The following is a 57,671-nucleotide window of genomic DNA, read 5'->3' on the forward strand; positions in this document are numbered from 1 at the left end:
GGTTGCCGCTGCCCGTGGCGGGAAGGATCGTGAAGTTGGCTATACCGCCGATGTTGAGCAGCACGCGCGTTTCATGGCGGTCGGTAAACAAGAGATAGTCGCCATAGGCAGCCAGCGGTGCCCCCTCACCGCCCGCGGCGATATGCTTCTGCCTGAAGTCGGAGATGGTTATGATGCCAGTGCCAACGGCCAAGTGGTCGCCATCGCCCAACTGCAGCGTACTGTTCGGATAGTCGGCCGTGCCGGTAAGCGACCGCGGTGCATGGAATACGGTTTGGCCATGGCTCGCCAAAAGGTCGACATCGCCAGCAGGCATCCCCCAGTCGCGCAATGCCGCGTTTACGAGTGTGGCATGGGTTTGCCCGATGAGCGCATGGAGGCCGCTGAGCACTTGCTGGTCAATGGTACGTTTGGCAAAAATCTGCCGTACCCGTTCGCGGAAATCATCGGTATACGCTTTCGTGTCAAACCGGAGAAGCTCAAGTGCGGTATCGGTGCCGCTCCCCGCTATTCGGCACAGCGCAATATCAAGACCATCCAAGGAGGTGCCCGACATTAGGCCGATGACCAATCGCTGGGGCTGCCTGGCTATTGCATATAGTTTATCGACATGTACATTCATAATGCCCTAAAGATAGGTGTTTTTGTGATTGCATGCCGTCATCTCATTCCGCCACGGCTTGGCGTTCCCGGTTGAATCTGACCCTTTCCAAAGCGCTCTGAGCAACAAGTAATAATCGAACTCAGGTTTTTATATTGCTTATAATAGCAATTTTATCTAAGTTTGGAGGGTGTTTTAACCGGCACTGGTGCCGTTTCGGTAAACTTCGGCGCTGATGCATGCATGAATTTAGTTAACAAATCGTATTCAAATGACTTTTCCTAAAGATTTAAAGTACACGAAAGATCACGAATGGATCCGCGTATCGGGTGAAGAAGCCGTTATCGGGATTACCGATTTTGCGCAGCGCGAGCTTGGCGATATCGTATTCATCGATGTCAATACGGTGGGCGATGACGTGGCACAAGACGAGGTGTTTGGCACGGTGGAAGCCGTAAAGACGGTGTCGGATCTATTTATGCCCGTTGCAGCTACCGTATTGGAGGTCAATGATAAGATTGACAGCTCACCGGAGCTGGTCAACCAAGATCCCTATGGAGAAGGTTGGCTCGTGCGCGTAAAGCTGAACAACGCTGCCGAGGTGGAAGGGCTGCTTTCGGCTGCCGATTACGAGGCACAGGTAGCGGTGTAATCCATCACTTGATACCAAGACGACATCCGCCCGCGGGGCGGATGTCGTTTCTTTTTGGCATTATAATGGCTCGATGGCTGGCAAAGGGAAAAACATGAAGCATTACATATGGGCGATATTGTGGGCAGGGGTGGTATTGGTGCTGTGTGGCCTGCCATCGGCAGCCACAGATGAAGTGCCGAAGTTCCCCGGCATAGACAAACTGGTGCACACGGGCTTTTTCTTTGTTTTCACGGTGTTGCTTTATTATGGGGCAATAAGACGGGCAGCGACCTTCAGGCCCTCATGGCACATCTCCATCAAGGTAATTATTTTCTCCAGCTTATTCGCCTTGTTTACGGAACTTTTGCAATGGAAGGTATTCACATACCGCTCGGCAGAGGTATGGGATCTTTTTGCGGACGCCGTGGGAACGGGGATGGGTGTATTTGCCTATCTGTTGTTACACAACGTTTACCGACCCGAAGCGGCTTTGGGTGGCGTAACCGAAACCAAGAAAGAAAGTTATGAAATATGACACAACTGTGCGATTCGCACTTGCGGTGATCGTGCTGGTCTCCGTTTCGTCATGTGGCATTTTCCGCAAGGGGTGCAAGTGCCCGCCGGTACATCGCCATACAGTTGCGCCCATTGCCGGGTCGGCATCGCCTTTACAGGGCCTTGGCGATGGTAACCGCACTTACCTTGGCCGCCCCGTTTTCCAACAGGGTACCGGCACAAGCTTCGAGGGTGGCACCCGTCGTCAATACATCGTCAACCAATAGCACATGCTGGGCGGCAATCCCGCCGATATCGTTTGCTTCAAACGTTTCCAACATATTTTCATATCGTTCGTAGCGGTTCTTGCGGGTTTGGCTTTGTGTAGCGCGGCGCCTTATGATGCCGTGCTCAACCACCGGTAGCCGCATGGAATGGGCGAGTCCCTTGGCGAAGAACATACTTTGGTTATACCCCCTTTTGCGGAGCTTTTTCGGATGCAGGGGTACCGGAACGATGACATCGGCCTGGTTGAAGGGTGCGGCATCCGCAAGTATGGCGCCATACCGCTGGCCGATAACCGTGCCGATTTCAGGACGGTTGCGGTACTTGAGGTGGTGGATGATCCGTTTTACCCGCGAGGCTTCGCGGAAGTACCAATAAGAAGCAACGGCTTCGATACGCACCCTGCCCCAAAGCTGTCGGGCACTGCTGTTATGCTGGTCTTCGTGGGCATGGGTTTCGGGTAGATGATACCAGCAGGAAGTACAAATATGCTTTTCGCCATCTACCAAAGGCGCGTCACACCCTGCGCAGGCCTGCGCGAAGAAGAGCGCGGTGAAATCGTTGAAGTATCGTTTGATGCCCATGAACAATCAGGTTGTCGTCACGGCATTTTCCTTAATGGCCAATTGGCCACAAGCGGCATCGATGTCTTTGCCCCGGCTGCGGCGTACGTTGGTGATGATGCCCCGTTGCCGGAGGTAATCCGCGAATCGGTCGATCTTGTCAACGGCCGCATTCTCGAAATCGGCAAAGGCAATGGGGTTGTATTCGATGATGTTTACCTTGCATGGCAGGTGTTTGCAAAATGCCACCAGCTCCGCCGCATCGCTAAGGCCGTCATTTACATCATTGAAAACAATGTATTCATACGTAACCGGATTCTTGGTTTTGGCATAGTAATATTTTAGTGCCTCGGCGAGGGCGTGCAGCGAATTTTGCTCGTTGATGGGCATGATTTCATTTCGCTTGGCATCGTTGGCTGCATGCAAAGACAGGGCTAAATTAAAGCGCACCTGGTCGTCGCCCAGTTTCTTAATCATTTTGGCGATGCCGGCAGTCGACACGGTAATACGTTTCGCGGCCATGTTCAGCCCATCAGGGGCGGTGATGCGTTCGATGGACTTTAGCACATTGCTGTAGTTGAGCAGCGGTTCGCCCATGCCCATGTATACGATGTTGGTAAGGGGCTGTCCATAATAATCCTGCGCTTGCCTGCCGATCAGCACCACCTGGTCATATATCTCGTCGGCATTGAGGTTACGCTTACGGTCCATGTAGCCTGTGGCGCAAAACTTGCAGGTGAGGCTACAGCCCACTTGGGAGCTTACGCAGGCTGTCATGCGGTCAGGCGCGGGGATGAGCACTCCTTCGATGATGTTAGCGTCGTATAGCACGAAGCTGCTTTTGACGGTGCGGTCGCTGCTACGTTGTTCGTTCCGGACGGCTACGGCATGAATGGCGAAAGTCTCGTGCAGCTTGTCGCGCAGCGACTTGCTCAGGTTGCTCATCCCTTCGAAATCGACACATGATCGCTGCCAAAGCCATGCGTAAATCTGCTTGGCACGAAACGCTTTTTCACCCATCGACACCAGGTGGTGTTGTAGCTGCTCCAGCGTTAGGCTACGTATATCGATTTTCGATTTGAGGATGCTCACGCCGCAAAGGTACGGCTTTTTTTGCGGGTATTTTTTCCAGTTGTTTGGTTAAACACGAAAAAAAACACATATTTGCATAAGTGTATTCGTCAATTAAGCCTAGCCTGAATGACACGAGAGATTCCAACGATTAAACCCATGAAACTATGAGCACCTTTCTCTCGGCCACGTATGTGCTGCCGGTAATCGGAAAAGCCATCAAGGATGGCGTTGTCGAAGTCACAGACGACGGGATCATCCAAGGGGTTTACCCACCAAATAGCCAAGCGGTATCTGGAAAGCCCATCCGTAATTACGCGGGTATCATCACGCCGGGCTTCGTAAACGCACATTGCCATCTGGAACTCTCCCATATGAAAGGTATCATACCGAAGCATACGGGGCTGGTACCCTTCTTACAGCAGGTGATGGCCCAGCGATCGACAGACGAGGCCGAGATGGTACGTGCCATGGAGGCTGCTGACAAGCAGCTGTATGACAAGGGTGTCGTTGCCGTGGGCGACCATGCGAATACAGCGGTTTCTGCGAAAGTTAAAAAAAACAGCAAGCTGTATTACCATACTTTCGTGGAAGTGATTGGTTTTGAGCCGGAGCTAGCCGGCAGTAAACTGGCCGGAGCCTTCGCCGTCGCTAACCAATTCGATAGGTCTACCACTTCCCTTACAGCGCATGCCCCGTACTCGGTATCCAAAGAACTGTTTAGGCTAATAGACGAAGAAGCCCGTAAAGGGGGAATGCCATTGAGCATACATAACCAGGAAAGTGAAGCCGAAAATAAGTTGTTCCGATATAAAGAGGGGCCGTTTTTGGATTTTTACAATGAATTGGGCAAGGATATCACCGATTTCAAAGCGCAGGCACGGAATTCACTGCATACGGTCATGCCCTACCTGTCGGTGAGCACACCGGTATTGCTGGTCCACAACACCTTTACAGTGGCAAAAGACATCTTTTTCATTGAACGGCAAGGAAGAAATGTCACTTGGTGTTTCTGTCCCAATGCAAACCTATATATCGAAGGGGTGCTACCGAAGGTCCAGCATTTTGTTCAATACGGGCAAAACATCACCGTGGGTACGGACAGTCTCGCGTCCAACGACCGTCTATGTGTCTTAACGGAATTGAAGACCATCCACCAGCATTTTCCAGAATTCCCCCTTACCGAAACCATCGAATGGGCCACCATCAATGGTGCACGTTTTCTCGGCATTGCCGATACATTCGGGTCGTTGGAAAGGGGCAAGGCCCCTGGTATTAACTTGCTGACCCATACCCGCGGGCTTGCCCTTACGCCCGACACCGAAGTGGTGCGCTTGGTTTAATTCAATGCAATACCCAAAAGGCCACGCCCAATAGCGAGCCTAATGCCGTTCCGACGATGACCTCCTTCCATATGTGGCGGCCCAGGTGTATGCGCGACCAGGCTAGCGGTAGCGCAAACAATAAAAAACAGACCCCTGCCACCCCGTTTAATGAGAGGATGAGAAAGCCTAGAAATGCATGGAAAGCCAAATGCATGGATGCCTTTATCCGCCTATTTACCAGCTGGGCGATGACCAGCAGCACCAACGCGCAAGCTAGCGCGAGCCGTAGTGTCCATCCTTGGTTGGTAGCCCATACGATGATGGTAACGAGCAACAGGAGAAACGTTGTGGCAACGAACCACTTTTGCCGTTGCCCCTGGTCGGAGACATCCAAGTTGGTATAGGTCCCTTTCCGTACACCCCAGAGGGTCTTCAGGCCAACGGGCAAAAAAATACCACCGACAATCAACAACGACAGATAGATGGCGCGTTGCGTAGATTCAATACTGAAAAGTAGGAACACAGCAAATAGCGGAACGGTCAAAAAAGGGTGACCTACGATGGATATGACTTTAGCTATTGTTGTCTTCAAATGCGTATATCCTTGAGTGGCGGATACCGGGATCGCACTGGGATACCAGGCCACAGTGAAACGCCAGCATGATGGTGCGAAGGTAGCCAAACTTTCGGAGGTAGGCAACGGTAGTGCGGCGGAATTACTTTTCCCTAAATAGCAGGTAACCGGTTACATATAGCCCACGGCTCGACGTCTCGTGGGGTGCGAGGAAGTCGCCATTTACTTGGTCCAACAGCAAGGTAATGACAAAATGGGCATTTTCACCTTGCATTTCCATCTTTTCAGCAGGATATAGAAAACCGGCTTCCCCATCGGGGGGCAATATGAGCGTACCCGCTTTATTAGCTAGGTAGATTTCATCAACCAAAGATACCAGGTCGAAGAAGACAGCGTCATCGTTTTCCATTTCAACCCTCACGGCCAGCGAGCTATCGCGTTCCAATGAAATGCGGACGTCGTTTTTTCCCAGGGTTAGGGTAGCGGAGTCGGTTTGGTAGGGTTCGATGCGGTAGCCGTAATCATATCCCTGCATCGGTATGATATTCCGGCCCTCCCGGCTGATCGTGAGGTATCGCCCCTTGGCCATACCACTTGGCGGCACATCCAATAAGGCAAAGATGGTATCGCGTTTCAAACCGGCAATGCGGTATGGCGGTAGGTCAGCGTTCGAAGCGGCGATTTCCCGGTCGAGGCTGTCCAGATCCGTCGAAGTAAATGCCTGCATCGATGGCAAGCCGTGTGCTTCCAACAGGTACGTAACGATGCTAGACCGCTCATCCGTGCCCTTGGCCGCTGTATCGAGTGCCCTGGCCAGCCGTCGCTGCTGTGAGTGGCGTGAAACGTCCGTGGCACTTTGTGGGCCGAAGGTACTCAATAAGGCCAGTACCGCCAAGCTAACCGGAATCAACTGGATATCTCCTTTCCGGAAAAAAAGAAAATAGGCAGCAATGGCCACCAGCCATATGGCCAGCACCATGAGGATGTGGCGCTCTTCCGTAAATCCGTAATGGGATACGCGCTGGTATACAGCTAGTACCAACAAGATAATGAGCGGAATCAAGGTGAGGTAAAACGATTTTGAAAACCACCTTACCCAACGGTTGTCTTCGTCGTTCCGTATGGGCCATATGAGCAGTAGCGAGAGCATGCCAAATACGGCATAACCCAATATGAGGGTAGCCACTATTCCCTTCGGCATCTCCCATTCGACCCATATCTTGGTTTCGTATACCAACAAAATGGCTAGATAGATGGTCATCAGGGGGATGAGCACATATTGCGTGAATATTTTGAGTCCTTTCGGGTAATGTGCAGCGGTTGGCGTGATGTCAAAAATGGTGGGTACGCCAGCCAGGAAAAACAGCGTGTTGAAACCGACCGCTACGAGGGCGAAAAGCTGTCCGTAAATTTTTGAGGCCAGGTCCAGATTAAAAAGCTCTTCAATGCCGAATATAGCCACCGCCAGCCCAGCATATAGGGAAACGGAGTAGAGCACGGCCGTGAGGAAACGGAGGAATAGCGCCTTATTGAAATGCCAGAAGTCGCTATTGTTGCCACGCCCGATGAAAGGGGCGATGGCAACACAATGATGGAAGGCAAAGACAAATAAGCCGAACCGTACCACATCCGTTCGGTATGCGGCGGGGTGGAGCACGGCATACAACAAACCGCATAAAGCGATAGCGGAAACCCGGAGAATCCACCTGCGCGCGCTGGTGTAACTCCTTGACGCTGCGAAAAGTTCAGCGGCAAGGCCTAATGTCAGCAACAGGTCGCAAGTGGCCAGTAATTGCCAGAGGTTTTGTTCCACCCTTGCCTCTAACGAAGGCTCGCCCACCAGATAGCAAGCCAATGCCGTAGCACACACAACGACAACGAACAACGTAGGGAAGCGCTTGAAAACAGCGGCGGCGTCTCTCGATAGGTTGGCAAGGGAGGGAAATCTCATGGTGTGCGGATTTACTAACCGATTACGGAGATAAAAATAAGCATTAACCAGCAAATATTTTTACCTTAATGGGAGTTTGCCATGCAACATTTGTGGGCAACCCGCGACTTAACAATGAATCACGAAAGGAAAGTCACTTGCAACCTGCGGATAAAAAGGATGAAATCGAATTAGTTGCCTTGTGCCATCAGGGGCACGATACGGGCTTTACGGCGCTATACAATAAGTATGCTCGGCCCGTTTACAACTCCATATGCCGTATTGTGTCGCATACTGCCGAGGCCGAAGATATCTTGCAAGAGTCGTTCTATCATGCATTTTCCGATATCCACAGGTTGCAGAACGCCACGAGCTTCGGTTCTTGGATCCATCGGATTGCGTTGAACCGCTCGATTACCCATTTGCGAAAAAGGAAAATCGTTTTTACAGATAACGGTGAGCCCGACGTCGCCGCCGAAGCCGGCTATGACCTGGAGGCGGACCAATTGTTCGATGGCAGGGTGGAAGATGTGAAGCGGGCTATCGAGCAACTTCCGCAAGGGTATAAGACCATATTGAGCCTATATCTCTTCGAAGATATCCCCCAGGACGAAATCGCCGAGATGCTGGGCATCTCGCACAGCACGGTGCGCACACAATATCACCGCGCCAAGAAAAAAATAATCCAATCACTGAAAGATAGGACATTATCATGAACGACCCATTAAAGAAATTTGTAAAACAGCACCGCGAGGCTTTCGATCAGCTGGAGCCGCCCACAGATGTGCTGCGGCGCTTGCAGATGCAGCTTAAGCCAGCACTCATATCGGCATCTACCGAAAAACGATCAGTTTTAGGGCGGTATCGGCGTACCGCTTGGCTGGTTGCGGCGTCGCTATTGATTGGGTTGGTGTGTGCATACCTGCTTTTTGATGGCAGTTTGGCGCAGCGGCATAACGAACCGCAAATCGTGCGCCAGCCGGTTGAGCGGGTGCCGCTAACGGTTTCACCCCCCGTTACCCAGCAAGAAGAGTTACCGGTCGCGTCGCCCGTTGAGGAACCAGCGCGGCAAGAAATACATAAAGCCGAGGTGCCCCGCAAGCCAACGCCGGCCCCGCTTGCCGTTCGGCTGGCGGACAGCACCTCGGCAAGTACGCGGCTAGCCGCCATCCTGGAAATCGAGCAATCGGAACGCATGGATGGTCAGCTTCTGGCCATGCTGTCGGAAACCATGAATCGCGATGGGAACACGAACGTGCGTCTGGCCGCCCTCGATGTGTTAAGCCACCACGTTGATGACCCGCAGGTGGCAGACCTGCTGGCTTCGGCCCTTACCAGCCAGGACGACCCACTCGTGCAACTGGGTGTCGTGCGCATTGCCGCGCAGATTGATCACGTAGGGATTGAAGAGGCGTTGTTTGCCGTAGCGCGCAACCCCTATACCTTCGAGGCGGTGAAAGACGAAGCATACGCTGTGCTGTTATATCAGGAGAAACTTTAAGCATACATAAAACATAAAAACGAATACAATGAAGAAGCAGACAATCACCCTGGCACTCCTTTTGGCCCTTTGCCTTCCGGCATGGGCGCAAAAGCAATACAAGGTCGCCGAACCTTCCGGCAAACTTTACCTTAACCTCAACGGGGCCCGTATAGAAGGCTATGCGGGCAATGAGATCGTTTTCAGCAACCAAGGCGTTCCTGAAGAGGAGGACGAACGGGCCAAAGGGTTGCAAGCCCTGAGCAGCTCGGGCTTCACTGATAACACGGGCCTGGGCATCAGCGTGACCAAAAAAGGGAACGATATCGAAGTAAACCCGGTAGGGAACAGCAGTCGTAGCGATGTCTTGTACATCCGGGTACCTCAAACGGTCGATATCGTTTTCAATAACAATAAATCCGTCTTTGCCGATACCTTGCTGATCAAGGACATGAAAGGAGAAATCGAGGTTTCCACGTCCTACAATGCTATCGTTTTGGAAAACAACAGCGGCCCCATGAACATCAAGAATGTTTATAAAAATATTGAGGCTACTTTTGCCGATGACGTCAAAGGCCCGATATCCATTATCTCGGTGTACGGACATGTGGATGTCGCCATGCCGGCATCGACCAAGGCCAACCTGATTATGGGCACCAGCTATGGCAAACTTTACGCTGCCGGCGATTTCAACGTTGCCGTTAAGCCCAAATCAGCTGATGATGAACGGACCGAGGTTAAGGTGAGTGGGGAAGGAGTCACGGTCAATGTGAAAGGTGGAGACACGGTCGATGTGGATGAAGAGCTGGCCGCTACGCTGGATTCCATGCCCGATATCATGATTGCTTCGCCGCCATCATCGGGAACGGGTGTTTCTATTGCCACGATGTTCCGCGGTGGCATGCAAGAGAACATCGAAGGAACCATCAATGGTGGAGGGATCGACCTCATCCTCAAATCCACCTATAAGAATGTATACCTGCGTACCAACTAGTTGGTTTCACCATATTCATGCGCAACGCCCCGTATACCGAATGTAGGGGCGTTGTCATATTTGCATGGATATCTGTTTACCTTACAGAAAAAAACCGGAGATTAGCGAAAAATTTTCTGTGAATCCGGTATATCAAAAATGGGTGTTATTGGGTGTCCTCACCCTCACCTGGGGGAGTTCTTTCATCCTTATCAAACAGGGGCTATTGGTGTACACACCCATGGAAGTGGGCGCATTGCGCTTGTGCGTGGCCGGCTTGGCTTTGGTCTTTTTCGGCGTACGGAGCTTTAAGCACATACCCAAAAAGCTGATACCATGGGTTATTGCCGGCGGGGGGATGGGCAACTTCATTCCCATGTTCCTGTTTCCGTTGGCCCAGCAGCACGTAAGCAGCTCCATGGCGGCCATCCTCGACTCCCTCGTCCCTATGTTTGTCCTTTTATTCGGGTTCCTGTTTTTCGGGGCTAGAGGCCGATTATGGCAGGTCGTCGGCGTAATTATCGGCTTTTCAGGCGCAGCCTTATTGGTCGGTGTCGACACCGGTGGCGGTCAGGGCGATGTCTTCCATTCCCTACTCATCATCCTGGCCACTGCTTTTTATGGCATGAATGGCCTGATCATCAACCGGTACCTCTCGGGCATTCCGTCGTTCAAGCTGTCTGCCGCCGTATTCACGATCTGGTTCGGCCCATCGTTGATTATCCTCGGGCTTACCGGTTTTTTCTCCACATTTACCGGTACGCCTGCCCAATGGGAGGGCTTGGGCTATGTAGCTATCCTCGGGCTGGTAGGCACAGCACTGGCCATGATCCTGTTTTACAAGCTGCTTCAACTTACCTCGGCACTGTTTGCCTCCATGGTTACCTATCTCATTCCCATCGTTGCCGTGATGTGGGGCGTGCTCGACGGTGAGCGGCTGGAATGGTCGCATGCCTTTGGGGGCACACTGATTTTACTTGGCGTATATTTGATCCAGCGGAAACCAAGCCGGATGCCGGAGACAGACATAGCTCCCTTACCCAAAGACATAACCCAACAGATAGTAAAGGATAATAAAAACGATGATAGTACCGAAACAGCCAAAACCCAATTTTTTAGCACCCCATCCAGCAATCAGTGCCCTGAATAATTTGTTCATAGTCGTTACTTAATTAGGCTTATAACAACAGGATGCCGATAAGGTTTTCGGGGTAATGGTGGTCCAATACCTAGATGGCCTTGTATCGATGCTTCACATGCCTAATGGTATGGCAAGCTTTATCCAAGGTAAATCGGGTATATACCTATTTGCTTATACTGGAGATATACTGGGAATACCCTGCATATCTACTGGGGAATGACTGGATACAGATCGCATGGGAGGGGTATTAACAGGCTACGTAATACAAGGGCTTCAATAACCTGGGTTAATCCTATATTAGCAGCACATAAACGAGAAACCATGGATAATCATTTTGACGAATATATAGACCGAAAAGGGACCGATAGCATCAAGTGGGACGCAGCAGCATCCAACGTGCTGCCCATGTGGATTGCCGATATGGATTTCAAAACCGCTCCTGCTATCCAAGCGGCTTTGGAAAAACGGGTGGCCCATGGGGTATTTGGGTATACGCTCACCCCCGATCGTTTTTTTGAGGCCATCATCGGTTGGTGGCAAAAACGGCATGGCTATACGCTGCAGAAAGACTGGATCCGGTCCGTGACGGGTGTCATACCGGCCTTGTCGGCAATCATTAGGGCGCTGACGGCAGTGGGTGATAAGGTGCTGGTACAGCCGCCGGTTTATAACCATTTTTATATCGCCATTGCTCATTGTGATCGACAGGTAATTGAAAACAACCTGCGTTTTACCGATGGTCATTACCGCATTGACTTCGAAGATTTGGAGGCGAAGGCGGCCGATCCCGCCGTAAAGCTCATGTTGCTATGTAGTCCCCACAACCCCGTGGGCCGCGTGTGGGCGATCAGCGAGCTCCAGCGGATTGGCGAAATTTGTGGCAAGCACAGCGTAGTGGTGCTGTCCGATGAAATCCACTCCGATTTGGTTTACCCCGGACGCAAACATACCCCATTCGCTTCATTGAATGGCATAGACGGACTCCGGTCGGTAACAGTCAGCTCGCCGAGCAAAACGTTCAACCTGGCCGGATTGCAGGTAGGGTACCTGTTTTCCGAACACAATGATCTCATGACGCAGATTCAACAGGTATTGGCAGCGCAGGAAATGGAACTGTTGAGCCCTTTTGCCATTGAGGCACTCATCGCTGCATATGAAGAAGGTGAAGAATGGCTTGAATCGCTGTTAACGTATCTGAAGGGTAATTTTACCTACTTAACCGACTTTTGTGCGAAGCACCTGCCGCAAATCGAAGTTATGCAATTACAGGCCACTTACCTGGCGTGGCTGGATTGCCAGGCGATCTTCTCCTCGTCGGCCGATTTTTCCAATAAACTGGTGCAGCAAGAAAAAGTATGGCTCAATCCGGGCACGTTGTACGGCGATGCGGGCGAAGGTTTCCTGCGCATGAATATCGCCTGTCCCCGGCCGTTGCTCGAAGAAGCGCTAGCACGCTTGGCCAAGGGGGTCGCAACCGGCTGATGCCTGCTGGTTACAGCAGGTCAAACCCGATATCCCGGCGGAAATTCTTACCCTCGAAATAAATACGCCCCGCGTCGGCGGTGGCCTGTTGCAACGCGTCGAACAATGTGTCCTCCAGTGCGGTAACAGCTATTACACGTCCACCGGCCGTTTTAACCACGCCGTTTTCCGTGGCAGTTCCCGCGTGGAAAACAATAGATTCTTTTACACTGTCGATATTGCTAATAGGACTGCCCGACTCGTATGGGCCCGGATATCCACCCGACACCAATACCACGGTGGCGGCGGTTTTAGGCGAAAGGGTAAAGGAGCGGTCTGCCAGATTCCCTTCGGCCACCCCTTGTAGGAGGTCTACCAGATCACTTTCTAGGCGCGGCAATACGCTTTCCGTTTCGGGATCGCCCATGCGCACATTGTATTCAATCACATAAGGGTCGCCGTCCACATTCATCAAGCCGATGAAAATAAACCCCTTGTACGGGATACCGTCTTTCTTCAACCCTTCGATGGTAGGGGCGATGATGCGCTCCTCCACCTTGTCCAGGAATTCGTTGTCGGCAAAAGGTACGGGCGATACGGAGCCCATTCCACCGGTATTGAGGCCGGTGTCGCCTTCGCCGATGCGTTTGTAGTCTTTGGCCGGGGGCAACACCTTGTACGTGTCGCCATCGGTGAGTACAAATACGGAAAGCTCGATGCCCGAAAGGTATTCTTCGATAACCACCGTGCTGCTCGCTGCGCCGAATTTGGCGTCGGCAAGCATGGCCGTCAGCTCCGTCCGGGCCTCTTCCAGCGTGGTGCAAATGAGGACACCCTTTCCTGCCGCCAGCCCGTCGGCCTTCAGTACGATGGGTAGCTTTTGGGTTTCGAGGTAGGCCAGGCCTTCCGTGAGCGTACCGCGGGTGAATGAACGCGATGCCGCGGTGGGGATGCTGTGCCGGACCATGAACCGTTTGGAAAAATCCTTGCTTCCCTCCAACTGTGCCCCCTGCTGTTGCGGGCCAATCACCGGAATATGGCGGAGGTCAGCCCGATCGAGGAAATAGTCGTGGATACCCTTTACCAAGGGTTCCTCAGGGCCTACAACCACCATGTCGACGGCGTGTTGGAGCACGAAATCCGCAATTCCGTCGAAATCGGTCACCTTAAGCGGGATGTTCTGGCCGTAACGACTCGTACCGGCATTGCCCGGGGCGATATACAATTGGGTGATTTTGGGGCTTTGGGCTATCTTCCAAGCGAATGCACTTTCACGGCCGCCTGCGCCAACGATAAGGATGTTCATCTTGCAAAGATATTTTTTTTACCTATATTTACCATATGGCGGCCACGCCAAAATAAACGATTGAATATTTCAAATTATGGAATGATGAGTCTATCCCGTTTTGTTTCCCTATGGATGGCATGTTGCCTGGTGGCACCGATGGCTCTTGCACAAGACTCCCGGGTAGTCGAAGAGGTACTGGGCAAGCTGGAAAATCATGCGAACCAATATCCGCAGGAGAAGGTGTACCTGCACCTGGATAAGCCTTATTATACCGTGGGTGACGATATTTGGTTTAAAGGGTATGTCACCATCGGTGCCTATAATCAACTTTCCGGTCTGAGCAAAATCCTATATGTAGACCTTATCGGCCCCGAAGACCGCCCCGTGCAATCCATCAGGCTGCCGCTCATTGCGGGGGTAACCATGGGTGATTTCCAACTGGCGGATTCCCTTGATGAAGGCAACTATCGGATTCGTGCGTATACAAACTGGATGCGCAATTTTGACCCGAACGTTTTCTACGATCGTACGTTGCCCATCGGCAACGCCCGCACGGATAATATCGTTGCCCATAGCGCTTTTTCCTACGAAAATTCCCCGGTGCACCGGGTCCATACGGAAATCGCATTTACCGATTTGGACGGCAAGCCATTTGCAGACATGGATGCCAACTACCAAGTGGTCATGGAAGGGCGGAATATTGCCCGCGGGCGGGAGACGAGCGACGACGAAGGACGTATCGCATTCGACTTCGTCAACAAGCAGCCTTTCAATCTCCAGTCGGGCGAAATATTACTCGCCCTGTCCACGGCCGATAAACGCACCGTTAATAAGCGGATACCCCTGAAAACCACGTCCAACACCAATAGCGTTCAATTTTTCCCCGAAAGCGGTCACTTGCTGGCTGGTAATCTAACCAAGGTCGCGTTCAAGGCAATGGCACCCGAAGGGATAGGCGTGGCAGTGTCGGGTTACGTTCAGGATGGGGCAGGTACCCGGGTAGCCGAATTTGAATCGGCCCATGCCGGGATGGGGAGTTTCAGCTTCATACCCCAAGCGGGGGCCACCTATACGGCAAGGGTAACCTATGGCGATGGTAGTGAGGCCGAAGTGGATTTCCCGGTGGTGGAGGCCTCCGGCTATGCCTTGGCCGTGAATAGCCAAATGGATAAGCAGCTCTTTGTTCAGGCATTCGCCTCGGATGACCTGGTGAAGGGGCAGGCAATCTCACTGCTGCTCCAGCGGAATGGCACCGTTTTCTATGCATCGAAGAGTAAACAGACAAAGAACGAAGCTGTTTTTTCCATCCCACGGGAGCACGTGCCAGTCGGGGTGGTTCAAGTGACCTTGTTCGCGGCCAACCAGATACCGGTGGCCGAACGGACCATCTTTAATTACAACGAGGCTTCGCTGCTGCCATTGGAGGTTGAAACGGATCGGGCAACGTACGGCAAAAAGGAGAAGGTAACCGTACAGCTTATAGCCGGAAACGTGGCCGATACCAGTCGGGTTGCTACGCTTTCCGCCGCCGTGGTGGATATGGCCAAGGTACCTATCGACAGTGGAACCCGGGAAGGGAATATATACGCAAGCCTGTTGCTCAACTCGGATATCAAGGGGTACGTCGAGTCGCCGGCCTATTATTTCGAAGGGAAGGATGCCGTTCGTCTACGGCACCTGGATGACCTCATGCTCACCCAGGGATGGAGCCGGATCAATTGGCAAGACCTGGAAGCCGAAAGGAATCCGGTCATAAGCTATGCCCCCGAGCAGGACCTGCGCATCAGTGGCGTGGTAACCAAGCGGAATGGCAAAGTACCCGTGCCCAACGCCACGGTGACCATTTTATCCACCGGCAATGCCCTGGCTGTGGTCGATACCGTGACCGACGCGGAGGGCCGTTTTAGTTTTGACCGGCTGTTGTTTTATGATGACACCAAATTTGTTGTGCAGGCGCGGGACGAAAAGGGCCGGAAATATGTAGACATCACCTTGGATGAAGTACCCCAACAGCAGGTTACCCGCAATAAGAACGCACCCGATGCCACCATTGATGTAAACCAATCTATCCAAACCTACCTGAAGAACACAAAGGCACAGTTCGAGGAGATGGAAAAGTACGGGCTGAAGGAAAAGACCATCCTGCTGGAAGAAGTGGATGTTACCCGGCAGGCCGATAAGAAGGTCGAGCACTCAAGCAACCTGAATGGCCCCGGCAATGCCGACCAGGTACTCACCGCCGAAGACCTGTCCATGGGTTGCACCTCCTTAACGATATGTCTGCAGGGACGGCTTGTAGGGGTGATTTTCAGGAATGGGGTGCCTTATTCAACCCGGTCGCCCAACCAACCGATGCAAATTGTGATGGATGGCATGTACCTGGAGGGGGATGCGCTGGCGATGATCAGCCCGTTTGATGTGGAAACCATCGAGGTATTGCGGGGCATCGGCAATACGGCGGTGTACGGAAGCATGGGCAGTGGCGGGGTAATCATCATCACCACCAAAAGGGGCGATGGAGGTAGCTTTGGCCGCGATAGTTATACGCCGGGCGTGGTTACCCATAGCCCACAGGGATATTACGCCGTGCGCGAATTTTATGTGCCCGACTATAGCGCCCCGGTAGACTCCTTGGCAGGGATGAAAGATTTACGCACCACCATCCATTGGGCACCCAATATCGTTACCGATGAAACGGGTAAGGCGTCGTTCGAATTTTATACCGCTGAGACGCCGGGAACTTACCGCATCGTGGTAGAAGGGTTGGATATATATGGCCGGCTGGCCCGGACCGTAAAATACATAACTGTTGAATAGAAAATGGAATTCATTAAAATAGCCATTGAAGATCGGGTCTCACACATCTATCTCGATCGGGGTAAGTCTAACGCACTCCACCAGCAAATGCTTGAAGAGCTTGGGGAGGCCGTGGCCGAGGCCCAAAGCAATCCCGCCGTGGAAGGGCTGATTTTGCATGGCAAAGAAGGGTTTTTCAGTGCGGGGCTGGACCTTATTACCTTGTATGGTTATGACGAAGAGGAAGTGCGCCGTTTTTGGCACACCTTCATGGCTGTGATTCGTACATTGGTGGCATTTGACAAGCCCGCGGTGGCGGCCATTAGTGGGCACTGCCCCGCCGCGGGATGTGTGTTGGCGAGCTGTTGCGATTACCGTGTCATGGCCGACGGCGACTTCATCATCGGCCTTAACGAGGTGCCTGTGGGCCTCATTGTGCCCGAAAGCATCTTCCAACTGTATGGCTTTTGGTTGGGCCGGGCCAATGCATATCGTTATTTGCTGGAAGGGAAGTTGCTCAAGCCACAGGAAGCGCTCGGGGCCGGGCTGGTCGATGAGGTGGTCGATTTGCGACGCATCCGCTCGTCAGCGGAGCGCCAACTCCGTAAATACACGCAATACGATCGCAATACGTGGCAGCAAAGTAAACGCAATATGCGAAAGGAATTGATTGCAGCGTTTGACGCCGATCCGGGTGAAACGATCGAACGGATGCTAAAGCAATGGTGGTCGCCCGCTACGCGCTCCATCGTTAAAACAATTATCGATAACCTAAAAGGAGGAAAATAATGGCGGTAGCAGGGGCATTGCGCGACGACGCGCTCGGCGGTAAAACCATCGTGGTGACCGGTGGGGGTACCGGATTGGGCCGGGCCATGGCAACCTATTTTATGCGATTGGGTGCCGGGGTGGTCATTGCCAGCCGCAAGCTGGATGTGTTGGAAGCGGCTGCCCGGGAGATGGCGGCCGATACCGGTGGAGAGGTGTTGCCTGTAGCGTGCGACATCCGGGATAGCACGCAGGTGGAACAACTGCTGGCACAATCGCTTGAACGGTTCGGCCGGGTAGATGCGTTGCTCAACAATGCTGCGGGCAACTTCATCTCGCCTACCGAGCGGCTTTCCGCCAATGCGTTTTCCACCGTCGTGGATATTGTGCTCAACGGAACCGCCAATTGTACGTTGGCATTCGGTAAGCACTGGATCGAACGTCAGCAACCGGCGAGCATATTGAACATCGTTACCACGTACGCATTTACCGGATCGGCCTATGTGGTGCCTTCGGCCGCAGCTAAAGGGGGCGTGTTGGCACTCACACGGTCATTGGCCGTAGAATGGGGCAAGTATGGCATCCGTAATAACGCCATTGCGCCGGGGCCGTTCCCAACGAAGGGTGCGTGGGAACGATTGTTGCCGGGCGATCTCGCCGAGCGGTTCGATTTCAAGAAGCGCGTACCACTCAAGCGCGTGGGCGACCATCAGGAACTGGCCAACCTAGCGGCTTTCCTACTTTCCGATTTTGCCGGGTACATCAACGGTGAGGTCGTTACCATCGACGGTGGTGAATGGCTGCAAGGGGCGGGCCAATTCAGCGGGCTGGAAGCGGTGCCCCACGAGTTGTGGGATGCGTTGGAAAAAATAACGCGGCAAGCGAAAAGTTAAACCCATTCTAAATAGTGTTTTCTTTCAGGTAGTCGAATAGCGGATTGCTATATTTACCATACATATAAACTGAAAAATATGAGATATCGAATGATCGCTGCTGTGGCTGCTGTCCTCACCGGGGTTTTTGCGTTGAGTTCATTTACGCCCGGAAGTTCCCCGCAGCCCCAGGAATGGAAAGGAACCAATTTAAAAGTACTTCCGAAAGACATCACCCAGGAAGAGATAAAACAGGTGATGGATGATTTCAAGGTGGCCTTAGGTGTGAAATGTGGTTTTTGCCATGCTCAGAGCGAGACCGACCCGAAGAAGCTGGACTTTGCAAGCGATGCCAATCCCCGCAAGGGAGCCGCCCGTTGGATGATGAAAATGACCCAACGGATAAATAAAAAGCATTTCAAACGGCCCGATGAGAAAACCGGCGAACTTACGCAGATTACGTGCATTACGTGCCATAACGGCAAGGAACATCCCGCTACGGTAACTCGATAATTATTCCTTGTATGTAACTGGGTTTTTGCATAAGTTTGGCGAAACAGGAAATTCCACCCGCATGACAACACCGCATTTGGACCCCGCGATAAAGACGAACGCCGAGGCGTGGTTAAACGCCCCCTATGATGAGGAAACCATCCGATCCGTCAAACAGCTTTTCGATACCGAGCAATATACCGAACTGACCGACAGCTTCTATAGAGACCTGGAGTTTGGCACCGGTGGGTTGCGCGGCATCATGGGCGTTGGCACCAACCGGATGAATAAATACACCATTGGTAGGGCTACACAAGGGTTGAGCAACTACCTGCTCAAAACCTACCCGGAGCAGCCCCTTAAAGTGGCCATCTCGTACGATAGCCGCAATAATTCACAGACGTTTGCACGCCTGGTGGCCGACGTGTTTTCGGCCAACGGTATCAAGGTCTATCTATTTGCCGAACTGCGCCCAACCCCGCACCTTTCCTTCGCCGTGCGCCACCTCGAGTGCCAGGCTGGTGTGATGCTTACCGCCTCGCACAACCCCAAAGAGTACAACGGTTATAAAGCGTACTGGAATGACGGCGGCCAGTTGGTGCCACCGCACGACAAAAATGTCATCAAGGAGGTATATGCCATTCAGGACCCCGGTAAAATCCATTTCGGACCGGTAGCGGAGAATATTACCTTACTGGGCAAGGAACTTGATGATGCTTACCTCGACGCGGTCTCGAAACTGGTTATCCGGCCTGAAGTTGTGGCACGGCAGCGCGATCTGAAGGTCGTCTTTTCTCCTATCCACGGTACAGGAATCACATTGGTGCCACCGACATTGGCCCGTTGGGGATTTACCAACGTCCATGTGGTCGAAGAACAGGCTACACCTGATGGCAACTTCCCAACAGTGGTTTATCCGAATCCGGAGGAAGAAGACGCCATGTCGCTGGCCGTGAAAGCAGGGCAACGCATCGGAGCCGACGTCATTTTCGCTACCGATCCGGATGCGGATCGCGTGGGGGCGGCGGCCAAGAATACTGGTGGCGATTACCAACTGTTGAACGGCAACCAGATCGGCAGCCTGCTCGTCGATTATGTGCTTTCTTCGAAGAAGGAACAAGGCGATTTGCAGCCGGACGACTACGTGGTGAAGACGATTGTTACAACCAACCTGATTGCCGATATCGCCAACCGGTATGGCGTTACCTATTACGATACGCTGACGGGCTTTAAATATATCGGCGAACTCATCACCGGCAAAAACGGCGCGGGCCGGTTCCTTGTCGGCGGCGAGGAAAGTTATGGCTATCTCGTCGGCGAACTGGTGCGCGACAAGGATGCCGTGGTGTCGGCCGTATTCATCGCCGAGATGACGGCGTACTATAAAGACCAGGGTAAAACCCTTTTCGACGCGCTCATCGATCTTTATGTACAACATGGCTATTATAAAGAGAAATTGATCTCGTTGACAAAGAAAGGCAAAGCGGGTGCCGAGGAAATCAAGGCCATGATGGAACGGTTGCGGAGCACCCCCCCCCAAACACTGGGTGGCATCGATGTGGCCGAAATAAAGGACTACGCAGCCAGCGAATCGTATAACCTTAAAACGGGCAAGCGGGCGGTCATCAACCTGCCCAAGTCGGACGTGCTGCAGTTCATTACGGTGGACGGGGACGTGATTTCGGCAAGGCCCTCGGGCACGGAGCCCAAAATAAAATTCTATTGCAGCGTGAAGCAGCCACTGGCCGATCGGGCAGATTTCGAGCGCGTGGGCCGTGAGCTGGAAGATCGTGTGGACCGCATCATGAAAGATATTGCCTGATATGCAGTGGGAAACCCTGTCGTCGGAATACCTCGTACGCGCACCTTGGGCCGTGCTGCGTAAAGACGTGTGCCGCATGCCTAATGGCCATATCGTTCCCGAATATTATGTGTTGGAGTACCCCGATTGGGTAAACATGGTGGCGTTGACGGCCGACAACCGGTTTGTCCTGGTGCGGCAATACCGTCATGGCGTCAAGCAAAACGTGCTTGAAATCCCCGGCGGCGTCATCGACCCCGGTGAGGATGCCCCCACCGCCGCCCGGCGTGAATTGCTGGAAGAAACGGGCTACCGCTTCGATACCATTGAAGAGTTATCCGTCCTTTTTCCCAATCCGGCCACCAGCACCAACAAAACAACGACGTACCTGCTCACGGGCGGCGTAAAGGTGCAGGAACAGGAACTGGACGATCAGGAAGAAATCGAGGTCGTATTGGCATCGCCCGTCGAACTGAAACAGCGCCTGCTCGATAATCAATTCGGCCAGGCATTGCACACCGCTGCACTTTTCTATGCGTTGGTGAAGTTGGATTTACTCGTATAATTTTATCCATCTTACGATGATACACTGTCCGATACCGAACACTTGCTGTTCGATATCGGACACTTTCGTTGAGGCTTATGCTTCTCGCTTATCTGAAAAACAACCGGTTAACTATTTGGTAATGAATTTGGTGCAGCGTTGTCGTGCAATACATCGGGATAAGTTTATGGAAATTGCATGTGCAACTTATCCTATATAAAACGGATAACCATGAATTTGAATAACCTGAAGATTGCGTGGCGGAACGTATGGCGGTCGAAGTTGTTTACGTCGCTGAATATCCTTGGACTGGCATTGGGTTTCGCGGGGTTTATCCTGGCATACCTGTATATCAACCGTGAGACGAGCTACGACCGCTGGAATCCAAACTATGAGCATATTTATTTGGTGGGACTTACTTACCAGGGGACGAACACTGACTTGACGCCGCCGGCACTGGCCAATGCCATCAAAGCGAAGCTGCCGGAGGTCGTGGAAGTGGGACGGGTGTCTTATTTTCCCTATGAGCTGCCTTTTATCAGTGACGATGGGCAAATCTACGTAAACGATTGGAAGGCCGCCGATTTGACGATTGCACGGATGTTTGGCATTGAACCAATCGGTTTGTCGTTAAATGATTCCGTGACGCCAGAGGTAAACCTGCTTGCTCCCGAAATTTTCCAGGGGCTGTTTCCGAAAGAGGAGGCGGAGTCGTTCGAACCGCAAATGATAATGATGGATCCAAGCGGTATGCTTAGCTATCACATCCACGGGTCAACTAAGAAACACGGGCTGTCCAACTTAACGTACGAGGCCCTTTTTCTAAAGCCGGATCTAGCCGGAGACAACCATGGAGACCCCCTGCCTTACCGTACTTATATTCAGGTGCAGCCCGGCACAGACATTGCTCAGCTGACGGAAAAAATAGCACAGGTATATAAGCAGGAGATCTCGTCCCAACACCATGTGGTTACCTCGGCTTTCGCAAAGGGCGACACCTATCTCGATCCATTGAAAAACCTGCACTTGCGCCCTAAGCACGGTTCCAATACCGGATACATTACGGTGTGGGCCTTAGCCATTCTTTCGGGTGTTATCCTGATGCTGGCGGGTATCAATTTTGCCAATCTGATGATTGCGCAGGCCAATAGACGGGCAAAAGAAATCGGCCTCAAAAAAGTGTTCGGCGTAGGGCGGCCCCAATTAACATTGCAATTTATGGGCGAGGTATTTGTACAATGCCTGCTGGCTGCAATAGTTGCCTGGGGGTTGGTGGTGCTATGTAGAAATGGTTTGCAGAAATGGTTTGCATATGACTTGGCGTCATTTGCTACAGATGGCCAAATCGCATGGCAGCTATTACTTGCAGCTTCGGTTACTGCGTTGGTATCGGGCAGTTATCCCGCTGTTATACTTTCGGGCTACCATCCGGTAAGTATCCTGAAAGGTAATTTCCAGACCAGCCATCGCACGGCGTGGTTTCGCCATGCATTACTAACCTTTCAGTTTGTTATTGCAATGGTGTTTATTTCCGGCATGTTCGTACTTAACCAGCAATTGGACTACATACGGGAAGGCGACAAAGGATTCGATCCCGAGCAAGTCGTATACATCAAAAACTTAATGCTATTAAACAATCCGGCGGACTTCAAACCGTTTCGTGATCGCATGCGTGCGTATCCGGGCGTTGTTTCCGCAACGGTGGCGTCCAGTGTGCCAGGTGGTGTACCGCCTGCGGAAAGAGAATTTACCTATATAGACAATATACGAAAGGTAGACCATCTCGCAGTAGACTTTGACTATGTGGAGACGATGGGGATGGACATGCTGCATGGGCGGTCCTTTACCGAAGCGTTTGCTGCCGATTCCACAAACGGTGCATTGGTGAACGAGCGCTTTGCAAGTGCCTTCGGCATTGATAACCCCGTTGGGAAGATCATCCATGGTTGTGATGTGGACTTCCAGATTGTAGGCGTAGTGAGGGACAGCAAGATTGCCGGTTTCCAGCAGTCGGTACGTCCCGCCGTGTATTCCATACGAAACGCCTGCGGGCAACATAAAACGGAGATCCTCGTAAAAACCAAACCCGGCACAACACAACAAACGCTTGCCGCGTTGGAAAAAGACTGGAAGTCCATTAATCGGCTCGACGGTGAGCATTTCCGTTATGAGTTTGTAGACCAGAAATACGCCGCACTGCATGCCCAACAGGAACAGCTGGAGTCGGCATTCAGTGCTTTTACGGTGCTTTCCATCGCCATTGCCATGATGGGGCTGTTCAGCATGTCAGCCTACAGCATCAGCATCCGCCAGAAAGAAATGAGTATCCGTAAGGTGTTGGGGGCCTCGGTAGGCCAGCTATTTATGCAGCTAAACAGGCCGTTTTTCCGGATTTTTCTGGCGGCTAATCTCATAGCGCTTCCGATAGCCTACCTGTTGATAGATCAATATCTTGCCACGTTCGCCTACCGCATCACCGTACATTGGTGGATATTTGCGTTGACCGGTTTGGCCGCATTACTGACCGCCCTGTTTACCGTGGCGTACCAGTCGGTACGTGCGGCACGGGCAAATCCCGTCGATTCGCTGCGGGACGAGTAGTGGGTCCCTAGCAGACCGGTTCGGGCTCTTCGGCCATCGTGGTCGGTTCGGCTGCCGGCAGCCGCTCAGCTGGGAGGATGGTTTCAATGGCACTGGGCACCGCTGCCACACGGGCATTCCGCCTTTGGTGAAGGATGAAGGCCAGTGCAAACAATGCCCCGCCCCCGGCCATGGCCGCGCCCACCCACTCCGGCGAGGCATAGCCGTAGCCCATAGCGATGGGCAAGCCGCCTAAGAAGGCGCCCAGTGCATTCCCGATATTGAAACTCGCCTGGCTCACCGAAGCGGCCAGCATTTCCGCCCCTTTGGCGGTGTTGATCATGAGCATCTGTATGGGGGCACCCAACGCGAAGGATGTGCCGCCCAAAAGGAACGTCATTACCAGTGCCGGCATCGGATAAACCGCCAAATAATGCAGCACGACCAGGGCTACCACCATGGCGGTAAGCAACATAACAGAAGCCTTCGCTGGCGAGACGAGATCGGCCAAACGGCCCCCCAGAAGATTGCCGAAAAACATACCAAGGCCGGCCAACATCAGGATGTAGGTCATGGACGACTCGGAAAACCCCGCTACCTTGGTCATCAAGGGCGAAATGTAACTGTACCAAGAGAAAAGACCGCCGGTGCCGATCGCGATCATGCCCACAATCAGCCAAGCTTCTCTCCGCTTGAAAAAGCGCAGTTGTGTCTTCACACTGGCCATTTGCTTCGCAGGCATATCGGGCATCCAAAACTTCAATGCCAATAGGGTGATGAAGCCCACCAGTACCACGATGGCAAACGAATACCGCCACATGAAATGATGGCCGATGTAGGTGCCCAATGGCACACCGATGAGGTTGGCAATGGTGAGGCCCGCAAACATGATGGAAATGGCCTGTGCTTCTTTACCCGGTCGGGCCAAGCGGCTGGCCACCACGGAACCCACACCGAAAAAGGCACCATGTGGCAAACCTGCGAGCACCCGCGAGATCAAAAGCGAGGCATAGCTGGGTGCGAAAGCGGTAAATGCGTTGAAGAGCGTAAATAGGAGCATCAGCCCGATAAGGATGCGTTTGGGCGGGTATTTGCCGGCAATCACTACCAGCAGGGGCGCCCCGATGACGACACCGACGGCATATGCCGCGATCAAATGACCCGCGGTGGGAATATCAATAGTTAGATCAAGGGCAATCTCTTCCAGCAGACCCATCATCACAAACTCGGTGATGCCGATGCCCAAACCACCAAATAAAAGCGCAAGTAAACTTTTCTTCAATTGCATATCGTTATGGTTTTACTTAGTGTAAAACGGACACAAAGGTACGTCATTTTCTGATGTATTTCATGGGGTGCGTGAAACCTTATCAAAAAATGATATAAACTTGATATAGCCACGGCTGTGCGCGGTGATCGGGTGTCCGGAATCGGACAATCAGTTGTTCGGAAACGGACACTCCGCGGGTTTTGCTTTTATGTAGCCGACTGTCCATTAGCTTGTTATAATAATGGATGGATTTTGGCATAAGCTTGCCTGGTTATACAGGGTAATTAATATATTTGAGCGTGACCAGCAAAACAGACGTACACGGAGCATCGGAGGACAATGATTCAATTAACTAATATATTCAAGTGGTATAACGTGGGCGGAACGCGCTCATTTGTACTGAAAGACATCAATCTTCATATTGATGAAGGGGAATTCGTATCCATTATGGGGCCTTCGGGGTCGGGCAAATCCACCCTGCTCCATATCCTCGGTTTATTGGATGAGCCCGATGAAGGCGAATACCTGCTCATGGACGATAGCGTGTTGCGACTGAAGGAGAAGCAACGTGCTGCCCTGTACAAGCAGTACATTGGGTTTGTCTTCCAAGCGTATCACCTCATCGATGAGCTCACCGTTTATGAAAATATCGAGACCCCTCTCATCTACAAAAACCTAAAAGGCAGTGAGCGCAAGGCCATTGTGGCCGATTTGCTCGACCGCTTCGGTATGGTGGGCAAGAAAGATCTATTTCCCACGCAACTTTCGGGCGGTCAGCAGCAGCTGGTGGGCATAGCCCGTGCATTGGCTACCACACCTAAGCTTTTGCTGGCGGATGAGCCGACGGGCAACCTCAATTCCAAGCAAGGGGAAGAAATCATGAACCTGTTCAAGCAACTCAACGAAGAAGATGGTGTCACCATTGTGCAAGTAACGCATTCGGAGAAGAATGCGGAATACGGCAACCGCATCGTTGAATTGCTCGACGGCCAGATCGTGAAGTAATTTACGGCTGGGGTCACTCGCCATGCAGCGCAACCAGTGCTTGGGCAAGCACCTCATCGGAGCGGTTCTTCACCTTGAAGAAGGCTTCACTACCGAAATAATAGCGCCCCAAGAGGGCTTCGATGTCCGAGCGCACCATCGATTTCACGGTGTTGGCTTCACTTGCGCTGTATTCCATGCCGCGCTCACGGATGTACTGCAAAAAACCCTTGTATTCGGCCTCGGGTAGGAAATAGCCTTTGAGGTAATTTTCAACAGAATAGGTGGGCACCGATTTTGTCAGCCGGCCATATACGTATGTTTCGATGAAGTTGGCCTGTCTTATCTTACGGTACAATAGGCTGGCGCGGTTGCTGTCTGCCGGCACCACCACATCGGGTGATATCCCCCCACCACCATATACGCGCTTGCCCGACGTGGTGGTGTAAGCCGTGGTATCGGAATGGCCCAACAAGGGAAGCTGGGCGGTATGGCGGAGGCTATCCGGTCGGACGTCGTACGACTTTTGGATGCATCGTCCCGACGGGGTGTAGTACCGCGCGACAGTGAGGTTTAACGCCGAACCATCGCCAAACCCAAACTGCTCCTGTACCAGGGCCTTGCCATATGACCGTCGGCCCACGATAACGCCGCGGTCGAGGTCTTGGATGGCACCCGCGACAATTTCACTTGCGGAAGCTGAATTTTCATCAATCAGTACCGCTAACTCACCGTCGCCGAATAGGCCGTCGGCGCTCGAATAATAATCGACGCGTGGCTCATGCGCCCCTTCGGTATAAACAATCAGCTGTTTGTCCTCGAAAAAGTGACTGGCCAAGGCCGTCGCCGCGTTGAAGTAGCCCCCACCATTTTCACGCAGGTCCAATATGAGTTGTTGCGCACCCCGTTTTTTGAGGTGCCGCAGCGATCGCTCGAAATCTTCGGCCGTACGGGCGCCGAACCGGCTGATCTTGATGTAGGCCGTAACGCTATCCACGAGGTAGGCTGCGTCGATGCTGCTCATTTCCACGCGGTCGCGCATGACCTTCAATGGCAATGGCAGGTCAACGCCATTGCGGTGTATGGCAATCTCGATAGCGGTGCCGCGGCGGCCACGGATTTTCTTTTCCAGCATTTTTTTCGAGAGTGGGCTTCCTGCGATGGTATCGCCATTGATGGCCAGCAGTTTATCTCCTACCCGCATGCCAGCCTGTTGGGCGGGGCCGCCAGGGATAAGCCCCACGGTCATCAGTGTGTCGTTCAGGATATAGTATTCGATACCGATGCCCTCAAAGCTACCCTCTAACGTTTCATGCTGCCGGAGGGCTTGGTTCGGGCGAAGATATTCGGAATGTGGATCCAACTGCGCCACGATCTCGTCGATGGCCAGGTCCTGCAAATCATCGATGCCAATGCTATCCACATAATTGTCGGCAATCAGATCGATCAGGCGCTGTAACTTGCCCGAATGATCAATAATGCTCAAGGGCAGCAACGTGTTTCGGCCTGTGAGGGAGTTTTCATCGGCAAAATTTTGCCCGAGCAACAATCCCAAAAACAGGACGGCGCCATATGTGGCTGCCACCAACAGATTCCTTTTTGTACCCTTGCGCATATCCTAAGATAACAGATGCTAAATTAAACAGTTTTCTGCATTTTTCACGCCCAGCACGTAAAATTTACAATATTTCCACCTCGTTTTGGGTGACCAAGTATAAAGTTGTCATGTAATATTCCGACTTTTGGGAAAATTAGCGAAAGCGATGCACGAGATAGAGCCATATTACCGCTGGAGGGACGATTACATCGCTTCGGAAGATGAGCAGTCCCCGTTTTACGGCGTGGAATACAGTGAGTTCGAATTTGATAAGCAGGTTTATAACTTCCTGTTGCACCCTCAATGGGATAGTTTCGGCTCCAGCACCTTGTATCTCAAGGTGCTGTTTGCCGACTATTCCCGGAATTATGCCATCATCGAGCTGATCGGCGAATGGAATGACGCCATTTATAACGACATCATGCTGCTCAAACGGGAGGTGATCGACATCATGGTGGATGCCGGTATCCATAAGTTTATTGTCATCGGTGAAAACGTATTGAATTTCCACGCCTCGGATGATTGTTATTACGAAGAATGGTTCCAGGACATCGAAGATGGATGGATTGCAGGTGTCAATTTCCGCGACCATGTGGTCGAAGAGTTTAAGTCGAGCAACATCGATTATTTCATCAACTTCGGCGGTGCCCTCGACGATCTGAACTGGCGGGTACAGAAACCCCTACAGGTGTATAAGGCCGTGGAAGAACAGTTAATGAAGCGGCTGAATTGACCAACTCGCAAACGCCTGTTGGTAAATCAACTTAAACCATTCGGTATAGGTTTCGGGGTGGAGGCGGATATCGTGTTCGATATCCGGTTGGCTCAACCAGCGGTAGTTGGCTACTTCGGCCGGATTGGGGGAAGGTAAGTCGTTGCTGCGTCCGACAAAAACATGGTCTAATTCGTGTTCCGTCAGGCCATTGTCAAACACCGCCCGGTATTGAAACGTAAAGGCGAAGGAAAGATCGGCTTCCATGCCCATCTCCTCGCGCAGCCGACGGTGGGCCGCATCGCTTGCGTTTTCGCCCGGTCGGGGATGGCTGCAGCAGGTATTGGTCCATAAGTTTGCACTGTGGTATTTATGCGTGGCCCGCTGATGGAGTAGTAGGCGCCCTTGCCCATCAAAGATAAAAACGCTGATGGCACGGTGCAACAGCCCCTCACGGTGGGCCGCTAGCTTTTCCATCGCGCCTGTCTCGCTGTCCTGGCTATCCACCAATATAACCCGTTCTTCCATTCCTCAAATCACACGGTCTTCACGTGCCGTTCGTCGTAGTCTTCGATGTCGATAATATAGTTGTTTTTTACCAGAAACTCAAATAACGGACGTGCTTCGGGCGACACGGGCATATTTGACGTAGTGATGATTTGGTTCTGCTGTTTCTGAAGGTAGGGGTACGCGTATAGTTTGACATTCTTGCTAAACAACCCGCTGACGTAAGATAGGAGCTCATCCGTATAATTGCCCTTCGTATATTGTTTGGAGTTGAAAATATTACGCAGGTTCGATATGTTGGTGGAAATACCGACGTTGCGCGGCTTGAACTGTGCCAGGTACTCCGCAAGGTAATGGTTGCGCGTGAAGTTAGACACCAGGATGTGGTTGCCGGTACTGCATAGGTATTCTGCCCGTCCGGCAAAATACTGTAGATCTTCCGGAGTGAATTGGGGCGCGCGGTCGAGTACATTGGTCATCAGTACCTCGATCATGACCACGAGGTTATCGTCCTTGATACCCAGGTTGCGTTTGAACTGGGCTATCCCCAGATTGAACAGGTCAAAGTTGGGGTTGGACCGCTGCCGGTATTTGGTACGTAAAATCATGATGTCCTTTTTGTAAAGGAAATCCTTGCTTTGGTACGCTAAACCTTCGGGATTGAAAATAGCCGCTTTGGAAAACCCTTTCGCGATCAGGTACAGGTTGATGAGCCGCTCGTTCACGCCTTCGAAAACCGGTCCGTTTACTTTCACCAGGTCTATTTCCACCGATCCCGGAGAAAGGTTGTCCGCCAACGACTCGATCATCGTCTGTACGTCGCGGGTATAATAATATGCTGCGAAAACGAGGCTGACACCCAATATGCCCAATACTTTCTGTTGCAGCAGGTTGTCACTATCCAACAGCCGCACATGGAAGATGATATCATTGGGTGCGCCACCCACCTCATGCTGGAAACGGAGACCGATCCAGCCGTGGGGCTCGTTCGTTTTGTTGAAATTGAGTGCCGATACGGTATTGGCAAAAGCAAATAGGCGTTTTTGATGGTATTTCTCACCTACCAACCGCTCGGTGAGCAGCTCGTACTCATGCTCCAGCATTTTCCGCAGGCGCGAGCGGCTTACATATCGCCCGGAGTCTTCCGCGCCGTAGATCGCATCGCTGAAAGCCATATCATAGGCCGATATCGTTTTGGCAATGGTGCCCGATGCCGCGCCGGCATTGAAAAAATTCCGTGCTACCTCCTGGCCGGCCCCGATTTCGGCAAACGTGCCGTATATCTTATCATTGAGATTGATTTTTAATGCCTTCCGCTTGGTTTCGTAGATTTCCCTTGCCATGCCGCAAAGATAGGTATTGCTGGCGATTTTGAATTAGCGATTTAATTTTCGACTTTTGACCCAGCACACGAACGAATACCTTTTTTATGTATAAAACCCTCCAACCTGCATTGCAGCAAGAACTCCAAGCCATCAAAGATGCTGGCCTATATAAAGAGGAGCGCGTAATTGTAACCCCCCAAGGTGCCGATATCCGCATCGAAAGTGGCGACGAAGTAATCAACTTCTGCGCGAATAACTATTTGGGGCTTTCGTCCCACCCGAAGGTCATCGCGGCCGCCAAACGAACCATCGATAGCCACGGCTATGGGATGTCGTCGGTGCGCTTCATCTGCGGCACGCAGGATATCCACAAGGTATTGGAGGCCAAAATTTCCGAATTCCTGGGCACGGAAGATGCCATTCTTTATGCCGCGGCATTCGATGCCAATGGCGGGGTGTTCGAGCCGTTGCTCGGTGCCGAAGACGCCATCATCTCCGATGAGCTCAACCATGCGTCGATCATCGATGGCGTACGGCTGTGTAAAGCCCAACGGTTCCGCTACAAGAACTGCGACATGGCCGATTTGGAAGCACAGCTTAAAGCCGCGAAAGATACCCGCCACCGGATCATCGTGACCGATGGCGCATTCTCGATGGATGGCAGCGTGGCACCGTTGGATAAGATTTGCGATTTGGCGGACCAGTACGAGGCGCTGGTGATGATCGACGAATCGCATTGCACCGGATTCATCGGCAAGACGGGCCGTGGTACGCACGAACTGCACGGTGTGATGGATCGCGTGGACATCATCACGGGCACGCTCGGTAAGGCCCTCGGTGGCGCTTCCGGCGGCTTCACCGCTGGAAGGAAGGAAGTCGTGGACATGCTGCGGCAGCGCTCACGGCCCTACCTGTTTTCGAACACCCTGGCACCCGCGATCGCGGGCGCATCCATCGCCGTACTCGATATGCTCAGCGAAACGACCGCATTGCGCGACAAGCTGGAACACAACACGAAATATTTCCGCGAAAAGATGACGGGGGCCGGTTTCGACATCAAACCGGGTGTACACCCCATTGTGCCCGTGATGCTTTATGATGCGCCGCTGGCGCAGGAATTTGCCTTCCGGATGCTGGCCGAAGGGATCTATGTCATCGGCTTTTATTACCCTGTCGTGCCGAAAGGGAAGGCCCGCATACGCGTACAACTCTCGGCAGCCCATGAGCAGCACCACTTGGATCGTGCCATTGCGGCATTCACCAAAGTGGGTAAGGAACTGGGGGTAATCGACAAAAAATAAGAAAGTCCGTAGATTTCCGTAGATTTTCCATACCTTTGCACCCTCAATTTTAAAATACCCGTACGGGATGCAGAAAATCAGAAATATTGCCATTATCGCCCACGTCGACCATGGTAAGACGACCTTGGTGGATAAAATCCTCCATTTTACCAACCTTTTCCGGGAGAACGAACAAGCCGGCGAACTCATACTAGACAACAACGACCTCGAACGTGAACGCGGCATTACCATCGTTTCCAAAAACGTGGCCGTAAAATACAAAGACGTCAAGATAAATATCATCGATACGCCGGGCCACGCCGACTTCGGCGGTGAGGTGGAGCGCGTATTGAAAATGGCCGACGGTGTCATCCTGTTGGTCGATGCATTCGAGGGCCCCATGCCGCAAACCCGCTTCGTCACCCAGAAAGCACTCGCACTGGGCCTCAAGCCCATTGTGGTGGTCAATAAGGTCGATAAGGAAAACTGCCGCCCCGACGAAGTATATGAAGCGGTATTCGAATTATTCTTCAACTTGGACGCTACCGAGGAACAACTCGATTTTCCGGTATTGTACGGCTCCTCCAAGCAAGGGTGGATGGCGACCGACTGGAAACAGCCGGCCGACGATTTTACGCCGTTGCTGGAAGCGATATTGGAACATATCCCTGCCGCGCCCTATCAGGAAGGGACGTTACAGATGCAGGTAACATCACTAGACTATTCTTCTTTCGTGGGCCGGATTGCCATTGGGCGCGTAGCCCGTGGTACCATCCGCGAAAACCAACCGGTTTCTCTTGTGAAGCGCGACGGCAAGATCGTGAAATCGCGTGTAAAGGAACTGCATACCTTCGAGGGCCTCGGCCGCGTGAAGGTTCAGGAAGTAAAGGCCGGCGATATCTGTGCCGTAGTCGGCATCGAAGGGTTCGACATCGGCGACACCATAGCCGATTTCGAGAATCCCGAGCAGTTGGAGGTCATCCACATCGATGAGCCGACGATGAACATGCTCTTTACCATCAATAACTCGCCGTTTTTCGGCAAGGAAGGTAAATTTGTCACATCGCGCCACCTCCAGGAACGGTTATATAAAGAAACGGAGAAAAACCTTGCCCTTAAGGTCGTCCAGACCAATTCGCCGGATTCGTATTTGGTGTATGGCCGGGGTATCCTTCACTTGTCCGTGCTGATTGAAACCATGCGCCGTGAGGGTTATGAGCTACAAGTTGGCCAGCCACAAGTCATTGTCAAGGAAATCGATGGCGTGAAGTGTGAACCTATTGAGTCGCTCGTGGTCGATGTACCTGCCGAAGTATCGGGCAAGGTGATTGAGCTCGTGACCCAGCGCAAAGGCGAACTGCTGGTCATGGAAACCAAAGGCGATATGCAGCACCTTGAGTTCGACATTCCGGCGCGCGGCATTATAGGCTTGCGCAACAATGTGCTTACCGCTACGGCTGGTGAGGCCGTGATGGCCCACCGTTTCAAAGCATACGAACCTTGGAAAGGGACCATTCCCGGACGATTGGCAGGCGTGTTGGTGTCGATGGAAAAGGGGCAGACGACGGCCTATTCCATAGATAAGCTACAGGATCGGGGGCGGTTCTTCGTGGACCCCGGTGTAGATGTCTACGAAGGGCAGATTGTGGGTGAGCATATCCGCGACAACGACTTGGTTGTCAACCTCGTGAAAGGGAAGCAGCTGACCAACATGCGGGCATCGGGCAGTGATGACAATGTGCGTATTGCCCCAGCCATCAAGTTTTCGCTCGAAGAGTCGATGGAGTATATCCAGGCAGACGAATACATCGAGGTGACCCCGAAGAGCATCCGTCTCCGCAAGATTTACCTCACGGAAAACGAGCGGAAGGTAAACGCGAAGAAATTCCAATAACCGATATCGAACCCCGGCTAATAACCGGGGTTTTGTGTTAATATGGGGTTGGTCCTCAACTCACTTGCCGGGATGGGCAGGAGCAGGTAGTGGGGTTCGAAGGTAATCTGCCCACCACCTTCCTCGGGCCTTGCCAGAAACGCACCCATAATTTCCGTAGCCTTTTCCGGACCTTGGCGTACGATATCGTACCAGCGCAATGCTTCGCCGGCCAATTCCAGCCGCCTTTCCCTGAACAAGGCTTCACGGAACGTTCCCTGGTCGGGGGCGTCCGATGACGAAAGGCTGCCTAATCCTGCGCGCGAACGCACGGTGTTGAGTAGCGCGAACGCCTCACCATCGGCTACATACCCCAATTCATTCAACACCTCGGCATACATCAACCGCACGTCGGTAATGCGGACGATGGAGAGATTGACATCATTGTCTTCCTTGTTGGGCGGCACCGTGCCATGCGCATACTTGACGTACAGTAAGGTGAGGCTGTCCACCACCTCGTTGCTGCCGGTGTACCCTTTTTGGATGGTGAAGTCGCGCCGCACGTCTGCCGTGTCGTAAGCGTTATACAAATCATTCGAAACAGCAATCCACGTGGACCGCCCACCTTGGGGAAACAATTCGGAGCGTAGGTTTTCGGGCACAAGTGAGTACACCAATGGATTACCCTGGCTATTCATTCCGGATGTATACTGGATCTGGAATACGTGCTCCGACCCGTTGTCGCGGGTATTGAGGAAGCAATCACCAAAAGTATCGTATGGCCGGAGGCCATCATACGCCAGGATTTCCTCGAGCAGTGGTTTGGCAGATTCATAATCTTGCATGTATAAATAAAGGCGGGCCAGTATGGCCTTTGCCGCGAACTTGGTAACCCGCCCCAGGTTATCACCGCCCTGGTGGTCGGGGAGCACTTCGGCAGCGGCCATTAGGTCGGCAACAGCAAACGCGAAGGTTTCCGCTTGCGTTGCCCGCGGTACGGTAGTGGTCTCCTCGGCACTCATGCGCCGGTCGATGATCGGCATACCGCCAAAGATCCAGCCCAGCTGGAAATAGCAGTAACCCCTGATAAAGCGTGTTTCCCCGCGCATGATGGTCCGAACCAGCTCATTTTGGAAATCACCGCCATCGATCTGGTCCAATATATTGTTGGTCCGGTTGATGACGGTCCAATAGGCGGCCCATACACCGAAGATACGGTCATCCCCGGCCGTGAAGCCAAAGCGGGCAAGGGGATTGTTCGTGGTGTTCTGCAACGTGTTTACATTGTCACTGAGGCTTTCCATCATCATCGGATAATCGAATCCATGCACCGAACGCAACCCCCCATAGGCACCGAATAGCGCTTGCCGGAAATCGCTTGCTGTTTGATAGAAATCTTCCGTATTGTAGGTAGACTGTGGGGTGAGTTCCAGCTCTTTGGTACACCCGCTGGCTAAGATCACTGCTGCCGTTATCAGTACCGCTAGCCGATTAGTCGATTGCATCGTTGAGGATTTTTCCATGACCGGTGTTGTTATGCTAAAAGGAAACGTTTATGCCCAGGGAAAACCGCTTGGATAGCGGATACCCGCCGTAATCGGTTGCGGGCCGGGTGTTTTCGCCCGCCCCGGATCCACCCGCATTGTTGACTTCCGGGTTGGCACCGGGATATTTCGTGAACGTGTGGAGATTGTCGGCCATCACGAATAGCCGGATATCGCGCACATTCCATTTTTTCAACAGAGCATATGTAAAATGGTAACCCAGGGTGATGTTCCGTATCCGTACAAACGTTGCATCGTATATCCACGTATCGTTATACGCCGGGTTAACGCCTACCACGCTGGGGGTTTCACCGTCCCACGCCATGTTGATCCCTGTCGGAATGTTCGCACGGAACCGTTCAGGTTTGTAGGCATGCAGCCAGTCGCGGTACTGGTTCGTTCCCTCGCCGAGGCCATTGTTGAATCCGCGCCTGCCGAGATAAAACACATCGCCACCCCGTTGGCCCTGGATGTCGAAACTGAGGTCCAACCCTTTGAAAGTGATGGTATTGGATAGCCCCCACAAGAAATCGGGCTGTGGATTCCCGACGATCGTATGGTCCAGCTCATTGATCTGTCCATCGCCGTTGATGTCCACGACCTTGAGGTTCCCTTCCAGCTGCCCGTTGATGATGGGCACCCGCGGTGCGCCGGTTTCGTCGAAGTCTGCGGGCAACAGCACCCCATCGGTCTTATACATGTAGAAGCTACCCAAGGGGTGCCCTACCGCTGTGGTATAGGCATTGAAGTCGTTGAGGGTGGTCAACATGATCAGTCGGTCGATTCCCGGCGTCAGCGAGCGTACGTCGTTCCTATTTCTGGAAAAGTTGATGGTCGTGGTCCAGGTGAAATCGTCCGTTTTTATATGTTGCGACGTAACCTGCAATTCGATACCCCTGTTTTCCACCACGCCGATATTCTGCCGTATTGCGGAGAAACCGCTTATGCGCGAAATCGGCACATTGAGCAGCAGGTCGCTCGTCCGGTTGAAATACGCGTCCGCAGTCACCTGTATGCGGTCGTCGAGCAACCAGATATCCAGTCCAACATCCCGCGATAGGGTGGTTTCCCAGCTCAGGTTTTCATTGGCGATATTATCGGGCACCAAACCGGTTACGAGCTTTCCGTTGAGGTTGTAATCCTGCCTTCCCAGCAGTGAAATATGCTCATAGTTGCCGATCCGGTCATTGCCGGCCTTGCCCACCGATGCCCTTATTTTCAGCAGCGAAAGCCATTCCACGTCTTGGAGAAAAGCTTCTTCATTGATTTTCCACCCAATGGATGCCGCCGGAAACAACCCCCATTTGCTGTTGGGTCCGAATCGCGACGACCCGTCGTAGCGTGCACTGACGGAAACCAGGTACCGGTCGCGGAAGAAATACTGGGCACGTCCGAAAAACGAGGTAGTGGCACTCTCGCTGATGGAAGTACTGGCCAGTGTCGGGTTGTTGGCTACGTTTAACGTCGGAATCAGGTCGTTGGCGTAGCCGTCGCCTGCGGCAGCCAGTAAATCTTGGCGTGCGTGCTCATAGCTTTGCCCCAGGAGGAGTTCCAGCACGTGGTCTTCACCCCAGTCGGGCCGGTACGTAGCCGTGTTCTGGATGCTGAACACATAGTTGTCCGTACTGGAGGCATAGCCCTGGGCTTGCGCGCCCTTGTTTACATTTGCCGGCGTAAATTCATTGTAGGCCGCATGCGAACCGATATAGCCGAGTTGGGTGCGCAGGGTAAGCCCTTCCACCGGGTTGTAGTCGGCAAAGGTATTTATTTGGAGTTCATTGGCCTTGGCGCGGGCGGTCATCTCGCGGAGCCGGGCCAGCGGATTTACATAAGTCTGTGCGGGGGAATAGCCAGCCTCTTCCGTGTTCTGGTCGATGCCGACGACCGGTGGCATGGCCAGCGCATAGTGCGCGTTGCTTTCCTTGCCATCGGTTTCGGGGTCGTCGATCAGGTTGAAAGACGTGGCCACGTTGGCGCCCAGCCTGATCTGCTCACCAATGTTGAACAAGGTATTGGCGCGAAAGTTATACCGTTCGAACCTCGTATGGTGCATCACCCCGTCCTGCCTGAGATACGAACCCGACACCCGGAAAGTGCCGATTTTGCCACCCCCGGATACATCCAGTGCATAATTCTGCATCGGGGCCCGCCGGTACACCACATCCTGCCAATTATTATTGGGCAACTCGGATGGATGAAGGTAGTTATCCGGATACTGGTATTCGGCCGGGCGGGCAGACACCGGCGCGGCCGGATCACCACCGGTTTGCTGGAACCTGGAATCACGCAAGTACCGGATATAAGCGGTGTATTCCTGCGTGTTCATCATGGGTAAAAAGCGATCCACCTCCTGAAACCCGACATAGCTGTTGAAGTCAATCTTTGTGTCTCCCTCCATGCCCGATTTGGTGGTAATCACAATCACGCCATTCCCACCCCGAGCACCATATATGGCGCTGGAAGAAGCATCTTTCAGCACTTCGATGGACGCAACATCCCGCGGGTTTACGTTCCGCATGTGGTCCTGTGGAATCCCGTCGATCACATAAAGCGGATTGCTGGAGGCCGTAACGGAGTTTAGCCCCCTGATCTTGATGTTTGCCGGTTTGCCGGGAGCACCACTGCCCTGGCTCACCCGTACACCGGCTATTTTACCGGCTATGCCGTCTTCCGTGTTGGTGATGGCATGCTGCTGGAAAGCATCGCCGCGGAGCGAGCTCACCGATCCGGTGAGGTTCTTCTTTCGCACCGTGCCATAGCCGATAACCACCACCTCTTCCAATACGTTGGCATCGGCATCCTGCGGTTGCAATGTGACGGTCTGGCCGTCGGCAATGCTCATGGGTATTTCAAAGGGCTCGAAACCCATCATCGAGAAAAGGAGCATCGCCGTGGTGTCGGCTTGCGATTTGATTACGTAGGCGCCCTGCTCATCCGTCTGCGTTTTGATAGCAGTGTTCTTGATACGGACGGTCACGCCTGCCAACGGCCTCTTCGCAATGTCCTCCACCACTCCCTTGATCACCCGTCCCACCGTGTCCTGTCGGGTGGCGTCTTGTCCCGCGGTATCCTTTACGATGGTATCGGGGGAGACGGTGTCTTGTTGAAGCGATACTTGGCCGGGGGCCGAAAAGATAAGGGAATAGCCCAGGCAAGGGCTACTGAAAAACAGCGTACTGCAACTCACACAGAATAGCATTCGCCTGCAAACAGTCACCATCATACTCGTTTGATTTATGCCCAATCTATGATTTGGGAGTTAAGTATGTGTTTGTTTCAACGTATGCTGGGTATGATAGTATACAGTGGTAGAATGGGTTTTGTTTTAAAATGTTTTGCTAAGGGCGGTATGATCCACGGTTAATCCGAACAAAAAGGGAATCAACGCTTGTTGAGGCGCGCTTCCTCCAAGTCGAGGTTGTTCTCCAGGTCGCGGATAACCTCATCGTCGTACCGTTTTTCTTCGCCGATCCGGTGCAACTCGGCGCGGCGTAGTTCGAGCAGTTCCAATGCTATTTTCTTTTGCAGCCGCCGTACCGAAGCGAGTTCCTCTTTCTTCACGTCTTCGTTCAATGCCAATTCGGTGGCCTGTATGCTACGGACGAACTGTTCGCGGATTCGGGCAATCGTTTCGTGTTGGTTCATTTCGTTGGCGTAATGCGCATTGAGATGGGATACCGCTTTTTTGGCCAACTGTAATCGGATGGATTCCATTTGGTCCTCGATCGGCACCACCTCGTCGATCTCTTGTACCTTGAGCCAGCGGATAAATAGCGGTAATGTAAGCCCTTGGAAGACCAAGGTTACCAGAATCACCACAAAGGTGATGAATAGGATCAGGTTCCGATGGGGAAAAGGTTGCCCATTGATGACGAGTGGAATAGCGAGTGCGGATGCCAATGATACGACACCACGCATACCCGCCCATCCAACGATGAACGGTAGTTTCAATCCGGGGCTTCGCTCGCGCTGCCGTATATTGGGGCTAAGCCAACGGGGTATGAACGCCGTTGCGTAAACCAATACAATCCGGATAAGGATCACCATGGCCGATATCAACAAAGCATACTGGATGGCCTCCTGCCTGGAATAATCACCCAACGCCGACACGATGACGGGTAGTTCCAAACCGATGAGGATGAACACGAAGCCATTCAGCAGAAAACCCACCGTTTCCCAGACCTCTTTGGCTTGCATGCGGGTGTGGTAATTGAGATAATCTTTGGAACGGAACGAAAGGAACAGCCCTCCGCTCACGACTGCCAATACACCCGACCACTCCAACTCTTCCGCCACAATGTACATCAGATAGGGGGCAATAAGCGTAATCGGTGTGGTGATGCTCGATGATTTCGCCCAATAGCGGAGGACGAGATAGAGGATGTGGGCAATCACCAACCCTACGAAAATGCCCATCACCGCGAGGACCACGAATTCGGTGGCTGCCTCTTGCATGACAAACTGCCCCGTTACCACGGCAGCCAGCGCGAACCGGAATACCGTAAGGGAAGCCGCGTCGTTTACCAGGCTTTCGCCCTCTAAAATCGTAAGCCCCCGTCGTGGCATGTTCAGGCCTTTGAGTACCGAAGTGGCGGCCACCGCATCGGGCGGCGAGATGATGCCGCCGAGCAGGAAGCCCAGTGCCAGTGTAAAACCGGGGATGATGTTCACCGAGAAATAAGCGATAGCCAATGACGTGAAAAACACCAGCCCGAAGCCCATCAGTAGAACCGAACGCCGCCACCGCCAAAAGCTATTCCATGAAGTGTACCACGCCGCTTCAAAAAGCAGCGGTGGCAGGAAAATGAGGAATATCAAATCCGGCTCGACCGTTATACTCGGGATGCCGGGGATGAAACTGATGCCCAGCCCGCCGATGACCAGGAAAATCGGATACGAAATGGGGATGCGCTGGCTCAACAGGTAAAGCAGGGCCATGGCGAAGAATAGGGCGAGTATGAGCAGGAGCTGGTGTTCTATCATGTGGTAAAAATACGAATTTTCACGAACGGCAGCAGGCATCGGATGGGCTTGTTTTTAAAGGCAACAATCCCTAAGTTTGCGTTGTATTTAGTGATTGGTCATATGATTCAACGTATCCAGAGTGTGTGGTTGTTCTTGGCTTCGGCCACTATTTTTGCCCTGTTCCTATTTCCTTACCTGCAATATGCCGATTTGGGGGGGATGGGTAAAGCACTGAAGGTAACCGGTATCTATCACGGCGTGGAAGGCCAGGCGGTGCGTGCTGAGTTTTTTATCGGCCAAACCGTTGCAACGGTGTTGTTGGGGCTGTTCCCCCTGTATATCATTTTTAAATTCCGTGAACGCAAACAACAGATTCGATTGATTGTATTGGAAATCGTCGTGCTGTTGCTGTTCGGTGCTTGGCTATATATTTCGGCCAGCGGTGCATTGGCCGAGGCCCGGCAATTTATTTCCGCACGGAACATCGGTGTCGGATTTTTCTTGCTACCCATCAGCATTGTCTTCCTCGGCATGGCCATGGCAGCTATTCGGAAGGATGAAAAATTGGTCAAATCGGCAGATCGGTTAAGAGGATGAGAAAGATAAGTTTGCTGGTTGCCTTGGCACTGCTTTCGGTGCCCGCGGTACTTTTCGCGCAACAAGGCGATACCCATGTCTCGCAAGATTCCATTGGATTGGTCATGGATGGCATCCGGTTTGAAGCTACCGCCTATACGATAGACACGGCCACGAATACCGCCACGGCGACCTTAACGCTGACCAACCTGTCGGAGCGATCGCGCGAACTGAAGGTGAATGTGTATGGCACACAACTCGTGGACGACCAACGGAACGCCTATTATTTTTCGACCCTTACGATGGGCCGTGTATTGATGCGATTTGAAGACCGCCGGAATTACCTGCATTATCTCCTACAACCGGATACCCCTGTCGTACTGACGATCACGGCGCAAGGCATCTCGGCCAAAGCCACCGCGATACAGGTCGTGAAAGTGGTTTTTGAGGACAGTGAAGACGAGGGACGGTTCTTGGAAGCCTACCTCCCGGCCGCTGTAGTAGAATAGCTAGCGGTATCGGATCTGTTGTTGCCGGTCCATCATGCCCATCTGGTCTTTCATCATTTTGATCTGATCGGCAAGGAGCTTGTTCTTGTCGGCTCTTTTTGCTTCCTGGAGGTATTTGGTTGCTTCCCGTTTGTTGCGTTTGGCCATGGCAATGCCTGCCAAGCTTAGTTTCGCAAGGGCCACATTATGCCCCATGTGCAACCCCAATGACAACGCTTTCTTGAAAAACTTTTCCGACTGCATGGGCGACTTCTGCGATTCCATCAATCCCAACAACAGGTGGTAATAGCCATGCTGAGCGCGGATGAGCTGTTTTTCGTAGTTTTTGATACGTCCCAACCATCCGGCGGCTTTCGCCATGTTCTCCTTGCGGAGGTAAAATTGGGCGATGAGCATGTTCTCATTGAAAAAGACCGTTACAAATGCCACGATGGTGATGAGGATGCCGACGATACCCCATCCCCATTCTCCATAGACAAACAGGGCTACGGTAGCCACCAACAAAAGGGTAGATAGGATAATCCGAACGAGGTTAGACATGTGTCGCTATTATTACTTGATGTAACTTTTCTTAAAAACCCTACAAATATCCGTTTATTTCAGCGCTTTACCAACTGGCTGTCGTTACATTTTACAATAAAGTGTATTTTTGCTGGTATGAGTGTACAATTGGAACCGGGTTGGAAAGCAGTACTGGGGCCCGAATTCGAGAAACCCTACATGCAGGAGCTCAAACAATTTCTGGTGCTGGAAAAACGCAACCATGCCGTTTATCCGCCCGGTAACCTCATCTTCAACGCATTTAACCACACGCCGTTCGACGATGTAAAGGTGGTGATATTGGGGCAAGATCCCTACCACAATGTGGGACAGGCCCACGGCCTGTCTTTTTCCGTTCCCCCGGGCGTGGGTATACCACCCTCATTACGTAATATGTACCAGGAATTGGCCACGGACATCCCCGGGTTCCAAATCCCGAAACACGGTGACCTTACCGCGTGGGCCAACCGGGGGGTACTATTGCTCAATGCCACGCTGACGGTTAGGGCCCACACCGCAGGTTCGCACCAAGGTAAGGGGTGGGAAGCCTTTACGGATAAGGCAATTGCGGAATTATCGGCCCTCAGGCAGGGAATCGTGTTCCTGCTATGGGGCAGGTATGCTAAAAATAAAGCGGCACTTATCGATCACCGTAGGCACCATATCCTTACCGCGGCACACCCATCCCCATTTTCGGCCCACCATGGTTTCTTCGGGTGCAAACACTTTTCCAAGGCGAATGCCTTTTTGGTGCAACAGGGCCTTCAGCCGATCGACTGGCAGGTCTAGTATCAGTATTCCATCGGGACGATGGGCTCTTTTTTGCTCGTAGACATGATCATCATGGTCTGGAACGTCTTGACAAAGGGGATTTTGCTGATTTTTTCCATGATAACCGCTTCATAGGCCTTGATATCTTTCACGTAAACTTTTAACATGAAATCGCACTGGCCCGTCACGTGGTGGCACTCGGTCACTTCCTTGATGTTTTTAACGGCCTCGACGAATTCCGGAATGGCATTATGTGTGTGGAAGTCGAGCGATATCTGGATAAAGGATTTGATGCCCAGACCCAGCTTTTCCTCATCGACAAAAGCATGGTAACTCTTGATGTAGCCTGAATTTTCAAGCTTGCGCACACGTTCCAAAGTGGGGGCGGGCGAAAGGCCGATGCTGGACGCCAGCTGCAAGTTGGTGATTCGGCCGTTTTCCTGAAGGAGTTTCAGGATTTTAAAGTCGGTTTTATCGGGTTGGAACGCCATATCTCAGTGATTTGAACATGAACTCTTCTTCTATAGCCTGTTTGCCAAATTATATTTGGCAATAATACGGTTTATTCTTCATATTGTTTGTTTGGGGATTTGGGTAAGGATGTCTCTAAAACGAATCCCATTCATTATCACTGATTTGTAAAAATATGGAAAGCGGGTGCATTCCCCGAAATGAGCGGCCGATAGACGAGGTTTATTGGCAGTTTAATCGTAACTTTGCATCTCGAAAAGCTGGGCGGGACGCTTAGCGGCTTATTGACGTTGCGGAGGAATGCTATGAGTACAAAAGACGATGAATTATTGAAAGAGCTTGCGCTCGAGGAATATAAATACGGATTTACCACGGATATCGAAATGGATATCGCCCCCAAAGGGCTTAACGAAGATACCGTGCGGTTGATTTCTGCCAAGAAGAATGAGCCCGAATGGTTGTTGGAGTGGCGGTTGAAAGCACTGAAACACTTTCTCCAAATGGATATGCCCACTTGGCAGAATTTCGATAATCCTGACGTAGATTTCCAGGAGATCTCTTACTATGCGGCGCCCAAGGCAAAGCCCAAGCTGAATAGCTTGGACGAAGTAGACCCCGAGTTGCTCTCTACCTTCGCGAAACTGGGCATACCGCTCGACGAGCAAAAAGTACTCGCGGGGGTTGTGGCCGTAGATGCGGTTTTTGATAGCGTATCGGTCAAAACCACGTTCCGCGAGAAATTGAAAGAACAAGGTATTATTTTCTCTTCCTTCGGTGAAGCAGTACAAGAGCACCCCGAGCTGGTGAAACAATACCTCGGTACAGTGGTGCCGCAAACGGATAATGTGTATGCGGCACTCAACTCGGCGGTATTTTCCGACGGTTCCTTCGTGTACATCCCCAAAGGGGTACGCTGCCCCATGGAGCTTTCTACCTATTTCCGCATCAATGCGGAAAACACCGGGCAATTTGAGCGCACGCTGATTATCGCCGATGAAGGAGCTTATGTAAGTTACCTCGAAGGGTGTACCGCCCCGATGCGCGACGAGAACCAGATGCACGCCGCGGTTGTTGAGCTGGTAGCACTGAAGGATGCGGAGATCAAGTATTCGACGGTGCAGAACTGGTATCCCGGTGATAAGGACGGTAAGGGCGGCATCTACAATTTTGTCACCAAGCGGGGTATTTGCAAAGGTGATCACGCCAAGATTTCCTGGACCCAGGTGGAGACCGGGTCGGCCATCACATGGAAGTATCCGGGAGTGATCCTGAAGGGTGACCATTCGGTGGGCGAGTTTTATTCGGTCGCCCTTACGCGCAACAAGCAGATAGCCGATACAGGTACGAAGATGATCCACCTGGGCAAGAACACGCGAAGCAAAATCATATCAAAGGGCATCTCGGCCGGCGTGAGCCACAATAGTTACCGGGGCCTGGTGAAAATCGGCCCCGGGGCGGATAATTCGCGTAACTTCACCCAATGTGATTCGTTATTGATCGGCGACCGCTGTGGGGCGCATACCTTCCCTTATATCGAGAACCGGAATAAGACGGCCACGCTGGAACATGAAGCAACAACATCCAAGATTGGAGAGGATCAGCTGTTCTACCTTACACAGCGCGGTATCGACCCGGAAAAGGCCGTTGGGCTGATTGTGAATGGATATGCCAAAGAAGTGCTGAACCAGCTGCCCATGGAATTTGCCGTAGAGGCACAGAAGCTACTGGCCATATCGCTTGAAGGAAGTGTGGGCTAATTATTTATAGAAAGAAGAGTAGTGAAATTATCATGTTAAGTATTAAGAATTTACACGCATCAGTAGAAGATAAAGCCATATTGAAAGGCCTTGACCTGGAAGTGAAAGCCGGTGAGGTGCATGCCATCATGGGTCCCAACGGCTCGGGGAAGAGTACGCTCGGAAACGTATTGGCCGGCCGGGAAGCGTATGAGGTAACCGAAGGGGAGGTGCAGCTAGACGGCCTGGACCTGCTGGCCCTCTCGCCGGAGGACCGCGCTCGGGAAGGGGTGTTCTTGGCATTCCAATACCCCGTGGAAATACCCGGCGTATCTAATATCAACTTCTTGAAAACGGCACTGAATGAAATACGTGCGTACAAAGGGCTGCCGCCAATAGAGGCCCGGGAGTTCCTGAACAAGGTGAAGGAGAAGCAGAAATTGGTGGAGTTTGACGCGAAGTTGGCTAACCGCTCTTTGAACGAAGGGTTTTCGGGGGGCGAGAAAAAGCGCAACGAAATCCTGCAACTGGCTATGCTGGAACCTAAATTGGCCATTTTGGACGAGACCGATTCGGGACTGGATATCGACGCCCTCCGTATCGTGGCGCGGGGCGTAAACCAACTGCGTACCGCAGACAATGCGTTTGTGGTCATTACCCACTACCAGCGGTTGCTGGAATACATCGTACCTGATTTTGTGCATGTCCTTTACAACGGCCGTATCGTCCGGTCGGGCACCAAGGAACTCGCGCTGGAATTGGAAGAAAAGGGTTACGACTGGATCAAGGAAACGGTCGGTGCCTAAACAATGGTTTTAGAATTTGAAAGGAGCGGCTATGTTGGATGAAGTGGCTACAGATACCATGATTACACAAACGAGTGATTCTTTATATACCCAATTGATTAAAACAACCGGCGAGCGCCTCTCGTCGGGAGCCCCCGGATCGCTGGGCGAGATCCGCAAGCAGGCACTGGAACGCTTCAAGGCTACGGGTTTCCCCACCGTAAAGGACGAGGATTGGAAGTATAACCACGTGCAACCCCTGGTTAACCGGGCATATGCATTGGAAGCAGAGGCACTCCCGGCGGGCACCGCGTTGGATAACGCGCGTATTCCCGAACTCGACGCCTACCGCGTGGTATTGGTAAACGGACAATACAGCAGCGAGCTGTCGTCTGTAGAAACGATTCCCGGCCTGCAGGTGATGCCCATTGAGGAGGCATTCGAACGGCTGTGTTTTGCGAAGTATTTTACAGCCTATGCCGATAAAACGGATAACCCGTTTGTAGCATTGAATACGGCGTCGTTCACCTCTGGCCTATTTATCGAGGTGGGCAAGAACATCCAACTGGACAAGCCCATCCATGTCATCCATGTTGCGGCATCCGCTAACCCCTTGTTTAGCCAAACCCGCAACCTATTTGTAATGGGTGCCTTCGCGGAAGCGGAGATCATCGAATCCTTCGTAACGGACGATGCATCCGAACGCAGCCTCAGCAACCACGTTACCGAAATCATGGTGCGTGAGAACGCAAAGTTGCAACACTATTACCTGCAAGTCGCCGGAGAACAAAGTAGCTACATCAACCACACGGAAGTACACCAGGAAAAACATAGCCTGTATAACAACTATAACTGTTCCTTTCCGGGCGCGGCGTTTATCCGCAACAATATCAACGTGCGGCTGGGCGACAGCGAGGTCGAAAGCCATTTGTATGGCATCGCCCTTACGGCATCCGACCAGTTGGTAGATAACCACACCATCGTGGACCACCTGAAACCCCATTGCGAAAGCTACGAGTGGTATAAGAACATTACACAGGATACTTCCACGGCCGTCTTCAACGGTAAAATATTCGTGCGCCTCGACGCGCAAAAGACCAATGCCTTCCAGCAGAACAACAACCTGCTTATCGGTGAGAAATCGGCCGTATACACCAAGCCGCAACTGGAAATCTTTGCAGACGATGTAAAATGCAGCCATGGCTGTACCATCGGCCAGTTCGATAATGAAGCACTGTTCTATCTGCGGGCAAGGGGTATAAGCGAAGCACAGGCGAGGGTACTGCTGACACACGCATTTGCATTTGACGTGACCAGTCGTTTTAACAACGATACCGTACGCCAGTACGTGGAGCACTTGGTGGAAGAAGGGCTTTAACCGACTGCTGGTACGTGTATGTAACGGCTGTCGGACATCCTATCACTCAATATCTCGTTAAAAGCCACGTATGCGTGGATTTCTTTCCCGATTAGGTTTGATGGTAAAGGGAAAAGATAATGCCCTGCCCCCCGCTGGATGCCGGATGTCCGGATATCCCAGCCTTTGGTTGCTTCCAGATGCAGCACGATAATCGTATTCTGCTCCTTCATAAGCAGGTTATCCGACGACCCATCCCACGAAAAAGAAAGTCCGTCGCCTGTCCATTCCGCAGCGAGCGATTCAGCGGAAGCAAGGGGGCCGATGCTGATTTTCGCTTTGCTGTAATCGAAATACAATTCGGGATAACTGCCGCCGATTGCTTGCTTCTTGTGGTACGACAGCGCCATATTGAAGGGCGTCATGGGGAGTCCTTCGGTAGCCTGCTGATACCCCAACCGGATGACCGTAGTGATGGGTGATAGAAAAGACATCGCCAGCTTCATCCGCCGTTCGTTTGCCAGTTGCTTTTCACTGCGCGGCTTCTTGGATTTTTTGGGGAGCGAACGCATGACATTGATACCCCGCCACTGATACCCGACTACACTTCCGACTTTTCCATTGAAGCTGCCGTTTGCACCGTCTTTGAATGTTGCCATAGGTAGGTAAGTTTATTAAAAGATTTATGCGAATGTATAAACTTCCTTAAATAATAAAAAATATATAACTAACATAAATGGTATATCGTAAATGTTTACAAAGGATCATTACGTAGTATATCCCTAAAAACCCCCTATAAAACCCCTAGAAAACCCCTATTATTTAAAGAAAATCGTGTATTGTTGAGAATGGGGAATGTTACTATAGGGGGTAGAACGAAATGTAACAAATTTTAAAACCAACTTAACAAAATGAGACAAGAAATGAGACAGAAAACGGTGTTTTTACATCAAATACCCGTCAATCTGCCATAGGAAAATTAATGCAATTATTAACTTCTCTCAATGGAAATCAATCTGTAAAACACTGATTGCAAGGTTTATTTAATGCAAAATCCTCACATACTGCGAGGATGAAAGTGGAGCGAAAGACGAGGCTCGAACTCGCGACCCTCAGCTTGGGAAGCTGATGCTCTACCAACTGAGCTACTTTCGCTTGGGCTGATGCAAATGTAATGCAATCCGTGAATTTTCAAAAATTACTTTGCCGAAAGCGTAGTGCCTTCATTACAAATGACCAATCCGGGATAGCTTATCCGGATCGACTATCGAGAAAATACGCATTATTTGGAATTGATGGCTATCCCATTCAAATACCTGACAATTAACCAATTTGCCGTCTTCATAAAAAAGCAAGGCCGGTTGATGGTTGACGGTATGTATTTCTAGTTCATAGCGATACTGGTAGTGATTATAGAGATATAACATGAGGTCGATAACCGGCCGTTGACCTTGTGTAAACTCACTAACCACTTGCATCTTTTTGCCACCATCGGCTTTCACCGCAATTTCTTTGGACAGCAACTTCGTGAGCGACTCGATATCACCGGTTTCGATACAATGGATGTAGGTGTCCAGGAGATCCGCGGTTGCCGTGGCGACAGGTTTAAATCCACCGTGGCTGTCCTTCAGGTTTCGCCTTGCGCGGCTTAATAATTTCCTCGAATTGTCAACCGTAATCGACAAGGTTTCCGCAATTTCCTCATGTGCGTAACCAAACGCTTCTTTCAGGATAAATACCGCCCGTTCTCTGGCGTTGAGGTGTTCCAGGAGCACCAACATCGAATACGAAATGATCTCCTTCTTTTTCAATCGGGAATCGGCTCGTTCGGTAGCGACAGGCTCGGGTAGCCACATTCGCTGGCCATGGATGCGTGTATTCCGGTTTTTGAGATTGATCGCCCGGTTAATCACGCTTTTTATCAAGTATGCGCTTTCATTTTCCAATGTTGTACCCACCCCCGATAGCCGCTTCACCATCACATCCTGGATCACGTCGAATGCATCGTCTACAGACCCTAGGATGTTGTAGGCGTAAGGGAATAACTTACTTTGGTAATCGGTCATCGCTAATCGTTCTCCATTTTTGGGAATGGACCCCTATCCGTTGCGGGCATGGCGGGCCAGCGGGATAGGGGTCCATCTTTTTCAGTTAAAAAGATCATAGGAGGCAGCGGCAAGCTCAAGAAATTGCAGGTTCTCCGGTGTTTCCAGGCCGCTTCCATCACGTTGCTGTTGGAATAATTTGAAAGAAGGAAGCGCGAGGAATTGTTGTTGTGCCGCCTCACTATCAAACGTAGCGATGTGTGTGAAAGTTTTTCCATCCGCGCCAAGATAAGAAATGTAGCGGATAGAGGGGTTGTTGAGCGCCTTGATATCGCGGACGAAAGTCTTTACATTTTCAAGGTTCTTTGCAGCAAACGACGGCTGCACGGTGTACGTTACTTTTACAATTTTCATTATTGTTTTTGTTTAAATTATTCTCTTGATTGACAATTAACCCTGTTTAAACGTGACAAAACGAGGTGTCAAATTTTGATTTATTTATTCGCCCACCTGTGGAGTAGTCGGTTTTCAATCCGTTCGTGCTTCCATGAACGATTATTCGTGTATTTGAGTTTACTCGCTAGATGAGAAGTGTGAAAAAAGAACTGAATGTAGACTTTATAGGCGGTAAGGAGCCATGAACGGCCACCGAAGCAGCGGCCATCAGAAGGAAAAAAAGCAAACACGGTCGAAGGTTGGCCATGCCAAAGAAAGGCAGAAAATTTCCATTGTTTCAAGGTGAAGGAGTAATCATTGCCGCCGACCACATGGTTTCTCAGACCGTTATCGCATCCGCGCAATTCATCCCATCGATTGCTGCCGATACGATGCCTCCCGCATAGCCGGCACCTTCGCCGCACGGGTATAGCCCCTTGAGTTGTGGATGCTGCAGGGTTTCTTTATCCCGCGGTATGCGCACCGGCGACGACGTACGCGATTCGACCCCCACAAGCACGGCCTCATTGGTATAATATCCCTTCATTTTCTTGCCGAACATCGGAAGCGCTTTCTGGAGCGCATCGTGGACAAATGCTGGCAGGACTTCAACAAGCGGTGCACTTTTGGTGCCGGGTTTGTACGAGTTTACGGGTAAAGAACGGGATTGCCTCCCTTCCACGAAATCGACCATGCGTTGGGCGGGTGCCACCAGGTTGCCGCCGCCCACCACATAGGCGCGTTCTTCCACTTCATGCTGGAAGTCCATGAGCGCGAATGGGTAGCGAGCTACCTGTGGGACGTCCCGCAGGTTTACCTGTACCACCGTTCCCGAATTGGCATACGGGTTGTTTCGTTTGGAGGGCGACCAGCCGTTTACCACCACTTCGCCCTTGTCTGTGGCGCACGGGGCGATGACGCCACCCGGGCACATACAGAATGAAAAGACGCCCCGGCCACCCACCTGCTGTACCAGACTGTAATACGCCGGCGGTAGGTGCTCGCCCCGTACCGAGCAATGGTACTGCGCCTGATCGATGATTTCCTGCGGATGCTCGATACGCACACCGAGGGCGAAGGGTTTGGGTTCCACGAGCAAACGCTTGCGGTGGAATAGCTCGAAAACATCCCGGGCCGAGTGCCCCGTGGCCAAGATTACATGGTCGGCCATGATTTGTTTGCCCGAAGCAAGCTCAATGCCTTTAACATTCCCCCCGTCCTGCAGGATGTCGGTCACCCGGCTATCAAAATGGATTTCGCCACCGTGGTCCAGCACGGTTTGACGTATGCGCTGGATAATGTGCGGCAGTTTATTGGTGCCGATATGGGGGCGGGCATCCACCAATATGTCTTCCGTAGCGCCATGGGCCACAAATACGTTTAATACCTGTTGAACGTCTCCCCGCTTATTGGAGCGGGTGTATAGCTTGCCATCGGAATAGGTGCCGGCCCCGCCTTCGCCAAAGCAGTAGTTCGAGTCGGGGTTAACAAACCCGTCCCTGTTTAATACGGCAAGGTCACGCCGCCGCTCCTGTACGTTTTTGCCGCGCTCCACCACCACGGGGCGGAAGCCTTTTTCCAGACAGCGCAATGCCGCAAATAAGCCTGCGGGACCGGCGCCGACGATGACCACCGGCGGCGCGGCTGCTACATTGGCATACGCCACAAGCAAATTGTCGTGAGTGGGCGGCTCGTCGATATAATAAATGATGCGTACCCGGAATACCACACGCTTCCCGCGTGCATCGATGGAGCGCTTCCGGATTTTCAAGCCTTTAATCCGTTCGGGGGCGATATGAAGTTGCGTGGCGCCTTCCTGCAGAAGGTGTGCTTCGTCTGAGATCCGCTCGGGGAGAACACTTAATTCGAGTTCTTGCTGCATGTAATGATGTCGGGTTTTTATCCCGAAGTGTAACAAAGGTATAAATTTTGCAATCAAAGTATTAAATTAGTGGCATTAATGCATTTAAAATCAATCAATATGAAGAGAAGATTATTCATGGCAATGGTGGGGCTTTTTGCTGCCATGTCGTTCAGCTCGTGCGGTTACAATACCCTTGTTAACCTCGAAGAAAATGTAAAAGGTAAGTGGGCACAGGTGGAGAATGCCTACCAACGGCGTGCGGACCTGATTCCCAATCTCGTCAATACGGTGAAGGGGGCGGCGAATTTCGAACAGGAAACGCTTACACAGGTTATCGAGGCGCGTGCCAAAGCATCGTCGGTCACCGTAGACCCCGAAAATCTGACGCCGGAAGCCATCCAACAATTCCAGCAGTCGCAAGACGCGCTGTCGCAATCGTTGGGTCGCCTGCTCGTCACCGTGGAACGTTACCCCGAGCTGAAGGCTAACCAGAACTTCCTGGAATTGCAAGCACAGTTGGAGGGCACTGAGAACCGGATCAGCACCGAACGGCGCGCATTCAACGAAGCTACGCAGGAATACAACTCGTCCGTTAGGCGGTTCCCCAACAATATTACCGCAGGACTTTTCGGTTTCAAGCAGAAAGGCTATTTCGCTGCGGAGGCGGGCGCCGACAAGGCGCCGGAGGTGCAGTTTTAAGAGGGATTTGAGGCATCGGGCGTGAGATTTAAGAAGTCTGATGCGGGATTTGAGACTTAAAATGGATAATTAGTTGTATGCAGCCATTCACAGAAGAACAACAGGAAGCAATCGTACACGCCGTCCAGGTGGCCGAGGGGCATACCTCGGGCGAAATACGCTTGGCCGTTGAGCCCCGATGCAAGGGTGAACCCATGGAGCGGGCGGCCGTATATTTCCACCGATTGGGCATGGATAAAACTGCCCTGCGGAACGGTGTGCTGATTTACATGGCAACCGACGACCACCGGTTCGCCATCATTGGCGATGCCGGAATCCATGCGAAAGTGGCGGCAGGGTTCTGGGAGGAAACGAAGGAGCTGATGTTGCGGCATTTTAAACAAGGCGATTTGGTGCAGGGGCTTATTGAGGGAATTAAACATGCCGGGGAGCAGTTGCAGCACTTCTTTCCGCGACAGGACGATGATGTGAATGAGCTGCCTAATGACATAGCCTTCGGCGATGGTAAAAACGATTGAATATTTTAAAGTAATAATCATTGGCGGTTTGCTGCTTGCGGCAGGGGTGACGGTATCTGCACAGGATTTCCCGGCTACTCCCAATACGCTGGTCAACGATTACACCGGTACCCTCTCCGCTGCCGAAGTGGAGCGATTGGAACACAAGCTGGTCGCTTTTGACGACAGTACGTCGACGCAGATTGCGGTAGTTGTGATGCAGTCTACGGGGCAATACGAGATTGCGGATTATGCCGTACGATTGGCGCAACAATGGGGTATCGGCGGCAAGGAACACGATAATGGCATTCTGTTGCTGGTAGCCTTGGGCGACCGGGCCGTGACGATACAAACCGGCTATGGGGTGGAAGGGGCTGTACCTGATGCCATCGCGTACCGCATTATTGAGAACGAAATCAAGCCCCCATTCCGGCAAGGAGATTATTTCGCAGGTATCGACCGAGCCACTGACGCCCTCATCGCCTATACGAAGGGCGAGTACAAGGCCGCACCGAAGAAAGAAAGTGGTGGCGGCAGTGGGTGGGGTTCGCTCATTTTCATCGTGATCATTGTTGTGGTCGCTATCGCATTGTCGGGACGAGGCGGTGGCGGTGGCGGCAGGGTAATGGGCGGCCGCGGGGCTTCCGACCTGCTATGGTGGACGCTCCTGAGTGGTATGGGCCGCGGTGGCCGCGGCGGTGGTTTCGGCGGCGGCGGTGGCTTTGGTGGTGGTGGCGGCGGCTTCGGCGGCTTCGGTGGTGGTGGCTTTGGCGGCGGTGGGGCCAGTGGAAATTGGTAGGCCTGTACGCAAACCATCAGACGTAACAATGTGTTTATGAGGAAAGCATTGATGGGGAATTATCCCATCTTTGCCAACGTATATATGAGAACGATAATGAACAACATGATGAGGAAATTGGTTTTGGTGGCTGTAGCCGCGTTGCCCATGGCGGTGGTTGCACAGGAGGATTTTACCGTGACGGCGAAGGTGGGTAACTTGAACACGCCCGCCAAGGCGTATCTAAGCTATCGGACAGCTACGGGTGCCGTATTGGATTCGGCTACGGTGACCGATGGGGCATTCAAATTCCACGGCACGGTCGCGGCACCCGCAAGGGCGTTGGTGCTGCTTGCCCACGAAGGGGGCGATATCCGCGGGATGGAAGACCCCGACCGGGTGGAAATCTATCTCGAGAAGGGAGCTATCCAAGTTACTTCTGCCGATTCGTTGGTCAATGCATCCGTAAAGGGCGGTGCCACAAACAAAGACTTCGCTACCTACCATGAATACGTTGCTCCCTTACAAGCCAAGATGGGCGACGTGATGGCGCGTTTCGTTGCCGCCTCTGACGAGCAGAAACAGGACCCCGCCTTCATGCAGGGCTTGCAGGCCGAAGCCATGGCCATCCAGGAAGAGCAGAAAACGATAGACTTTGAATATATCAACACGTACCCGTCCAGCGTGGTCAGCCTCGACCTGCTCATGCCCTATGTAGGATCGGAGCCTACCGCGGAAGTTGTGGAGCCCGCGTTCAACAAGCTGTCGGCAGCATTGAAAAATTCCGATAAGGGAAAGGCGATTGCGGCGCAACTGGAAACTACGAAACGGGTGGATATCGGTGCTATTGCCCCCGACTTCAGCCAGCCCGATACGGCCGGTACGCCATTGGCGTTATCTTCGCTTCGAGGCAAGTATGTATTGGTCGATTTTTGGGCAAGCTGGTGCGGCCCGTGCCGGCAAGAGAATCCTAACGTTGTTGCGGCCTACCAAGCATTTAAGGATAAGAATTTTACGGTGTTCGGTGTGTCGCTTGATCGCCCGGGCGCTAAGGACGCCTGGTTGAAAGCCATCAACGACGACGGTTTGCAAGATTGGCCGCATGTCTCCGAATTGAAGTGGTGGCAATCCGATGTGGTGGAATTGTACGCTATACAAGGTATTCCAGCCAATTTCCTGCTCGATCCCGAAGGCCGGATCATCGCCAAGAACCTCCGGGGTGCGGATCTCCACAATACACTGGCCGCGCTGCTCCGATGATACACGCCCCGGGCCGCTTGTTAGACCCGGGGCGTTTTTATGTTTTGCTACCTCATATCACAACGAAAGGATATCCACAAGGCGGAGTAGGTTTTCGTTGACGGTACCGATGTGCTTGATCGCCTTGCTGAATGGCGTAAAGACCGCTTGTCCGTGTATCAAACCTGCCATTTCGCCACGGCGGCCTTCCAGAAGGGCTTCCACGGCAACCACACCCAAGCGGCTGGCCAGTACCCTATCCATGCATGAAGGGCTCCCACCGCGTTGGATATGGCCGAGGATCGATACCCGCATATCGTAATGGGGAAAACGTTCTTTGATGCGTTCTGCTACGGCGAAAGCGCCGCCTGCGTCGTCTCCTTCGGCCACGATGATCACCCGTGACGCTTTATTTTTGCGGGTACGGTCCAGCCGATCCATCATCGCTTCATATTCCACCTTGATCTCAGGGATCAACACGCACTCCGCCCCCACACTGATCCCTGCCCGTAGGGCGATGAGACCCGAGTCCCGGCCCATTACTTCCACGACGAAAACACGGTCGTGCGATTCGGCGGTATCACGGATTTTGTCCACCGCTTCGATAACCGTATTGATGGCCGTATCGTAACCGATGGTAAAATCGGTGCCTACCAGATCATTGTCGATCGTGCCCGGCAGGCCGATGATGGGGATGTTGTGCTCCTCGATGAATTTGGAAGCGCCGGTGAAGGTGCCATCGCCGCCGATGGCCACTAAACCATCGATACGGTGGTTCTTCAGGTTCTCGTAAGCCTGCTGGCGGCCCTCCACCGTGCGAAACTCTTCGCTCCGTGCCGTTTTCAGGATGGTCCCCCCGCGTTGGATAATGTTGGCTACCGATTTGGCATCCATCGGAAATATGTCGCCATGGACCATACCGTCGTATCCGCGCCCGATTCCAAATACGTTGAGGTTGTAGTAGAGACCGGTTCGGACTACCGCACGGATGGCTGCATTCATCCCCGGGGCATCGCCCCCGGACGTGAATACGGCAATGTTCTTGATGTTGCTCATTAATTTATTTTATTGTGTTTGTTTTTCGTTGTTGATAGGCAGCTATGCCACGGTCCAAAAAATTGATATAATTCTGGATATCTTCATTATACGCTTGGGCAGGCACCAGCTGGTTCCCTTCGCCATCCACAACCACATAGTAAGGTTGGGCATTGGTGCCGAAGCGCGATGCTTGGAGGTCGGACCATTTTTGGCCTACCCGGCGTATTTTCTTTCCACTGAACGCAGAAACATAATGTTCTTCAGGAGCCAAATCAGTCCGATCGTCTACGTAAAGCGATACGAGGATATAGTCTTCCTTTAGCCGTTTCAGTACCTGTGGGTCCGGCCATACGGATTCTTCCATTTTCCGGCAATTCACGCAACTCCACCCCGTGAAATCCAACAGGACAGGTTTGTCTACCTGCTTGGAATAGGCCAAGGCTTGGTCGTAGTCATAGAACGCATCGATGCCGTGTGGTGCATGGAAAACGTCGCCGTATTTTTTGACGATGCCGTTGCCCGTGCTCGGTGCCTGGCCAATCCCCACGCCAACCTGATGCAGGTTGAAATCCTGCGTGGGCGATGGTGGTAACCAAGCGCTTAACGCTTTCAGTGGCGCCCCCCACATACCGGGTATCATATAGACGGTGAAAGAGAGGACGGTGATGGCGAAAAATAAACGCGGAATGGAGATGAACGGCACGTCGCTATCGTGCGAGAATTTCAATTTGCCCAATAGGTAGAGGCCAAATAAGCCGAAGATGACAATCCAGATGGCCAGGAACACTTCCCGGTCGAGCAGGCCCCAATGATAGGCAAGGTCGACATTCGATAAGAATTTGAAGGCCAACGCCAGCTCCAAGAAGCCCAACGACACTTTTACCGTGTTGAGCCATCCACCAGATTTAGGCATTTCCTTAAGCAACGAAGGGAAAAACGCAAATATCATGAACGGTATAGCCAGTGCTACTGAAAAGCCCAGCATGCCGATGGCCGGGCCTAGCAGCGCTCCTTCGGCCACCGCTTCTACCAATAGGTAGCCGATAATGGGCCCTGTGCATGAAAACGAAACCAACGCCAGTGTAAATGCCATGAAAAACAAGCCCAGAAAGCCGCTTTGGTTGGATTTCTCATCCATCTTATTGACAAAACGGGAAGGCAGGGTGATTTCAAAGGCACCGAGGAAGGAGATGGCGAATACAATAATGATCAGGAAAAACAACAGGTTGAACCAAGCACTGCTCGCCGCCTCATTGAGCGCCGATGCACCGAAAAGGAGGGTGACCAGCATGCCCAAAGCTACGTATATGACAATGATGAACAGGCCATACAACAACGCATTGATAACCCCTTTGGTTCGGGTGCCGCTCTGCTTCGTGAAATACGAAACGGTAAGGGGTACCATCGGGTAGATACAGGGCATCAGGAACGCCGCAAACCCGCCGATGATGCCGGCGATGAAAATCCCCCAAAGGGTCTGGGGGCTGCCCCCATGGGTAGCGGTACCGTCGGCAGCAGCCAGTTGGGCTTGCCCTTGCGTGCTATCTGCCAGATCCTGCCCGTCGCCGAATACCACATCATCGGGTACGTCGATGTATTCCATCGATTCGGCCGATGTATCGGGGCTCTCTGTGAACTCGACATCGCTGAAATCAAGCAAGGTGTCCTGAGGTGGGGTATGGGGCAAAGCAACCGTGGCCATACCCATTAACAATGATAACGTAAAGAGAATACGCTTCATGAACAGCATCTATTAATGACGTGCAAAAATAACAAAGAAAGGCAGAAAAATGCCTTTCTGGGTTTCTTTTTAGACCGAGGTAAGGGAACTATTTAACCGCTACCGCAAATTCCACTTCATCGGGCGGCAAGCACTGGTTTGCGTCGCAAGCCATGAACTCAACGGCTCCTTTCACGGTTGTGGCACCCTTCTTTAATTTGATTTTCTGTTGGAAAACCACCTCTTTGTCGAAGTACCCAACGTTCATCGCAAAAACTTCCTCGTATTTGGTCTTGGGCTTCGGTTCAGCTGGCTTGCCCACGAGTGTATAGTCTGCAGACGGACTGAAGGTAAATGACGTCTTGATGGGACCGCCCTCTTCCACGTGTTGCGAGTAGATGTGCCATCCCTCGTCCATCGTGGCCTTAATGAAAACCACCGCCTCGTCTTTGCTGATCTTTTTTGCGCCGAATTGCCAGGTAACCGGTTTCAAGATTTGCGCGAAGGCACCGGTTGCCGCGAAACACAAAACCATGGCTGCTAATACTACTTTTCTCATAATCATTCAAGTGTTGTTTTCGTAAAATATATGACTCGCTTTACTACTTGGGGTTTAATTCCAGCAGCAATGTTCGGTGTTTGTGCTGCAAAGGTAATTAATCCTGTTCAGATGACAAAGGCTATCTCCTTGATGTCAAAATCGACGCGATGGCCATTGAAATCGATCTGTAAGCGCCCTGTTTCGCTAACGCCCCGCAAGACGCCCGATACCGTTATCCCGTCTACCAGGAAGGGGTGCGGTTCGTTGAGGCGATACAGCCCTTGTTCATAATCAGCCAAAACGGCATCAAAACTACCCGACTTCAGCCTCATGTATTCC

Annotated in this window: 52 protein-coding genes and 1 tRNA gene (2 of these 53 cut by a window edge); 29 read left to right on the forward strand and 24 right to left on the reverse strand. The window is 52.2% G+C overall.

Going from position 1 to position 57,671, the window contains the following annotated elements; genetic code table 11:
* On the reverse strand, window positions 1-622 hold the 5' portion of the coding sequence (locus ACO1NT_RS03435; RefSeq protein ID WP_449046999.1) for an anhydro-N-acetylmuramic acid kinase. 575 nt of this gene lie to the left of the window's left edge; only the first 622 of its 1,197 coding nucleotides appear in the window; it begins with the start codon at window positions 620-622; its stop codon lies off the left edge, out of view.
* A 250-nt stretch (window positions 623-872) separates the two neighbouring features.
* Here ACO1NT_RS03435 and gcvH point away from each other — a divergent pair, with 250 nt between their 5' ends.
* Together gcvH and ACO1NT_RS03445 are read left to right on the forward strand one after the other, a co-directional pair.
* Complete coding sequence (gcvH, locus tag ACO1NT_RS03440) at window positions 873-1,253, forward strand: glycine cleavage system protein GcvH (RefSeq protein ID WP_449047000.1); 381 nt, start codon at window positions 873-875, stop codon at window positions 1,251-1,253.
* 94 nt (window positions 1,254-1,347) lie between these two features.
* Window positions 1,348-1,770 (forward strand): VanZ family protein, encoded by a 423-nt coding sequence (locus ACO1NT_RS03445; protein ID WP_449047001.1) that lies wholly within the window; start codon window positions 1,348-1,350, stop codon window positions 1,768-1,770.
* Between the two features lie 133 nt (window positions 1,771-1,903).
* Here ACO1NT_RS03445 and ACO1NT_RS03450 read toward each other — a convergent pair whose 3' ends face one another.
* Together ACO1NT_RS03450 and rlmN are read right to left on the reverse strand one after the other, a co-directional pair.
* A complete protein-coding gene (locus tag ACO1NT_RS03450; RefSeq protein ID WP_449047002.1) occupies window positions 1,904-2,599 on the reverse strand; it encodes a ComF family protein in 696 nt (231 codons plus the stop codon).
* 6 nt (window positions 2,600-2,605) lie between these two features.
* Window positions 2,606-3,670, reverse strand: coding sequence for a 23S rRNA (adenine(2503)-C(2))-methyltransferase RlmN (gene rlmN / locus ACO1NT_RS03455; RefSeq protein WP_449047003.1), 1,065 nt, complete (start codon window positions 3,668-3,670; stop codon window positions 2,606-2,608).
* 146 nt (window positions 3,671-3,816) lie between these two features.
* Here rlmN and ACO1NT_RS03460 point away from each other — a divergent pair, with 146 nt between their 5' ends.
* Window positions 3,817-4,992: an amidohydrolase family protein gene (locus ACO1NT_RS03460; RefSeq protein WP_449047004.1), complete on the forward strand. Its 1,176-nt coding sequence runs from the start codon at window positions 3,817-3,819 to the stop codon at window positions 4,990-4,992.
* 1 nt (window position 4,993) lies between these two features.
* Here ACO1NT_RS03460 and ACO1NT_RS03465 read toward each other — a convergent pair whose 3' ends face one another.
* Window positions 4,994-5,566, reverse strand: coding sequence for a hypothetical protein (locus ACO1NT_RS03465; RefSeq protein WP_449047005.1), 573 nt, complete (start codon window positions 5,564-5,566; stop codon window positions 4,994-4,996).
* 124 nt (window positions 5,567-5,690) lie between these two features.
* A complete protein-coding gene (locus ACO1NT_RS03470; RefSeq protein ID WP_449047006.1) occupies window positions 5,691-7,499 on the reverse strand; it encodes a DUF4153 domain-containing protein in 1,809 nt (602 codons plus the stop codon).
* Window positions 7,500-7,567: 68 nt separating this feature from the next.
* On the opposite strand from ACO1NT_RS03470, the gene ACO1NT_RS03475 reads away from it, so the two are divergent.
* The 5 genes from ACO1NT_RS03475 (at window position 7,568) to ACO1NT_RS03495 (ending at window position 12,554) form a co-directional block, all read left to right on the forward strand.
* Window positions 7,568-8,194 (forward strand): RNA polymerase sigma factor, encoded by a 627-nt coding sequence (locus ACO1NT_RS03475; RefSeq protein ID WP_449047007.1) that lies wholly within the window; start codon window positions 7,568-7,570, stop codon window positions 8,192-8,194.
* A complete protein-coding gene (locus ACO1NT_RS03480; protein ID WP_449047008.1) occupies window positions 8,191-8,979 on the forward strand; it encodes a HEAT repeat domain-containing protein in 789 nt (262 codons plus the stop codon). The genes ACO1NT_RS03475 and ACO1NT_RS03480 overlap by 4 nt, the downstream gene beginning before the upstream one ends.
* A gap of 28 nt (window positions 8,980-9,007) precedes the next feature.
* Window positions 9,008-9,952 (forward strand): hypothetical protein, encoded by a 945-nt coding sequence (locus tag ACO1NT_RS03485; RefSeq protein ID WP_449047009.1) that lies wholly within the window; start codon window positions 9,008-9,010, stop codon window positions 9,950-9,952.
* 118 nt (window positions 9,953-10,070) lie between these two features.
* Window positions 10,071-11,081, forward strand: a complete 1,011-nt coding sequence (locus tag ACO1NT_RS03490) for a DMT family transporter (RefSeq protein ID WP_449047010.1) — start codon at window positions 10,071-10,073, stop codon at window positions 11,079-11,081.
* Between the two features lie 312 nt (window positions 11,082-11,393).
* Complete coding sequence (locus tag ACO1NT_RS03495; protein WP_449047011.1) at window positions 11,394-12,554, forward strand: MalY/PatB family protein; 1,161 nt, start codon at window positions 11,394-11,396, stop codon at window positions 12,552-12,554.
* Between the two features lie 10 nt (window positions 12,555-12,564).
* Here ACO1NT_RS03495 and purD read toward each other — a convergent pair whose 3' ends face one another.
* Window positions 12,565-13,839: a phosphoribosylamine--glycine ligase gene (gene purD / locus ACO1NT_RS03500; RefSeq protein ID WP_449047012.1), complete on the reverse strand. Its 1,275-nt coding sequence runs from the start codon at window positions 13,837-13,839 to the stop codon at window positions 12,565-12,567.
* A gap of 81 nt (window positions 13,840-13,920) precedes the next feature.
* Between purD and ACO1NT_RS03505 the strand changes: the two genes are divergently transcribed.
* From ACO1NT_RS03505 to ACO1NT_RS03535, 7 genes are all read left to right on the forward strand, one after another.
* Window positions 13,921-16,638 (forward strand): carboxypeptidase regulatory-like domain-containing protein, encoded by a 2,718-nt coding sequence (locus tag ACO1NT_RS03505; RefSeq protein WP_449047013.1) that lies wholly within the window; start codon window positions 13,921-13,923, stop codon window positions 16,636-16,638.
* Window positions 16,639-16,641: 3 nt separating this feature from the next.
* Entirely contained in the window at window positions 16,642-17,406 is a 765-nt protein-coding gene (locus tag ACO1NT_RS03510) for an enoyl-CoA hydratase/isomerase family protein (protein ID WP_449047014.1), read from the forward strand.
* Window positions 17,406-18,278, forward strand: coding sequence for an SDR family oxidoreductase (locus ACO1NT_RS03515; RefSeq protein ID WP_449047015.1), 873 nt, complete (start codon window positions 17,406-17,408; stop codon window positions 18,276-18,278). The genes ACO1NT_RS03510 and ACO1NT_RS03515 overlap by 1 nt, the downstream gene beginning before the upstream one ends.
* Window positions 18,279-18,356: 78 nt before the next feature.
* Window positions 18,357-18,770 carry a c-type cytochrome gene (locus ACO1NT_RS03520; protein WP_449047016.1) on the forward strand — a complete coding sequence of 138 codons (414 nt, stop codon included), beginning with the start codon at window positions 18,357-18,359 and terminating at the stop codon, window positions 18,768-18,770.
* Between the two features lie 61 nt (window positions 18,771-18,831).
* A complete protein-coding gene (locus ACO1NT_RS03525) occupies window positions 18,832-20,571 on the forward strand; it encodes a phospho-sugar mutase (protein WP_449047017.1) in 1,740 nt (579 codons plus the stop codon).
* A 1-nt stretch (window position 20,572) separates the two neighbouring features.
* A complete protein-coding gene (locus ACO1NT_RS03530; protein ID WP_449047018.1) occupies window positions 20,573-21,115 on the forward strand; it encodes an NUDIX hydrolase in 543 nt (180 codons plus the stop codon).
* 210 nt (window positions 21,116-21,325) lie between these two features.
* Window positions 21,326-23,695 carry an FtsX-like permease family protein gene (locus ACO1NT_RS03535; protein ID WP_449047019.1) on the forward strand — a complete coding sequence of 790 codons (2,370 nt, stop codon included), beginning with the start codon at window positions 21,326-21,328 and terminating at the stop codon, window positions 23,693-23,695.
* A 7-nt stretch (window positions 23,696-23,702) separates the two neighbouring features.
* Here ACO1NT_RS03535 and ACO1NT_RS03540 read toward each other — a convergent pair whose 3' ends face one another.
* Window positions 23,703-24,962 carry an MFS transporter gene (locus ACO1NT_RS03540; RefSeq protein WP_449047020.1) on the reverse strand — a complete coding sequence of 420 codons (1,260 nt, stop codon included), beginning with the start codon at window positions 24,960-24,962 and terminating at the stop codon, window positions 23,703-23,705.
* Window positions 24,963-25,283: 321 nt separating this feature from the next.
* Here ACO1NT_RS03540 and ACO1NT_RS03545 point away from each other — a divergent pair, with 321 nt between their 5' ends.
* Window positions 25,284-25,949: an ABC transporter ATP-binding protein gene (locus ACO1NT_RS03545; RefSeq protein WP_449047021.1), complete on the forward strand. Its 666-nt coding sequence runs from the start codon at window positions 25,284-25,286 to the stop codon at window positions 25,947-25,949.
* A gap of 13 nt (window positions 25,950-25,962) precedes the next feature.
* Here ACO1NT_RS03545 and ACO1NT_RS03550 read toward each other — a convergent pair whose 3' ends face one another.
* Window positions 25,963-27,513 carry a S41 family peptidase gene (locus tag ACO1NT_RS03550; protein WP_449047022.1) on the reverse strand — a complete coding sequence of 517 codons (1,551 nt, stop codon included), beginning with the start codon at window positions 27,511-27,513 and terminating at the stop codon, window positions 25,963-25,965.
* 178 nt (window positions 27,514-27,691) lie between these two features.
* Here ACO1NT_RS03550 and ACO1NT_RS03555 point away from each other — a divergent pair, with 178 nt between their 5' ends.
* On the forward strand, window positions 27,692-28,258 hold the full coding sequence (locus ACO1NT_RS03555) for a hypothetical protein (protein ID WP_449047023.1): 567 nt from the start codon (window positions 27,692-27,694) through the stop codon (window positions 28,256-28,258).
* Here ACO1NT_RS03555 and idi read toward each other — a convergent pair.
* Together idi and ACO1NT_RS03565 are read right to left on the reverse strand one after the other, a co-directional pair.
* Entirely contained in the window at window positions 28,238-28,765 is a 528-nt protein-coding gene (idi, locus tag ACO1NT_RS03560; RefSeq protein ID WP_449047024.1) for an isopentenyl-diphosphate Delta-isomerase, read from the reverse strand. The two genes, ACO1NT_RS03555 and idi, sit on opposite strands and share 21 nt — an antisense overlap.
* Window positions 28,766-28,773: 8 nt before the next feature.
* Window positions 28,774-30,087: a nicotinamide mononucleotide adenylyltransferase gene (locus ACO1NT_RS03565; protein ID WP_449047025.1), complete on the reverse strand. Its 1,314-nt coding sequence runs from the start codon at window positions 30,085-30,087 to the stop codon at window positions 28,774-28,776.
* Between the two features lie 86 nt (window positions 30,088-30,173).
* Between ACO1NT_RS03565 and kbl the strand changes: the two genes are divergently transcribed.
* Both kbl and typA read left to right on the forward strand, forming a co-directional pair.
* Window positions 30,174-31,370, forward strand: a complete 1,197-nt coding sequence (kbl, locus tag ACO1NT_RS03570) for a glycine C-acetyltransferase (protein ID WP_449047026.1) — start codon at window positions 30,174-30,176, stop codon at window positions 31,368-31,370.
* Between the two features lie 67 nt (window positions 31,371-31,437).
* Complete coding sequence (typA, locus tag ACO1NT_RS03575) at window positions 31,438-33,243, forward strand: translational GTPase TypA (RefSeq protein WP_449047027.1); 1,806 nt, start codon at window positions 31,438-31,440, stop codon at window positions 33,241-33,243.
* A 17-nt stretch (window positions 33,244-33,260) separates the two neighbouring features.
* On the opposite strand, the gene ACO1NT_RS03580 is transcribed toward typA, so the two are convergent.
* The 3 genes from ACO1NT_RS03580 to ACO1NT_RS03590 all read right to left on the reverse strand — a co-directional run bounded on the left by ACO1NT_RS03580 (window position 33,261) and on the right by ACO1NT_RS03590 (window position 39,749).
* A complete protein-coding gene (locus ACO1NT_RS03580) occupies window positions 33,261-34,727 on the reverse strand; it encodes a RagB/SusD family nutrient uptake outer membrane protein (RefSeq protein ID WP_449047028.1) in 1,467 nt (488 codons plus the stop codon).
* A 34-nt stretch (window positions 34,728-34,761) separates the two neighbouring features.
* Window positions 34,762-37,953, reverse strand: coding sequence for a SusC/RagA family TonB-linked outer membrane protein (locus ACO1NT_RS03585; RefSeq protein WP_449047029.1), 3,192 nt, complete (start codon window positions 37,951-37,953; stop codon window positions 34,762-34,764).
* A 194-nt stretch (window positions 37,954-38,147) separates the two neighbouring features.
* Complete coding sequence (locus tag ACO1NT_RS03590; protein ID WP_449047030.1) at window positions 38,148-39,749, reverse strand: Na+/H+ antiporter; 1,602 nt, start codon at window positions 39,747-39,749, stop codon at window positions 38,148-38,150.
* A gap of 102 nt (window positions 39,750-39,851) precedes the next feature.
* Here ACO1NT_RS03590 and ACO1NT_RS03595 point away from each other — a divergent pair, with 102 nt between their 5' ends.
* Both ACO1NT_RS03595 and ACO1NT_RS03600 read left to right on the forward strand, forming a co-directional pair.
* Window positions 39,852-40,328: a DUF4293 domain-containing protein gene (locus ACO1NT_RS03595; RefSeq protein ID WP_449047031.1), complete on the forward strand. Its 477-nt coding sequence runs from the start codon at window positions 39,852-39,854 to the stop codon at window positions 40,326-40,328.
* The gene (locus tag ACO1NT_RS03600) at window positions 40,325-40,816 is read left to right on the forward strand and encodes a hypothetical protein (RefSeq protein ID WP_449047032.1); all 492 of its coding nucleotides are present in this window, start codon (window positions 40,325-40,327) and stop codon (window positions 40,814-40,816) included. Before ACO1NT_RS03595 ends, ACO1NT_RS03600 begins: the two co-directional genes overlap by 4 nt.
* Here ACO1NT_RS03600 and ACO1NT_RS03605 read toward each other — a convergent pair whose 3' ends face one another.
* The gene (locus tag ACO1NT_RS03605) at window positions 40,817-41,356 is read right to left on the reverse strand and encodes a DUF2892 domain-containing protein (RefSeq protein WP_449047033.1); all 540 of its coding nucleotides are present in this window, start codon (window positions 41,354-41,356) and stop codon (window positions 40,817-40,819) included. It lies immediately after the preceding gene.
* Window positions 41,357-41,473: 117 nt separating this feature from the next.
* On the opposite strand from ACO1NT_RS03605, the gene ung reads away from it, so the two are divergent.
* Window positions 41,474-42,145 (forward strand): uracil-DNA glycosylase, encoded by a 672-nt coding sequence (gene ung / locus ACO1NT_RS03610; protein ID WP_449047034.1) that lies wholly within the window; start codon window positions 41,474-41,476, stop codon window positions 42,143-42,145.
* A gap of 2 nt (window positions 42,146-42,147) precedes the next feature.
* On the opposite strand, the gene ACO1NT_RS03615 is transcribed toward ung, so the two are convergent.
* Entirely contained in the window at window positions 42,148-42,618 is a 471-nt protein-coding gene (locus ACO1NT_RS03615) for an Lrp/AsnC family transcriptional regulator (RefSeq protein WP_449047035.1), read from the reverse strand.
* A gap of 285 nt (window positions 42,619-42,903) precedes the next feature.
* Between ACO1NT_RS03615 and sufB the strand changes: the two genes are divergently transcribed.
* The 3 genes from sufB to sufD are packed head-to-tail and all read left to right on the forward strand — an operon-like array spanning window position 42,904 to window position 46,497.
* Window positions 42,904-44,355 carry a Fe-S cluster assembly protein SufB gene (sufB, locus tag ACO1NT_RS03620; protein ID WP_449047036.1) on the forward strand — a complete coding sequence of 484 codons (1,452 nt, stop codon included), beginning with the start codon at window positions 42,904-42,906 and terminating at the stop codon, window positions 44,353-44,355.
* A 32-nt stretch (window positions 44,356-44,387) separates the two neighbouring features.
* A complete protein-coding gene (gene sufC, locus ACO1NT_RS03625) occupies window positions 44,388-45,140 on the forward strand; it encodes a Fe-S cluster assembly ATPase SufC (RefSeq protein WP_449047037.1) in 753 nt (250 codons plus the stop codon).
* A 58-nt stretch (window positions 45,141-45,198) separates the two neighbouring features.
* On the forward strand, window positions 45,199-46,497 hold the full coding sequence (gene sufD, locus ACO1NT_RS03630) for a Fe-S cluster assembly protein SufD (RefSeq protein ID WP_449047038.1): 1,299 nt from the start codon (window positions 45,199-45,201) through the stop codon (window positions 46,495-46,497).
* Here sufD and ACO1NT_RS03635 read toward each other — a convergent pair.
* The 5 genes from ACO1NT_RS03635 to ACO1NT_RS03655 form a co-directional block, all read right to left on the reverse strand.
* Window positions 46,494-47,135 carry a DUF6266 family protein gene (locus tag ACO1NT_RS03635; protein ID WP_449047039.1) on the reverse strand — a complete coding sequence of 214 codons (642 nt, stop codon included), beginning with the start codon at window positions 47,133-47,135 and terminating at the stop codon, window positions 46,494-46,496. The two genes, sufD and ACO1NT_RS03635, sit on opposite strands and share 4 nt — an antisense overlap.
* 420 nt (window positions 47,136-47,555) lie before the next feature.
* Window positions 47,556-47,631: transfer RNA gene (locus ACO1NT_RS03640), tRNA-Gly, on the reverse strand.
* Window positions 47,632-47,702: 71 nt separating this feature from the next.
* Complete coding sequence (locus ACO1NT_RS03645) at window positions 47,703-48,542, reverse strand: sigma-70 family RNA polymerase sigma factor (protein ID WP_449047040.1); 840 nt, start codon at window positions 48,540-48,542, stop codon at window positions 47,703-47,705.
* An 81-nt stretch (window positions 48,543-48,623) separates the two neighbouring features.
* Window positions 48,624-48,935, reverse strand: a complete 312-nt coding sequence (locus ACO1NT_RS03650; protein WP_449047041.1) for a hypothetical protein — start codon at window positions 48,933-48,935, stop codon at window positions 48,624-48,626.
* Window positions 48,936-49,296: 361 nt separating this feature from the next.
* On the reverse strand, window positions 49,297-50,838 hold the full coding sequence (locus tag ACO1NT_RS03655) for an NAD(P)/FAD-dependent oxidoreductase (RefSeq protein WP_449047042.1): 1,542 nt from the start codon (window positions 50,836-50,838) through the stop codon (window positions 49,297-49,299).
* A 99-nt stretch (window positions 50,839-50,937) separates the two neighbouring features.
* Here ACO1NT_RS03655 and ACO1NT_RS03660 point away from each other — a divergent pair, with 99 nt between their 5' ends.
* From ACO1NT_RS03660 to ACO1NT_RS03675, 4 genes are all read left to right on the forward strand, one after another.
* Window positions 50,938-51,519, forward strand: a complete 582-nt coding sequence (locus ACO1NT_RS03660; protein WP_449047043.1) for a LemA family protein — start codon at window positions 50,938-50,940, stop codon at window positions 51,517-51,519.
* Window positions 51,520-51,596: 77 nt separating this feature from the next.
* The gene (locus tag ACO1NT_RS03665) at window positions 51,597-52,037 is read left to right on the forward strand and encodes a TPM domain-containing protein (protein ID WP_449047044.1); all 441 of its coding nucleotides are present in this window, start codon (window positions 51,597-51,599) and stop codon (window positions 52,035-52,037) included.
* Window positions 52,021-52,815, forward strand: coding sequence for a TPM domain-containing protein (locus ACO1NT_RS03670; protein ID WP_449047045.1), 795 nt, complete (start codon window positions 52,021-52,023; stop codon window positions 52,813-52,815). The genes ACO1NT_RS03665 and ACO1NT_RS03670 overlap by 17 nt, the downstream gene beginning before the upstream one ends.
* 105 nt (window positions 52,816-52,920) lie before the next feature.
* On the forward strand, window positions 52,921-54,054 hold the full coding sequence (locus tag ACO1NT_RS03675; protein WP_449047046.1) for a redoxin domain-containing protein: 1,134 nt from the start codon (window positions 52,921-52,923) through the stop codon (window positions 54,052-54,054).
* 57 nt (window positions 54,055-54,111) lie between these two features.
* Here the strand turns inward: ACO1NT_RS03675 and pfkA are convergent, their stop codons facing one another.
* The 4 genes from pfkA to ACO1NT_RS03695 all read right to left on the reverse strand — a co-directional run.
* Window positions 54,112-55,089, reverse strand: coding sequence for a 6-phosphofructokinase (gene pfkA, locus ACO1NT_RS03680; protein WP_449047047.1), 978 nt, complete (start codon window positions 55,087-55,089; stop codon window positions 54,112-54,114).
* A gap of 4 nt (window positions 55,090-55,093) precedes the next feature.
* Window positions 55,094-56,812 (reverse strand): protein-disulfide reductase DsbD family protein, encoded by a 1,719-nt coding sequence (locus tag ACO1NT_RS03685; RefSeq protein WP_449047048.1) that lies wholly within the window; start codon window positions 56,810-56,812, stop codon window positions 55,094-55,096.
* A gap of 88 nt (window positions 56,813-56,900) precedes the next feature.
* Window positions 56,901-57,350, reverse strand: coding sequence for a protein-disulfide reductase DsbD N-terminal domain-containing protein (locus ACO1NT_RS03690; RefSeq protein WP_449047049.1), 450 nt, complete (start codon window positions 57,348-57,350; stop codon window positions 56,901-56,903).
* Between the two features lie 107 nt (window positions 57,351-57,457).
* Window positions 57,458-57,671, reverse strand: the 3' end of a protein-coding gene (locus ACO1NT_RS03695) for a biotin--[acetyl-CoA-carboxylase] ligase (protein WP_449047050.1). 515 nt of this gene lie beyond the right edge of the window; the window shows 214 of its 729 coding nt (coding positions 516-729); its start codon lies beyond the right edge, outside the window — the gene reads right to left on this strand; its stop codon occupies window positions 57,458-57,460.

The sequence above is a fragment of the Parapedobacter sp. genome (assembly GCF_053550995.1).

Bases quoted from the DNA above. Each gene is read 5' to 3' on its own strand.
- sufB (WP_449047036.1), top strand. From the start codon at position 42,904: ATGAGTACAAAAGACGATGAATTATTGAAAGAGCTTGCGCTCGAGGAA.
- ACO1NT_RS03615 (WP_449047035.1), bottom strand. From the start codon at position 42,618: ATGGCGTTCCAACCCGATAAAACCGACTTTAAAATCCTGAAACTCCTT.
- ACO1NT_RS03665 (WP_449047044.1), top strand. From the start codon at position 51,597: ATGCAGCCATTCACAGAAGAACAACAGGAAGCAATCGTACACGCCGTC.
- ACO1NT_RS03645 (WP_449047040.1), bottom strand. From the start codon at position 48,542: ATGACCGATTACCAAAGTAAGTTATTCCCTTACGCCTACAACATCCTA.
- ACO1NT_RS03555 (WP_449047023.1), top strand. From the start codon at position 27,692: ATGCACGAGATAGAGCCATATTACCGCTGGAGGGACGATTACATCGCT.
- ACO1NT_RS03505 (WP_449047013.1), top strand. From the start codon at position 13,921: ATGATGAGTCTATCCCGTTTTGTTTCCCTATGGATGGCATGTTGCCTG.
- typA (WP_449047027.1), top strand. From the start codon at position 31,438: ATGCAGAAAATCAGAAATATTGCCATTATCGCCCACGTCGACCATGGT.
- ACO1NT_RS03445 (WP_449047001.1), top strand. From the start codon at position 1,348: ATGAAGCATTACATATGGGCGATATTGTGGGCAGGGGTGGTATTGGTG.
- ACO1NT_RS03485 (WP_449047009.1), top strand. From the start codon at position 9,008: ATGAAGAAGCAGACAATCACCCTGGCACTCCTTTTGGCCCTTTGCCTT.
- ACO1NT_RS03480 (WP_449047008.1), top strand. From the start codon at position 8,191: ATGAACGACCCATTAAAGAAATTTGTAAAACAGCACCGCGAGGCTTTC.
- ACO1NT_RS03495 (WP_449047011.1), top strand. From the start codon at position 11,394: ATGGATAATCATTTTGACGAATATATAGACCGAAAAGGGACCGATAGC.
- ACO1NT_RS03535 (WP_449047019.1), top strand. From the start codon at position 21,326: ATGAATTTGAATAACCTGAAGATTGCGTGGCGGAACGTATGGCGGTCG.
- ACO1NT_RS03565 (WP_449047025.1), bottom strand. From the start codon at position 30,087: ATGGCAAGGGAAATCTACGAAACCAAGCGGAAGGCATTAAAAATCAAT.
- ACO1NT_RS03670 (WP_449047045.1), top strand. From the start codon at position 52,021: ATGGTAAAAACGATTGAATATTTTAAAGTAATAATCATTGGCGGTTTG.
- ACO1NT_RS03515 (WP_449047015.1), top strand. From the start codon at position 17,406: ATGGCGGTAGCAGGGGCATTGCGCGACGACGCGCTCGGCGGTAAAACC.
- ACO1NT_RS03685 (WP_449047048.1), bottom strand. From the start codon at position 56,812: ATGAAGCGTATTCTCTTTACGTTATCATTGTTAATGGGTATGGCCACG.
- ACO1NT_RS03475 (WP_449047007.1), top strand. From the start codon at position 7,568: ATGGGAGTTTGCCATGCAACATTTGTGGGCAACCCGCGACTTAACAAT.
- ACO1NT_RS03545 (WP_449047021.1), top strand. From the start codon at position 25,284: ATGATTCAATTAACTAATATATTCAAGTGGTATAACGTGGGCGGAACG.
- ACO1NT_RS03635 (WP_449047039.1), bottom strand. From the start codon at position 47,135: ATGGCAACATTCAAAGACGGTGCAAACGGCAGCTTCAATGGAAAAGTC.
- ACO1NT_RS03460 (WP_449047004.1), top strand. From the start codon at position 3,817: ATGAGCACCTTTCTCTCGGCCACGTATGTGCTGCCGGTAATCGGAAAA.
- pfkA (WP_449047047.1), bottom strand. From the start codon at position 55,089: ATGAGCAACATCAAGAACATTGCCGTATTCACGTCCGGGGGCGATGCC.
- ACO1NT_RS03690 (WP_449047049.1), bottom strand. From the start codon at position 57,350: ATGAGAAAAGTAGTATTAGCAGCCATGGTTTTGTGTTTCGCGGCAACC.
- ACO1NT_RS03650 (WP_449047041.1), bottom strand. From the start codon at position 48,935: ATGAAAATTGTAAAAGTAACGTACACCGTGCAGCCGTCGTTTGCTGCA.
- ACO1NT_RS03525 (WP_449047017.1), top strand. From the start codon at position 18,832: ATGACAACACCGCATTTGGACCCCGCGATAAAGACGAACGCCGAGGCG.
- ACO1NT_RS03655 (WP_449047042.1), bottom strand. From the start codon at position 50,838: ATGCAGCAAGAACTCGAATTAAGTGTTCTCCCCGAGCGGATCTCAGAC.
- ACO1NT_RS03510 (WP_449047014.1), top strand. From the start codon at position 16,642: ATGGAATTCATTAAAATAGCCATTGAAGATCGGGTCTCACACATCTAT.
- ACO1NT_RS03540 (WP_449047020.1), bottom strand. From the start codon at position 24,962: ATGCAATTGAAGAAAAGTTTACTTGCGCTTTTATTTGGTGGTTTGGGC.
- purD (WP_449047012.1), bottom strand. From the start codon at position 13,839: ATGAACATCCTTATCGTTGGCGCAGGCGGCCGTGAAAGTGCATTCGCT.
- ACO1NT_RS03450 (WP_449047002.1), bottom strand. From the start codon at position 2,599: ATGGGCATCAAACGATACTTCAACGATTTCACCGCGCTCTTCTTCGCG.
- ACO1NT_RS03600 (WP_449047032.1), top strand. From the start codon at position 40,325: ATGAGAAAGATAAGTTTGCTGGTTGCCTTGGCACTGCTTTCGGTGCCC.
- idi (WP_449047024.1), bottom strand. From the start codon at position 28,765: ATGGAAGAACGGGTTATATTGGTGGATAGCCAGGACAGCGAGACAGGC.
- ACO1NT_RS03520 (WP_449047016.1), top strand. From the start codon at position 18,357: ATGAGATATCGAATGATCGCTGCTGTGGCTGCTGTCCTCACCGGGGTT.
- gcvH (WP_449047000.1), top strand. From the start codon at position 873: ATGACTTTTCCTAAAGATTTAAAGTACACGAAAGATCACGAATGGATC.
- ACO1NT_RS03580 (WP_449047028.1), bottom strand. From the start codon at position 34,727: ATGCAATCGACTAATCGGCTAGCGGTACTGATAACGGCAGCAGTGATC.
- kbl (WP_449047026.1), top strand. From the start codon at position 30,174: ATGTATAAAACCCTCCAACCTGCATTGCAGCAAGAACTCCAAGCCATC.
- ung (WP_449047034.1), top strand. From the start codon at position 41,474: ATGAGTGTACAATTGGAACCGGGTTGGAAAGCAGTACTGGGGCCCGAA.
- ACO1NT_RS03470 (WP_449047006.1), bottom strand. From the start codon at position 7,499: ATGAGATTTCCCTCCCTTGCCAACCTATCGAGAGACGCCGCCGCTGTT.
- ACO1NT_RS03530 (WP_449047018.1), top strand. From the start codon at position 20,573: ATGCAGTGGGAAACCCTGTCGTCGGAATACCTCGTACGCGCACCTTGG.
- ACO1NT_RS03605 (WP_449047033.1), bottom strand. From the start codon at position 41,356: ATGTCTAACCTCGTTCGGATTATCCTATCTACCCTTTTGTTGGTGGCT.
- ACO1NT_RS03660 (WP_449047043.1), top strand. From the start codon at position 50,938: ATGAAGAGAAGATTATTCATGGCAATGGTGGGGCTTTTTGCTGCCATG.
- sufC (WP_449047037.1), top strand. From the start codon at position 44,388: ATGTTAAGTATTAAGAATTTACACGCATCAGTAGAAGATAAAGCCATA.
- ACO1NT_RS03675 (WP_449047046.1), top strand. From the start codon at position 52,921: ATGATGAGGAAATTGGTTTTGGTGGCTGTAGCCGCGTTGCCCATGGCG.
- sufD (WP_449047038.1), top strand. From the start codon at position 45,199: ATGATTACACAAACGAGTGATTCTTTATATACCCAATTGATTAAAACA.
- ACO1NT_RS03595 (WP_449047031.1), top strand. From the start codon at position 39,852: ATGATTCAACGTATCCAGAGTGTGTGGTTGTTCTTGGCTTCGGCCACT.
- ACO1NT_RS03590 (WP_449047030.1), bottom strand. From the start codon at position 39,749: ATGATAGAACACCAGCTCCTGCTCATACTCGCCCTATTCTTCGCCATG.